The following is a 53,381-nucleotide window of genomic DNA, read 5'->3' on the forward strand; positions in this document are numbered from 1 at the left end:
TCAAAAACTGCTCGATTATTGCGGCGGCGCCGCGGTGTCGCTGGCCGACCGCCGCAACTACGCCGTGCTGATGCGCTTGGCCCTGCTGTCCGCGATGGAAGCGCGGCAGGACGGCGCCAACTTGGGATTCCGCTGTGCGCGCGATCCCGCCCCCCAAATTCAAGAAAGCAAGCCATGAACTATATTTTCTCCCTGCGCCGCGCCGTCCTGGCCGCCGCGCTGCTGCTCCCGCTGTGCGCCTGGACGGCTCTGGCCGCCGCGCTGCCCGGCAACTCCATCTACCGCCTCGACGCCACGCTGACCGACGCAACCGGCCAGCACTTCGCCTTGCACGACATGGCGGGCACGCCGGTGCTGGTCACCATGTTCTACGGCGACTGCCATGCGGCCTGCCCGGTGATCATCGAGACGCTCAAGCGCACGGTGGCCGCGCTGGGGCCGGATGGCAAGCGCTTGCGGGTGCTGATGATCAGTCTCGATCCGCACCATGACACACCGGCCTCGCTGTCCGGCCTGCTGAAGATGCACCAGCTCGATCCGGCGCAGTTCCGCTTGGTGACAGCCGACGGCGACAGCCAGACGCGCGCACTGGCGGCCACGTTGAACATCAAGTATCGGCGGCTGGAGAACGGCGAAATCAACCACACCACCCGCATCGCCCTGCTCGACGCCCAAGGCACGGTGCAGGTGGACAGCACCCGGCTCGATGCCGAGCCGGATCCGGTGTTCGTCAAGCGGGTGGCTGCGTTGATCCGGTAAGGAATTTTACTCGGCCAACCGTTCGGGGATCGCCTTGAGCCGGTAATGTTCGTGGAAGAACAGATCGGCCTTGTGCTGGTCCGAGCAGAAATTGGTCACTTCCTTGATTTTCCCATGCTCGAATCTAAAGACCAGGCACCAGGTCAAGTCGAGGCCACTGCCGGCGGTGCTCCATCCCCGGTGGTGATCGATGACGTAGTCGCCTTGCTCTGCGATCGCGAATGGTTCGGCCTGAAATTCAGCTTTCCCAAGCTGATCGAAGAAAGCCAGCACCTCTTTGATACCGTGCTTCTCGCCGGCGAGGGGGTGATGGCCTGGAATACGCCAGACGATGTCTTCCGCCATGACGTCGCTGACCGCAGCGACATTCTTGCTTGCATATGCTTCGAAAAACGCGCCTATCTTTTGAAGGTTCGACATGAAATACTTCCTTGTGAGTGATGTAATCTCTGCCTGGAACGGGCGCCACGCCTGACGCCCCCGATCCGGTCGGGCCGGAACCATTCGTCAAACAACTATTATCAAAATGGCGACATTGACTTTAACGCATTCACAAATTTTCCGCTATCCCAACTCAACGGCGCCGGAGCACGACATGGGTCGCCTTCTCCGTTCCCACGTACTCGACGCACTCATATCCCAGAGCCCGCAGGTCCGCGCCCTCGAACAAACGCTCACCACTGCCCAGCAGAATCGGCGAGATCGCGATATGCAGTTCGTCGATAAGCCCCTCTTGAAGATACTGTCGGATCACGTCGGCCCCGCCGCCAATGCGCACGTCCTTGCCGTTCGCGGCTTCGCGGGCCAGCTCCAGCGCTTCGTGTATGCCGCCCGTGACGAAGTGGAACGTCGTGCCGCCTTCCATCTGGATAGATGGACGAGCATGATGGGTCAAGACAAAAACCGGGACGTGGTACGGCGGGTTATCGCCCCACCAGCCATTCCAACTCAGATCGGGCCAGGGCCCGCGAACCGGTCCGAACATGTTCCGCCCCAAAATCCAAGCGCCGATGTTCTTGAATCCCCGTGCGGCAAAATCGTCGTCGACACCGGTCGTGCCATCGCCGGCACCATGGGCCTGCTGGAACGTGCGGGTTGGAATGAACCACTGGTGTAGCTCCTTCCCACCCACGCCGAGCGGTTCATTGAGATCCTGATTCGGCCCGGCCCCATAGCCGTCTATAGAAATCGTGAAACTTTCAACTCGAACTCGTGTCATTTTGATTCTCCATTAAATGGTCGTTCCGATGTTGCATGCCTGGCGCGTCGTCTGGCCGCCTGGCAAACCCACAATGTACATAGAAATCAGCCTTGCCCTTGGCGCAGAACAGCTGGATGTCATGAATCCCCGCAGCCCGACACCGCGCAACCAATGCGTTAATCAATTCCTCGCCCAGACCGCGGCGCTGATAGTCAGGATGGACAATCATCTCCGTAATGAAGGCATGGAGCTTGCCATCCGAAATGACGCGAGCGAACCCCATCAACTGGTCTGCATCATATGCGGCAAATGAAGCCCACGATGCCTGCAACGACGCTCCATAAAATTCGTCGCTCCGTTCGAGCGGTCCCCAACCAGTGGTGTCATAAAGCGCTTTAAACGCGGTAGCGTCTGGTGTCTCTGTAGAAAAAGTAAAGGCCATCTAGTTATTCTCATTAATTTTCTTGGTCATGTAAAACCTCCGCACTTGCCATGGCAGCGAGACCGGATTACATAGGTTACATCAAGTGAACGGATACCGATATTTCGAGTATCGGCACGCGATACAAAATCACTGGCACAGGCACAAAGGCAATCCAGATCAAGGAATTGCAAAGTCGCTCTGACTTTCATTGACGACACCATATCTAGTGCTTAACCTATTAAAACCAACTAGATATGGGATCAAGGAGCACGCATGCAAAGATTAATTCACACCCAGATCATCAAGCGCGACGGCAGCGAGCAAGCCTTCACGTCGGCCAAGATCGAAGCCGCCTTATTGAAGGCCGGCCGCGCCAGCGGCGAGTTCGACCTGCCCGAGGCGCGCCACCTGGCCGAGTGCGCGCTACTGCACCTGTCGTCGCTGCGCCAGGAGGACCGGCTGACGGTCGAACTGATACAGGACACCGCCGAACGCGTGCTGTACGACGCCGGCTACCGCCAGACCTTGCGCAGTTACGTGGTCTACCGCGAACAGCACGCCACGCTGCGCCAGGACCGCCACGCGCTGGTCGACGTTGCCGCCTCCATCAACGAATACCTGGAGCGCCAGGACTGGCGCGTCAACGCCAACGCCAACCAGGGCTATTCGCTGGGCGGGCTGATCCTCAACGTCTCGGGCAAGGTCATCGCCAACTACTGGCTCAGCCACGTCTACCCGCCCGCCATCGGCGCGGCCCACCGCGAGGCCGACCTGCACATCCACGACCTCGACATGCTGGCCGGCTACTGCGCCGGCTGGTCGCTGCGCACCCTGCTCAACGAAGGCTTGAACGGCGTGCCGGGCAAGGTGGAGTCCAGTCCGCCGCGCCACATGTCGAGCGCGATCGGGCAGATCGTCAACTTCCTCGGCACGCTGCAAAACGAATGGGCCGGCGCGCAAGCCTTCAGCTCCTTCGACACCTACATGGCGCCGTTCGTGCGCAAGGACCGCCTCGGCTACGACGAGGTCAAGCAATACATGCAGGAGCTGATCTACAACCTCAACGTGCCGTCGCGCTGGGGCACGCAGACGCCGTTCACCAACCTGACCTTCGACTGGGTCTGCCCGGAAGACCTGCGCGAACAAATCCCCCGCATCGCCGGCGAGGACATGCCGTTCGCCTACGGAGAATTGCAGGCCGAGATGGACCTGATCAACCGCGCCTACATCGAGATCATGATGACCGGCGACGCCAAGGGCCGCGCCTTCACCTTCCCCATCCCGACCTACAACATCACCGAGGATTTCGACTGGGACAGCCCGAACGCCGAACGCCTGTTCGAGATGACGGCGCGCTACGGCCTGCCCTACTTCCAGAACTTCATCAACTCCGAGCTCAAGCCGAACATGATACGGTCGATGTGCTGCCGCCTGCAGCTCGACCTGCGCGAGCTGCTCAAGCGCGGCAACGGCCTGTTCGGTTCGGCCGAGCAGACCGGTTCGCTGGGCGTGGTGACCATCAACTGCGCCCGCCTCGGCTATCTGCACCGCGGCGACGAGGCCGGCCTGCTGGCGGCGCTGGACCGGCTGCTGGAACTGGGCCGCGACAGCCTGGAGATCAAGCGCAAGGTGATCCAGCGCCACATGGACAACGGCCTGTTCCCGTACACCAAGCGCTACCTGGGCACGCTGCGCAACCACTTCTCCACCCTGGGCGTGAACGGCATCAACGAAATGGTGCGCAATTTCGATCCCAGCGGAGAGCACGACATCACCAGCGACTGGGGCCGCGCGCTGGCGCTGCGCCTGCTCGACCACGTGCGCGCGCGCATGGTCGAGTTCCAGGCCGAGACCGGCCACATGTACAACCTCGAAGCCACGCCGGCCGAGGGCACGACCTACCGCTTCGCCAAGGAAGACCGCAAGCGCTATCCGGCCATTCGCCAGGCGGGCACGGCGGAGATGCCCTACTACACCAACTCGTCGCAGCTGCCGGTCGGCTATACCGACGATCCGTTCGAGGCGCTGGAGCAGCAGGACGAATTGCAGCGCAAGTACACCGGCGGCACCGTGCTGCACCTGTACATGACGGAAGCGCTGACCAGCGCCGATGCCTGCCGCTCGCTGGTGAAGCGCGCGCTGAGCCGCTTCCGTCTGCCCTACATCACGGTCACGCCGACCTTCTCGATCTGCCCCAAGCACGGCTACCTGAACGGCAGCCACCCTTACTGCCCGAAATGCGACGCCGACCTGCTGGCGCGCAAACAGGCCGCCAGCGCCTGATTACCCGCGTCGTTCCCGCGAAAGCGGGAACCCATAGAACGCCGCGAAAACAGACTCAGTATGGATTCCCGCTTTCGCGGGAATGACGGAATTTAACTCAACCAAGGAACTGACATGAACACTCTGCCGCAAACCACCATCGCCGAACTGGACAACGCCGAACGCCAGCCTTGCGAAATCTGGACCCGCGTCATGGGCTATCACCGCCCGCTGGCCTCCTTCAACATCGGCAAGCAGGGGGAATTCCATGAACGCAAATTCTTCAGCGAAGCCGCCGTCAACGCCAGCCGCTGACATGGGCGCCGCCACGCTCAAGGTCGGCGGCTACACGCCGTTCAGCGCCACCGAATATCCCGGCCTGCTATCGGCCGTGGTGTTCGTGCAGGGCTGCCCGTGGCGCTGCGGCTATTGCCACAACCCGCATCTGCAGCCGCGCACCGGCGCCAGTCCACTGCCGTGGGACGCCATCCTGTCCGCGCTGGCGCGGCGCGTGGGCTTGCTGGACGCGGTGGTGTTCTGCGGCGGCGAGGCCACCATGGACCCGGCGCTGGGCGAGGCCATCGCCCAGGTGCGCGCGCTGGGATACCGGGTCGGGCTGGAAACGGCCGGCATCTACCCCGACCGGCTGGCCAGCGTGCTGCCCTTGCTGGACTGGGTGGGACTCGACGTCAAGGCGCCGTTCTCGCTATACCCCGTCGTGACCGGCGTACCAGGCAGCGGCGATCCGGTCCGGGCCAGCATTGCCGCCGTGCAGGCCAGCGGCGTCGCCTATGAATGCCGCACCACCGTGCATCCGGCGCAGCTGCCGCCCACGCAGCTGGTGGCGCTGGCGCGGGCCCTGTCGGCGCTCGGTGTCGAGCATTACGTGCTGCAGGAATTCCGCGCCACCGGCTGCCAGGACCAGGCGCTGTTGACCAGCGCGGTCGCCGGCTATCCGGGGGACGAGCTGCTGCAACGTATCGAGCCGCTGTTCCCCCGCTTCAGCGTGCGCCGCAACCACTAGATCACCAGGGCGCGGCGCGGCCGTCAGGCCGGTGCGCGCCGGCCCGGCAGGCTGTTGAGCAAGCTGGTCACGGCCTGCTTGCCCAACTCCGTCAGCGGCAACGCGATTCCATCCAGGGTGTTCTTGACCAGCAGGCCCAGTTCGGTATCGCCCTGCATCGACAGGCGGCGCGAGAAGAACAAGGTGTCCGGGTCCAGCTCGCGCCGCGCCAGGGCGATGAAGTCGCGCGTGCAGGCGCCGATCTCCAGGTCGGCCTCGCCCTGCGCGCGCACGGCCGCGAAGCCTTGCCCGCGCCAGGTGAAGTCGAACGCCACGCCGGCGTCGCTGACGCAGACGCGCAAGTGCTTGCCGCGCAGGCTGGCGCGCACATCCTCCGGCAGATGCGGACGCAGCACCAGGTTGAGCGCGGCCACGCACAGCAGCGCGCCGGGATAGGCCGGCAGCAAGCGGCCCAGCGCCGCCAATGGCGCCGGCAGCGGCAGCGCGCCGCCGGCTTGATTGATGGTGACCGGATTCATGCGGCGTGCTCCATCCAATAGTCCTGGCCGGGCTGGCCGTACCAGTAGCCGTTGCAGGCGGCGGCCGGCAGCAAGGACTCCATCGCCTTGGCCGTCGGCGTGGCCGCCGAGGCGCCGCCGCGCGCGGCATCGAACGCGGCGATGATCTGCGGCATGTGCTGCGACTGCGGGCTCAGCCTTGCGACATCGACGCCCAGCGCCTGCATCTGCGCCACTTCGGCCACCAGGTTGTACACCAAAGCGGACTGGCTCTGGATGCCGTTCAGCACCAGGAAGTCCTGCTGCTCGCGGGTGCGCATCATCAGGCCGTCCGGATGGTCGATGCAGCTGAAGCGGCAATCGTCCTTGGGCAGGTTGCGGTTGCGCGCGGTGAAGCAGCGCGCCGAAAACGCCAGCGGCATGCGGCCGAAGGCGAACACCTCGGTTTCCATGCCGTCCGGCCGTTGCCGCTGCATGTGGCCCAGGCCGGCGCGGCCCATCTCCAGCGGCATCACCCAGCGCCGCGCGCCCAGCTCGTGCAGCAGCGCCAGGGTCGGCGGGTTGTAGATGTTCAGGTGCGGGCCGGCAACGAAGCCGCCCTGGCCGGACAGCAGGTGCACGGCGGCCATGTCGTTGGCCTCGACCCGGTAGTGGCGGTTGGCCGCCAGCCGGCGCTGGGCGCCAAGGTCGGCGCTGGACTCGATCAGCGCCAGCGACGACAGCACCACCTGCTTGCCGCGCGCCGCCAGCATGTCGGCGACCGCCAGCCAGTCGGCGCTGCGCAGCTCGTGGCGGCGCGAGCACACCGTCTCGCCGAGGTAGACGATGTCGACCGGCGTGGCGGCGATCTCTTCATAAAATTCCATCACTTGGGCGCGTGGCCAGTAGTACAGCAGCGGCCCTAAGGCTAGTTTCAACATGGTGACTCCAGTTTTCATTTCCACGAACGGTGATAAGCGCCCAGCGTGTGCTGCTGCCCCTCCGCCAGGGTGTTCAGTTCCGACATCCAGCCCGGCTTGACCGAGTAGCGCGCGGCGTTGCCCAGGCACTGGTCGAGCGCCTCGCGCCACACGCGCGTGACCTGCGCAACATAGGCCGGGCTGCGCTGGCGGCCTTCGATCTTGACCGCGCGCACGCCCATCTCCAGCAGCTGCGGCAGCAGTTCCAGGGTGTTCAGGCTGGTCGGCTCCTCGACCGCGTAGTAGGTCTCGTCGTCGACCTCGAAGCGCCCCTTGCACAGCGTGGGATAGCTGGCGTTTTCCTGCGGCGTGTAGCGGTCGATCATCACGCCGTTCAGGCGCGACTCCAGGCCGCGCGCGCTCTGCTGCCAGCGCACCGCCTTGGCCGGCGAACAGACGCCGTGGGTGTTGGGCGATTCGCCCGTCACATAGGACGACAGCGCGCAGCGGCCCTCGACCATCACGCACAGGCTGCCGAAGCCGAACACTTCGATCTCGACATTGGTATTGCGCACCACATGCTCGACCTGGGCCAGCGACAGCACGCGCGGCAGCACCGCGCGGGCGATGCCGAAGTGCTGGTGGTAGAAGTTGATCGCCTCGGCGCTGGTGGCCGAGCCCTGCACCGACAGATGCAGGCGCAGCGCCGGATGGTGCTCGCAGGCGTAGCGCATCAGGCCGGGGTCGGCCAGGATCACGGCGTCGACGCCGGCCGCGGCGGCGCGGTCGATGGCGCTGCGCCACAGGGCGCTGGTGTCCGGCTGCGGGTAGGTGTTCAAGGCCAGCAGCACCTTGCAACCGCGCGCGTGGGCGTAGGCGATGCCGGCCGCGATGGCGGCGTCGTCAAAGTTGAGACCGGCGAAATTGCGCGCATTGGTGGCGTCGCGAAAACCCAGGTACACGCAATCGGCGCCGTGATCGACGGCGGTCTTCAGCGCCGGCAGGCTGCCGGCCGGACACACCAGCTCGATCGGACGCTGGCCGGGTGCTGGGGGAATATCGGATGGTTTCATATGAATCAAACATGGATAAAAGTTCAACGCCAAACGGCGAACGAACTGTATCGCGCCGTCAAGCCTGAAATCCTTGATTTGAATCAAAGAAATTGAGCTTGTGCCGGTGGGACAATTGCCCTGCACATTCTCAAGGACTAGCCCATGCAAACGATCGCCAATTACCTCGAGCAGGATCATCGCCGCTGCGACGAGCTGTACAACCTTGCCGAGGCCAGCGTCGCCGGCCGCGACTGGGCCGCCGCCGCCACCGGCTTCGCCGCCTTCCTGTGGCAGTTCGAGCGCCACCTGGACAAGGAGGAACGGGTATTGTTTGCGCGACTGGAGCGCGTCATGCACAACGCCTGCGGCCCGACCAGCGTGATGCGCATGGAGCACGGGCAGTTGCGCGACACCTTGCGCAGCATGGACGCCGCGCTGGCCGAGCGCGACAGCGACAGCTACTTCGATCACGCCGACACGCTGCGCGTACTGATGCGCCAGCACAACCTGAAGGAGGAAAGCGTGCTCTATCCGCTCGCCGACCGCGTGCTGCACGAGCAGGCCGAGGCCATCGTCGCCAGCATGGACTACCTGGAACGGTCCAAGGCGGACGCCGAGGCGACAGCATGAGCACGCTACAAGAACCGGCCGCCAACGTGCGCCTGCTGGACGTGGGCGGCCTCGAGCCGCCTGAGCCGATGGTGCGCATCCTCGACGCGCTCGACCAGTTGGGACCCGACGAACGCCTGCGCGTGCTGATCGACCGCGACCCGCTGCCGCTGTACCAGGTGCTGCGGCGCTACGGCTACGACCACCGCACCACGCCGCAGCCGGACTTGCGCTACGAAGTGCTGATCTGGCTGGTTCCCGACGCATCCACCGCATGAAATCCGCCGAAGCGCCACAACGCGCGCTGTCGTTCGACCTCAATCCCCGCCTGTCGCTGCCGCTGCGCTATTTTCTCAGCGCGCCGCTGTTCGCGGCGCTGGCGGCCGCGCTGCTGGCGTGGCAGGGCCCGTCCGCGTTGTTGACGCGCTGGTCGCCGCAGACGCTGGCCTTGACGCATTTGATGGTGCTCGGCTGCCTCAGCATGACGATGATGGGCGCATTGCTGCAGCTGCTGCCCGTGGTGGCCGGCGTCGCGCTGCCGCGGGTCGGCGTGGTCGGCGGCGTGGTGCACGCCGGCCTGTGCCTGGGCACGCTGCTGCTGGCGGCCGCCTTCTGGCTGGAGCAGGCCGTGCTGTTCCGCTGCGCGCTGGCGCTGTTGCTGGCCACCTTGCTGCTGTTCGTCGGCGCCTGCGCGCTCGCCCTGTGGCGGCGCGGGCCGGGCGCCGGCCCGGTGTTGCCCGGCATCCGGCTGGCGCTGGCCTCGCTGGCGATCACCACCCTGCTGGGCGGCCTGCTGGCCGGCGCCTTCGCGTTTCCCGCGCTGGCGGGCTTGCCGTTGCAACGGCTGACCGACCTGCACGCGATGTGGGGCCTGCTGGGCTGGGTGGGCTTGCTGGTGATCGCCATCGCCTACCAGGTGGTGCCGATGTTCATGGTGACGCCGCCCTACCCGCCGCTGCTGACCAGCGGTTTCACCACCACCCTGTTCCTGCTGCTGGCGTCGGCGTCGATCAGCAGCGGCCTGCGCGGACCGGCGCAGCTGTTCCATCAAGCCTGCCTGCTCCTGCTGGCGGCCGGCTACGCGCTGTTCGGCGCCAGCACGCTGAGCCTGCTGGCGCGCCGCAAGCGGCCCAGCGCCGACCCTACCACCTTGTACTGGCGCACGGCGATGGCCAGCCTGCTGGCTGCGTTGGCGCTCTGGCTGTGGCCGGGCGATGCGAACGACAACCTGCGACCGCTGTTGCTGGGCGTGCTGCTGATCGGCGGCTTCGCGCTGTCCGCCATCGCCGGCATGCTGTACAAGATCGTGCCCTTCCTGACCTGGTACCACTTGCAGGAAACCGCCGCACCCGGCAAGCCCAAGCTTCCCGGCATCAACAAGATCATTCCCGAGCCCGCCGCGCACCGGCAATTCCGGACCCATGTGCTGGCCGTGCTGTTGCTGGCCGCCGCCTGCTGGCGCCCGGACCTGCTGGCGCGGCCGGCCGCCGCGCTGATGGGCTTGTCGTGCCTATGGCTCTGGTACAACCTGGCCACCGCGCTGCGCCTGTATCGGCGCCTGCGTCCGGCTTCCCAGCCACCTTTAACTGTAACGGCAAGCACATGAGCAACACCACCGCAAGCTGCATCGAAACCTGTCTGCTGCAAGCCAGGCCGCGTCTGAACACCATGCTGATACTGATGTTCAGCGAAGCCCAGCTGTTCGGACAAAAAAGCCAGTGGCTGGGCAGCGCCATCGCCCTGATGCAACCGCTGGGTTTCCAGGAACGGGCGATACGCACCGCGCTGTGCCGGCTGGCCGACCACCAGGCGCTGCGCGTCGAACGCCATGGCCGCCGCAGTCTGTGCCAGCTGGCCCCGGCCACGGCGGCAGCCGTGTGGGCCGCGCGCCAGCGCCACAACATCCCGCCGGAGCGCAGCTTTGCCGACGACTGGACTATCCTGGTCAACAGCGGCGGCATCAATGCGGCGCGCTATGCCGCCACCCGCAAGCGCTTGCTGGCCCTGGACTACTGCCTGCTGGCGCCCAACCTGCTGGCGCGGCCGACCGCCTATCGCAGCGCGCTGGACGGCGCCATGCCGGCGGCCGAAGAACTGGGGCTGGCCTTGTTCGACGTGAGCGGCGCGCAACTGGCCGCGGCCACGCGCCAGCCGCTGTTCGGCCGCACCGATTGGGACCTCGACGGCACCGCCGCGCTGTACCGCCAATTCCTGCAACGCTTCGAGCCCTTGCGCGCACTGCTCGACCAGCCGGGCGCGATCAGCGACGAACAGGCCTTCATGGTGCGGCTGCTGGTCAGCCACGGCTACCAGCACTGCCGCCGCAGCGATCCGCTGCTGCCGCAGGAACTGCTGCCCGCCTCCTGGCCGGCGATGGCGGCCTACCAGACGTATGTGGCGCTGTATTGCCGCTGCGCGGGACAGGCGCGCCGCCACATCCTGGCGCTGAGCACCATCGCCAGCGAGACCGCGCCGGCCAGCGCCGCAAGATTGCGGCGGCCGATGCTGTCATCGGACAAGCTGATCACCGCATGAATAATTTTTTAGGAGAAAAAGCATGGAGCTTATGACGATGGACCACTACAGTGGCCCGACCTTGAGCGTGACGATCAGCCGCGAAGGCAGCCGCGTGCACCGCCTGGTCGACGACATCATCCAACCGCTGCGCGCCAACAAGTTGACGATACGGCGCGATCCGATGGTCGAGGCGCTGTTCGGCGCGGCCTGCCCGCGCAGCGCGCCGGCCGATACGCCGCGCCCGGCCAAGCGATGAGAGTCAACGTGGCGACATGATTTTTAATCATGTAGTAACGTTTTCGTTTTGCCCTGGGAGTAAAGCATGAATGGAGAGCAACGCAGCAACAATGTGATCAGTTCGGTCGTGGAGCACGGCATCTGGCTGGCCAACTCGAAGGGGTCGGCCATCGCCTGGACGTATATGCGCACCTATCATGTGCCGCTCGAGGCGATACGCCGCGTGCTGGCCTATCCTGAAACACGCCGGCAGCGGCCCGCCGTCTGCGTGCGCTAGCAGCGCACTGCTAGCGGTACCTGGCCAGAATCCTGTCCAGCACGCCCGCATTGAGCAAGCGCGTCTGCGCGTTGCTCAGGTCCCGCAGCGTCACGCTGCTGTATTTGGGGCGAGCGCAATACATGGCAAAACGGCTGATCACCACCGGGGTGAGGCGCAGTTTTTTCAGCGTCGGATCCGTTTTCCGTTGATACTCGAAGTCCAGGTTGCGCATGACCATGAAATCGGTACGGCCGGCCACTTGCTTGAGCACCGAGGACGTCTCGTTGTTCGCATCGTCCCGCTTGGCCCGGCCGTCGGCGAACAACGGTTCCAGGCTGCGGTAGCTGTAACCGAGCACGGTCCCGATGCGCTCGCCCGCCAGCTCCTCCAGGCTCTCCACGGGTTTGCCGTTCACCGGGCCGACCAAGCGTTCCTCGACATCGAAAAACGGCGCCGGCCAGTCGTACAGCGCGACCTGTTCGCTGGTAAGCCAGTCCGGGCTGACGAAGCAGCGCAAATCCACCATTTTCTGGACCACCGCCATATCCTGGCGCTTGCGCGGCAACAGCACGTAGGCCGGGGTCCGGCCGAGCTCCCTGGCCAACGCGTCCTGCCAATCCTTGGTGATGCCCCCGGCCAGCAGCAGGCGCGCATTCGGCCCCTGCACCACCAGGCCAAACGGCATGGTGCGGTTCTCCAGCATGAGAAACCGGACCGGCTGCGCGGCATGCGCGCGCGCCATTGCCAAGGCAAGCAAAAAGAAGAAGCCGATCAGAACTTTACATCCACGCATTGAGAACCTGCCCGCCGGTTGAGATATGTGCAGCACACACACATTATCAACGTCAGTCGCCATGCTCCAGTAGCGATATGCGGCAAATGTTTCGCAAATGCCACATTAATTTTGCTGCGATACAGCTCACGGCCTGATTCTCGCCTGCAGTTTAGTGAATTTCGCAATTGCGAACTCATGGTGTTCATTGCACAATGTTGAAATGCGACACATGACATTCCTCCACCACGCCGCCCTGCTGGCCGCCGCGCTGGCCGCCTCGGGCGTGGCCGGCGCCGCCGCAGTGGCGCCGCCGCTGTCGTTCACCCCCGACTACTTCGCCCAGTTCCAGGCCAGCACGGCGATGGACATGGTGGCCCGTCTGCCCGGCTTTGTCTTCGATGGCGGGAATGCGTCGCGTGGCGTGGCCGGCAACGTGCTCATCAACGGAAAGCGCCCCACTTCCAAAACCGATCCGCTCGGCGAAGTGTTGGGCCGCATCCCGGTGGCGGGTGTTGAGCGCATCGAGGTGATCAATGGCGGCGCGGGCGGCATCGACATGCAGGGCTACCCAAGCGTGGCCAACATCCTGCTCAAACAGATGGACCTGGTGTCGGCCACGATCAGCGCCTCCACGTATCTGACGCCGGACGGCATCCAGCAGCCCTCGCTCGATGGCAACTACAGCCTGAAGCATGGGGACAAGAACATCAACGTCACGCTGGCCAGTAGCCGGTCACCGGACATGTCGCAAGGACAGGGACGCCGGACCACGCAGTACGCCGCCCCCGCCCCGGCCGCCGAGGTGAGCATAGCGGGTGCCGGCATGGCCGAAAACAAGACGGTGAAACTGAGCTATGGCCAGGACCTGCTGGACGGCCAGCTGACCTGGAACAGCACGGTCAATCCCTGGACTTACCAGTCGCAAGCCCACTACGACGCCGGGACCCGCTCGCAGGGCAGCAACGACAACGCCGGACGCACGCTGGAACAGGGCCTGGCCTACACGCGCGACCTGGCGAACGGCGCCAGCATGGACCTCAAGGCGCTGCACCGGACATCCGAGCTGACCGCCGAATCGACGTTTGCGGCGGGCGGCCCGCCATCGTACTCGGTCGCCACGGCCACGGCCAGCGAGCACGTCCTGGCGGGACAGCTGAGTTGGCGGGCGCTGGACGGGGTCACGATACGCGGCGGTTTCGAGCGCACCGTCAACACCAACGACAACAGCAACACCTATCAAGCCAACGCCGGCGCCGCCGTGGCGCCGACCGGCAGCGCCTGGGTGCAGGAATCGCGCGTGGAAGGCCAGCTGTCGTCCGCATGGCAGGTCGACAGCTCGCTCAGCGCCGAGGCCGGCCTGAAAATCGAGCACTCCAGCTTGCGCGTGGGCGCCGACCAGCCGGAGGCCAAGGCCTACAACTATCCCAAGCCGCGGCTGCGGCTGTCGTTGTCGCCAAGCTCGTCGCTGCTGCTGCGCTTGCGCATGGAGCGCGAGGTCAGCCAGCTGAACTTTGGCGATTCCGCCGGGTATTTCGGCGTCGCCGACAAGACGCTCCGGGCCGACTTGCCCGACCTGGTGCCGGCCAAGACCTGGCTGTGCGAAGGCGCGGTCGAATACCGCTTTTGGGAACGGGGTTCGGCGGTGCTGAGCTACACGCAATCGCACATCAGCGACCTGGTCGACCGCATGCCGATCCGCACATCGAACGCCAGTTTCGACGCCGCCGGCAACATCGGCGACGCCAGCGCCGGCAACGTCACCGGCTTGCTCACCCTGCCCACCGACAGCTGGTCGCTGCCGCAGGGCCTGCTCAAGCTGTCGATGACCAGGCGCTCCTCGTCCGTCACCGATCCCACCACGCTGGAGACGCGGGCGCTGTCCGGCGAGCAGCCGCTGGCATGGAGGGTCGAGTTTTCGCAGGACTTGCCGCGCCAGAGAACCGCCTGGGGACTGTCCATCGACAATGGCTGGAGCAACGACAACTGGCAGGTTGCCGAGCACGACACCAGCAATGGCACGGGCTGGGCCCGTGCGTTCGTCAACTACCGTCCGGCGTCGAACCTGATGGTGACGCTGGAATTGAACAACCTCGCCGGGCGCGTCGTCACCAATGACCGCACCCACTATGCCGGCGACCGGCTGGCCGGCGCCGTCGACTTCGTCGAGCACAATGTGACCCGTACCCAGGCATTCGCCATGCTACGGGTGCGCAGGGAGTGGTAGCGGCGACATCCCAATTACGACATATGCGCGCGCGTGTTGCGGCGGAGGGCCCCGACCAATATGCCCAAGCCCAGCAAGAGCATCGACGCCATGCCCGGTTCCGGTATCGGGCTGGTCATCTCCCGCGCGATGAAGGACAGGTTATCCGCGTAGCCATCGTTGTCGTTCGAAGCGAGACGCTCCATCGACAGCCAGAACGACAGCTTGCTGGTGCCAGCAGGCATGATGCCCACGGACTCCCGGTAGTACAGGCCTGTCTGGTTGCCGCGATCTTGCGGGGTGACGGGACCGATCGCGGCGTTTCCTATCGCGTTGTTCGCCGCGTCGAGAAACTGCACGTAGAACAGTGCGTTATCGCCCTGGGCGGCCCAGCCGCCGAGCCATCCGCTCAGGGAATAGGAACTGTTCCGGGCCGTCGGCACGCCGAGGTCCAGGGTCTGGGTGCCCACCGCATACTGCCCGAGGCCGGCGAACATCTTGGTTCCGCGATCGGCCGGACCAGGCTGGGTGGGAAGCACCCAGTTGTTGCCATAGTCCACCGACTGGACCATGTTGTAACCCGGGTAGCCGGTCCAGCCGCTCACGCCCGCTTCGGCATCGCCGTTGACGATGAGGTTGTGACCGTAGATGACGTCAGCCTTGCCACTACACGCCACGGCGAACAAGGCCGCGGCAACGAAAAATCTGCACTTCATGAAAAGCTCCTTATAAAAATCAAATGACGCGGTACTGGTCAAGTTGCGCTGCCCCGCGCATCGCAGGGTCACTGATAGACGGCAAGCCGTTTTCCAGATGGCCGGCGAAGCGGCGCAACCAGCCCGGCAAGCCAGCCACACGCAGGCTGTAGTCGTACCAGTTGGAACTCGATGCCAGGGGAAGCCGGATGGTGCTCCGCGAGCGTGCGACGACGCGCACTTCCAACGGCTTGTTCGCGTAATACTTGTTGGCGGTGAGTACGAAGGTGCATGGCTGTGCGCCATTGTTGACCAGGTCAATGAGCAGCTCACCGGCGCTGCGTTCGGCGCGCAGGCTCATTTCCGGCCATGCAGCGTTGCCGTCGCCGCGCACGTCCCCAACGATGTGGCGATGAAAGCCGTTCGGTCCCAGTACCCAGAGATCGTAGGCAGATGCGGTGTTCCAGCGGCCTGTGAGCTGTTTGCCAGGTTCGACCGTATAGCGGCGCGGGACCTGCTCCAACGCCAGGCGGTCGTACACATGAAACACCGACCCGGCTTCGCCCAGGTTGTCGAATCTGAGCTCCACCTGGCCGCCTCCGACCGGCACCTGTGCCTGCACCTGGAGTTCGTAGGGCAGCGCGCGTGCCGGACGCACGCCGGCAGCCTGGACGGGTGCCGTCAGGGTGGACGGCGTTGCGGGTACCTTGGTGTTTGGCAGGCTCAGCGCCATCGAACGCCGCGCAGCCGTTTCCGGCAGCAGTTGCGTGAAGCCGTTGTCGTTCGGGTTGGCGAAGTCGAAACAGGACAACAGGTTGCCGCTCACCGCGCGGCGCCATGGGCTGATCAGCGGCTCGCGCACACCGAAACGCGCCTCGATGAAACGCACCACCGATGTGTGGTCGAAGACCTGCGAATTCACCCAGCCGCCCTTGGTCCACGGCGAGATGACATACATCGGAACGCGCGGACCGAGACCGTAGGGGCGATGGTGCGTCCGTGCATCGGCGCCGTTGAGCACGTGATGGTACTCGCCGGTGGTGTCGACGGTCGACGCACCGGCGAGCTGCGACTGCGCCGGATTGCTGCCGTAACTCGTGTACGCAGGGACCGCCGGCGGTGGCATGTGGTCGAAGAAGCCGTCATTCTCGTCGAAGTTGATGAGCAGGACCGTCTTGCTCCAGCTTTCAGGATTGGCGGTCAGGGCGTCCAGCACGCGCGCGATGTAGTCGGCGCCCGACGCGGGACTGGAGGGACCCGGGTGTTCGGAGCCTTCGGCGGTCGCGACGACCCAGCTGACCTGCGGCAGGCGGTTGGCAAGCACGTCGGCCTTGAGCAGGTCGATGTCACGTGTCGTGGTGCCGCGATCGCGCAGCGATTGCGAATAGCCCGGCCGGCGATACCACGCGTTGCGGAAAGAGCGGAATCCCGCCAGCGAGTTATCGGTGAAGTTGTCCGCCATGTTCTGGTAAACCTGCCAGCTGATACCGGCCGCTTCGAGTCGCTCCGGATAGGTGGTCCACAAGTAGTCGGTGGACATGTCCGGATTGAAGTCGTCGCGGCTGTTGTCAGTCGAAGGGCCGCCTGCAGCCGCCAGGGGATCGTTGTGACCGCTGAACAAAAACAGCCGGTTGGTGTTGGTACCGGTCTGGGTTGCGCAGTGATAGTGGTCGCAGATGGTAAAGGCACGCGCGAGCGCGAACTGAAAGGGAATGTCGGCGTCAGCGTAATAGCCCATCGCGTGGTTCTGCTTGACCGTGCACCAGTCATTCATACGTCCGTGGTCCCACGCCAGCTGGGCGTCGAGCCAGGCATGTGGCGTCCCGACCACGCGCATGACTGGAAAGTCCTGCACCGTGTTGAGCCGGAACGGCGCGATGGCGCTGCCCTGGGGCCAGTTGGGCCGGCCAGGCACCGGCGCCCCTCCGACAGAGCGCTGCACGAAGACCGATTTGCGATTGAAGAGATTTTGCCGGTCCATCACCGGAATCGGAAAGGGATCACCGAATCCCCTTACCCCTTCCAGGGTGCCAAAGTAATGATCGAAACTGCGGTTCTCCTGCGTCAGCACGACGATATGCTCAACATCCTGCAGGCTACGAGTGCGCTGGTTGGCGGGAAGGGCCAGCGCCTTTTGGATAGACGGTGGAAAGGTCGCAAGCACGGCACTTGCGCCGGCCGACTTGCCCATTTTACGGAGGAAGTCACGTCGGCTCATGCATGCACCTGCGTGCGTGCGAGCGCGAATTTAAAAATATGCATTTGATTGATCCAGGTCGATTGTCAGGGAAACATGAAAACTGTAGTCATGCAGGCAACAACTTACGTACCAATGATGAAATGTTGATGACATGGCATGCAATTGATGGCACTTATCTTGTTTCGGTAACAATCCTGGCCAGGCGCCTCCGGATGGGAACAGACGGATTTCAGCCTCCCGGAATTCGGATGGCCGCCAACATCTTTGGGGGTTGTGAGCTCGACGTCTGGTTCTCGGGCTCGGAAGGTTCAGACTAAGGAACCAGGGTATGAAGGGGCATATGACCGCGGGGCGGCATTTGTAAGGCAGTGGAAGGTGGGGCAACTTGAGTGGGGCAATTCCGCAAACAAACGAACACCGCACGTTTGTGTGACTGGCCCCACGTTTTCACACAGCCTCGGGAGTAAGCGGACTCATCCGATTACGATATGGCACCGCCCTACACCTGCACGATGGACGATGGACGAGATTGAATGGTGCCGGGTACCGGCAACGAACCGACTTTAACCAGCTACGAATCGGGCCAGGTTGCGTAAATTCTGGGTAATGATCTTGCTCTTGAAGATATGGTAAAGCCCGCTTTCACGTTGTAGGGCCTTCCCATCCATTACTCAGGTTTATATTCGGCTACACTAGCGCTCTTTTCCGGACTAACGTATACATACTTGATGTCGGCATTGGTCCACCCATTCGCACTAAAGAAGCGCGCACGAATGGCATACAACTTACCAGTGTCCACTTGAACTATGGCCGTCTCGTGGTATTCGACGCCAGGGCCCAACGCGTAATTGTGACCGGGGTAATGCTGAAGTACGTTGTAATGATTTACTACGTACTTTGTTCCACCACCGCCAGAATCCCAGTCAATTATTCGATCGGTTGACGAACGACCTTTTGACGCATCGTCATAGACGATTACCGTAATATCCAAGCCGCAGCTGGTGCACCAGTAATTTGGGTCATTCGGGTCAAGCCTCTCGGCGATGATAGGCACTTTCCCGATGTTTTTCAGCGCGACATCGATCGTAAGTAACGCCGCACCAGTAGTGATATGCGTAGTTTGAGAAGTCAGGGTGACATTCAGGTTTTCCGCCCCCTCACGAAACTCGATAAAGTGCGAATAAGTCCACCATCCACCAACGACGATCGAAGTCAGACTGACAACCGCCGCCATAACCTGCACAGGAGCTTGCGCGCTTCTGAAAAAAGTTTTCACTGCGAGTGTCCACCTTCTCGGTTTTGACCGCATGTTGAAGCCTTGGGCTTGATTGGGTGACTTCATAGTGAACACCTCGATGATTTTTTGGTGAAAGTACAGGACTATAACTAGCGCACTCCCTGCTGCGCATGTGATGGTCAAACCATTGTTGCCAGATCTTGCGCAATGAGCAGCATGCCTCCCCAACAGTAGGCGAGCGCGCCTCCCAAGAATGAACCGAGCGATGCAACGACCAAAGCGTTGACGCTACCCGAGACGCACCAGCAAACCCCTGCCACGACAACAACACCGAAAAACGCCGAAGCTGACCGCAACAGCTTAGCGAGTACCCATGGTAAGAAGTTGCGAAAGTCGCCATATGCAAGCACCCCCATCCGATTCTTCGACATCAGCGCAACGATGGCCAGAATGCTGACTACGCAAAGAGGTAGCACCAACAATGCGCCAAAACCTGTCACCAGCTTCAATGCCCAAGCGGACAGCGGCGATTGCCCCCATTCCCAGGCATAGATGCCGACGGCCGTGCCGGCAGCAAACCATCGCAAGCTCACGGAGGAATGAAAGTGGGGGCGAAGAACAGCGAGCGTGGATTCCTGAACCATGATGAAACTCCTTGTGAGTGAAATTGTTCTCAGTACAGGAAGCAATGTGGTCATTTTTCACGGGCATACATAAGATGCGTTTGAACACACATGAATCCAGGTGTCGCCAACGATTCCGCTAGCACATTCAAGCAAGTGCCCATGAATCAGCGCCGTACCGCAGTGGGCGCTGTTGTTCCACCGGTTGCCCCCTTGATTAGAGCAGCGACACCATCGGCCAACTCCTTGTTGTCAACCACGAAAAACAAACCTCCCCGGCCATTTTGGCTACTGGCACAATTAGGGCCCGATCGCGTCCCCTGCTGGTTCATGTCCGCAAAAATAGCGAAATGATGCTCACCGCCGGTCGACACGCCGATCTTGGCGTGGTTGTAATCGCTACCCGGGCCGCCCTTCAGTCCAAACACCGTGTCTTGCCACAGGCCGCTGGTCGCGATCTCGACTGCGCCGGGCTTGCCCAAAGTCTTACTCCAGCACGCCAACTTCGTGGTCGCCGTCGTCGAGTAGATATACGGCGCCGCCCACCAGGTTGCTGTCCGCAACGGTACACCGCCTAACAGCGCGGACACCATCTGCCACGGCGGAACCTGCAGGTTAGACGGTTTCGATATCAGCCCCACCCCGCTGCTGAGTTGAACGGTAGTGTAGACGGACGAGCTGGACTTCTTGCCCAGCTTCGCCGCCAAGTTCCGAATCTCAGGCGGTCCGCCCAACTTAGCCAATTGGGGGTTGCCAGGATCGGTCGCAACGCTGGCATTCTGCAGCGCGCTCAATACTTCCAATACATCCGACTTGGATAACTTAAGCGCAAAAAAATGCTGACTGACTTTGACGTCGTCGTCCTTCACGCAGCCCAATGTGTTGCCGTCGTTGGCGCGCGGGAAAGCACTGCTGCCGGCGGCGGGCCACGAGGGCGTGGAAACCTGCATGACAAAACCTGCGCCACTGTCGTCCCACGCCAGCATGCCTTTGGAATGGCCCCACGGGCTGCCGCAGGACTTGGTGCAGCCGGTGATCTTCGGGTCATCATAAAACTGGTCGTTCCAGATCAGATAGAAATAGGCGCCGTTGTATACTTGGTCAAAGGTGGCGCCGACCGGATCCGTAGTGCTGGTCCCGACGCAACCACCGCCCTTCTGCAACGCCGGCTCCGCGTCGCTGGCGTAAAGAAACTGCTGGCCGAATGCATAGTTCTGCACATCACCGCCAAACGGGCAGGCTCGCACCGCATCGCCGCCACCACACTGCGGAAACTTAGCCGCATTGAGCTTGAAGACGAACCACCAGTTGGCACTTTTTCCGCTTTCCAGCATCGGCACCGGCGCACTACTGCCGTTCGCGTGGACGATCGGCAGCCAGGTGCAGCAAACTACCGTGGCGACTGCCAACAATACATAGCGCAGCAGGTCCATTTTCTTACGCATCCATAAGCTGAACATCGTTTACCTCAATGAAGTATTCACCGACGAAGTACCCGACGCAGGTAGCGATCTGTATCGGACCACTGAAAGGATGGCGATTCGCCATGCTCGCCGCCGATGCCTGTCTGCCCCACAGTGCTACGCAAGACGCAGCTTGTGGGCCGGCAGGATTCGCTGGGTCACGGCAAAGCGATGCTCCTTGACCGCGTCATGAAACTTCCTGTAATCACTCGACTCGAATGCTTCGGTCCACATCGGTTTGTCATTACCGTCGTCGCGTGCATTGATGCCTGTAGCCTGCGATTTCCAGGAACCAGCCCCCTTGGCAATGTAGACAGGAATCGTCTCGGCCAAGCTCGGCACCGCGCCGTTGGACACCGCGGCTGACAGGTAGTCCAGCCGCCTTTCCGGATCCATGTCCCGATTCCTGTTGATCAGATCCACCAGGACAGCCTTCTGTGCGCCGTCCAGGCCCGGTTGCCGTTCAAACTCTTCCACGCCCTGCTGGTGGGCCTGAATGGCCCTGCAAGCCATGTCGGCCGCGTCAATAAAGTCCTGCGAGTTATCCCGCTGAATGACGTCACCGTAACCATTCTTGTAATGCCATTTCGCCCAAGGCATGTCCGGATAATGCAAGGCCGCGCCATGCCCCAGCGGCAGCAGTTCAGTCAACGCGAACGTCTTGCCGGCATCGACGATATGGTCCGCTTTAGCCTTAAGTCGCTGCAACCACGTGTCTGGTTGTATATCTTCCGAGGTCAGCGCATGCACCGCATTGCCGTTGCTACTGATGCCGGAAAAGCCCTTGTGAGCCCACGTATCGATATACACATGCAGCGTCACGCCCAGCCGATGCAGCGCATTGTCCTGGCCTGCGGCGCGGATTGCATAGCGCACGGCATCGCGCGCGATGGCGCTGTCCTGCCGGCAAACGGCACGCTCTTCGAACGTGTCTCCTTCGCCGCCGGGCAGGAAGTGGAACGGTGCCCATACGGTCCGGTTATCGTCGGAGTTGACGTTCTGGTAGTCGATCATTTCATGTGCACTGGCAAAGCGTTCGAAAGTCTCTCCGCCTGCGAAATGCAACAGGTCCCCAGTGGTGGCATCGTCGACGTACTGGCAAGCATGGGCGACGGTCTTCGCCTGCTCTGGCCCGAGTCCGGCCAGCCGCGCGACGATATAAATCATGCCGTAGTGGAAGTCAATATTCATTGAAGCCCTTCAATAGGTTGGCGGCGGCGTACCTGGACAGAAGTGGCCAAAAGGTCAGTTGTCGCGACGTCGGCGGACTGACCAGCATCTTTCCATATGCTGGATGCAAGATCTACATGATCGGTGAACTCGCCTGTCGTCATACTGGTGCCTTCCTAACGTGCAACTGGGAAGCAACAAGCTTGCTTACGAGAAGAAACGAATACAGCTTATGCCACGACGCTCGCGTCTGGTTCCAGTCAAAAGGAAGTGGCTGAATACGCGCGGAGGCCAGAAGCCGCGTAGGACTAATCCTACAAACACATTGTGCCTTTCTTCTCGAACGGAAATCTATCCAAAGATAACAATTTAAAAATATATTTTGACATTCCGTCACGCGCATACAGCAGCTTTTTCAATTAATAAATTTCCGCAGGCGCAGTACCCTCTTATTCAAAAATTGCTTCGGCCAGCCGCAGTAAAAAATCTCGAAGAAAGGACTAGTACAAGGAGAAGCCAGCATGTGTTGCGTAATCCGTTGATCGTCAGTGAATTCCGACCCGACTCGGCTACACAGGGAAAACTAAGCGTGCCACTTCCGAAATATTAATGACAGGCAACATCTCAAACTTGTAAAATATTGCCACAGAGAATTCAAATTAAGACACCCATGCTTCGCTCAGCACCAGATCCCGTTTCGCAACCATTATCAGGCGCCAATGCCACCAAAGTTATCCCGGTATCGCTGGCCGCCCGCAGCCTCCAAATCATGAGGACCAGCCTTGGATATCTAAAACACATCCTGCTCGGGGAGGCCCGTCTCTTCGCTCCGTTAACCATCTTGGCTGCGCTCCTCATGGCGATCTACCTTCCGGGGCAAATGGTGACGCTATCGCGGTCCATGTCCGCAGGTTGGCTGATACCAACGGAATCTAACGATGGAGCGGGATTTTATAGCGGGGATGGAACCGTGATGCTTTGGTGGCTGCTTTGCTGCGGCGTGATATTAACGCTGGCTTCTTTTTTGAAACCACAACAGGTGAACGCCCGCCGCCCTCACTACGGTCGGAGCGAAGCGTGGACGCAACGACTCGTCATCGTCGTGGCTGCCCACATCCTGATTCTGGCACCACTATTCCTTCATCCCAAAATATATGACTGGTTTCCTTACCCGATTTTGAGTCTGGTAGGCTCCGGCGTAGCAATGGTTTTGCTGAGCAAGCATGATAAGACCGGCGCGATCTTACTCTTTACGACCATCCTCGCGTCCCAAGTAGCCGTGTTGCATGGACAGGAAAATGCAGCATTTATCGCCGGAGGTGTAGTGGTGCTCCTCTTGCATTTGCGTGCAAGCCTGAAGAGCAAGCTTAGATTTCCCCTATGGCTTGCGAGTCTGATCGCAACCAATATCCTCCTAAGCAGCAACATGATTGCATTCATCTTTCTCGGCGGCGCACTGCCGTGGCGGATGCCAGGCGACCATCACTTCGATTACCACGCTGTCATGCTCGCATTATGGTGGCTCCTTCCCTCGCTTATCGCGACCATAGCCATCCGCCTGCCACGTACGCATAATTCCGAACGCCGCCGCCCCTACGCCGCCATGCTCTGGCTAATCCCGCTATTGGCTGCTGCCGCGCTTCCCAACGACATGTTAGCCTTGAATACCCTTTGTGCAACCGCCGGCCTGACGATCGCTATTGCGAGACTGCTTCAGAGTGAAGGAGCTATGATCGCTCGCAGAGTGTTTATCTTGTTCACTCTAGGCTACGCGGCATACAGTATCTGGCTTCTCGATCCCGCCTATGAGGTGGGTGGCGAACGAAGTAGCCAGCAAATCGGCGCCTGGAACCGTGAGCAGGGATTCAATGCCTTTATCGATGCATGGACTGCGGCGCGTGGGGAACGGCTCGCTGATCACGGTCCGATTATTTTATTGGCGGCGTCGGGAGGCGGCTTGCGGGCAGCCGCGCATGCTGCGTTGGCCTTCACCACCGCAGACGACCTGAGCAATGGACTATTCGGCCAACGTGTACTCGCAGTTAGCGGCGTCTCCGGTGGCGCGTTGGGTGCGGTGACTTGGTTGGGAGCCCGCAACGATGGCACTAAGGCGGAAAGTACGAATCCGTTGAAACCCCTCGGCGACGAGCCACGTCTCCCGCAATTGGCGCGCTTTTATTCAGGCGATTTCATCAGCCCCCTGGCCAACACCCTGCTAACCCACGACCTGCTACCGGCGGCGTTGCCCATCCTGACAGGACATTCACGCCGTGCCAACGCATTATCAACATCTTGGCAAGCTCAATGGGAAAAGACTTTCCCCGACAACGGCAGCAGGATTCCGGACCCACTGGTATTCGTCCATTCGGTGAGCGATTTCGCCGCCAAGCCTGGACAGATGCCGATGGTGATCCTTAATACTACAGCGGCCAGCGATGGCCAGCGCGCTGTCTATAGCAGCGTCGATGCCAAGTTCCCAGGAGCCGCGCATCTTGATCCGAACACAAACGTGGCAACCGCAGTGTCGGACAGTGCCCGCTTCGCCTTTGCCAGTCCGGTCGCCCAATCCTGTGCAGATCAACCACTTGCGGCGCCGAAGGTGAATGCATCACCGTTAAAATGTCGGCCCGGCTTTTTCCCAATCACCATCGCCGATGGCGGTTATGCCGACAACTCCGGTCTCGCTTCCATCCACGACATTCTAGACGAGTTGGTGGCGTCCAAACGTGGACTCGAAAATGTGTTCGTCATCATTGTAAAAAGCAACCCCAGCGAAGGGATGCCATTTAACGAGGGCACGCGCTTCGACAATGGCCGTCTGATCGCCGAACTCGCTGCGCCGGGCTATGTGATAGAGGGCGCCCGTTCAGGCCACTCCGCGACCTACGAGCGTCTGATACGGCGGCGCCTGCCTGCCGCGCAAGTAATCACCTGGGATCTAACGTATCAAGAGCTGGGACGGGGCTTCAGGCCAACGCCGCGCCCCATCGAGCGGGATAGCTGGTTCGCTACACTGCAGCAGCGCTCGCAAGCGGCAAGTGCTCTGCAGGCGCTCAATCTGCCTCCCTTGGGTTGGACCCTAGATCCAGCGTCCTTCGAAGGGATTCGTTACCAGTCGCGGCTCCACCCCAACTTTAGCCCGCTCGCCAATTGCGGAAACAACTTAGAGTCCACCGTGATGTGCCGATCGGTGATGGCCGCGAAGCGCCTTCTTCGGCCATAAGTCAGCGGTCCAGTGGCCTCTCGCCTCTCCGCCTGCCCTGCCGCCGCAGTGATTCAGCCGCATGGGATTGCCCAAATGTGACAGTCGCGCTGATTACCAGCGCCGTGGGCCAGGGAGCACGGAGCAGGCTACCGGCAACGAACCGTCTTAGCAAACAAAGGCATCCAAAGCGATTGCGTAATTTCTGGGTAAGTGGTTAGACCCACTTCAGCCACAGGCGCGCGCAGCGCGGCACTGGCCATGGGGCGACTACCAGCTGTTGAACTACCGGCTCCACCAGCTCAGCGCCCGGGCGGCTCCTCGATCGATTCCAGCACCAGGTCGATGGCGGCCGGCGCACCGCAGTGCCGGCGCTGGCCAGCACTTCCCCAGGCACGCACCAGTTGCTGGCCGGCTGCCGTCGGCGCCGCGCTCACGCCAACACCTAATTGCACCAGGCGGCGCGGAATTTTCCTAGTCGAGAAGCCACGGTTTAAGATAGCGCGAGGCTTCTGCAACCTGGGCGCTGACGTGCGCTGCGCTCGCGCCATTCAATTGCAAATAGGACTTGATTTGGTTAAGAGCTTCTTGATGGCCAACATTACGTTCTCGCAGAGACTTGAGCCATTCAAAAGCACGGTCTTCGTCCGCCGGATGCCCTGCAAAACTCAGAGCGCTGCTGCCAAAACACCCTGGCACTTCTTTGTCGTAACTCATAAGTTCCCCTCATACGCCGGCGGCCGGCCGGTTGCGAGCACCACTAGGGCACATCTCCAACGTTAGAACTTTCCTCTCTACAACGGTGCATTCAGAGCGTCGTCAAGTTGCTCCCAAGATGCTGCTGTTGATTTGCACCGAAAACTGATAATCATCTAGCCGTCCTCCCTTCGGCAGAGCCGAGGAATAAAGTCACGGTACGAATCCGAACTTTATCGAGGAGGACGTCATGTTATTTTGTGGCATTGATCTTCATTCCAATAACTGCCTTGTCGTCGTCTCCGACGACGCCGACAAGGTCGTGTATTCCAAGCGGCTACCAAACGATCTCGCAGCGATATGTGCCGCGCTGAGTTCTTATCAACAGGAGCTGTTTGGTGTGGTCGTCGAATCTACCTACAACTGGTACTGGCTGGTTGACGGGCTGATGGCCGCCGGCCATTCAATACACTTGGCCAACACGACGGCGATCAAACAATACGACGGTCTCAAGCACCGTGGCGACGAATCCGATGCACGTCATCTCGCGCATGTTCTTCGACTTGGTTTGCTGCCAGAGGGCCACATCATGCCCAAAGCGGATCGCGCGTTCCGCGACCTTGCGCGCCGGCGCATGCAGTTAGTTGGGCAACGGACGTCTCAGATCGTTTCTATCGAAACCAGCATGGCCCAGCACATGGGCGCCACAATTTCTGGCAACAGCGTCAAGGAGTTGACCGCAGATGATATCGATGCGATGCCGATTGGACCGACAGCGGCGCTAGGCATGAAAGCAAACCTCGCGGTTATGCAGGCGATCCAGGTGCAAATCGATGAGATCGAAGCGACGTTGTCAAAGCGCTGCCGTCGCGATAAAAATTACCGTCTCTTATGTTCCGTAGCCGGTATCGGGCCGATCCTGGCGACAGTCATTTTGTTGGAGACTGGCGATATTGACCGCTTTGCCGACGTTGGAAATTACGCGTCATATTGCCGCTGCGTCGGAAGTGCTCACATGTCCAATGGAAAGAAAAAGGGCGAAGGCAACACCAAAAACGGCAACCGCTTCTTGGCATGGGCATACGTCGAAGCCGCCAATTTTGCGATCCGTTATTGCGAAGCAGCCCGCAAATTTTATCAGCGGAAGAAAGCCAAACGGAACGGCATCGTGGCCATCAAAGCGGTGGCCCACAAGCTCGCTCGCGCTTGCTTCCATATGTTGAAGACTGGCGAGAAGTTTTCTGTGGAGCGATGCTTCACATAATCCTTGGCAACGGCCGGTGAGCCCGCAAGTGGGTTGGATACTGAGCCAGCAAAACTGATTGGACACCGCGTCGTTTGCCATCGCTGTTGCTGTTGCAGGAAATGAGTCGTCCGGATTGTGAGCCACAAGGGTTTGGAGTCGCCAATCGGCAGCCAGAGAATTGACCTTCACTTGGACGCAAGACGGAACCGAGATGCTTCTGGGGCAGCCTCGCTGCCAGGGCGGAATAGCGATTCGGACGTCCGCTTGATCCACATGGGTGACTGGTGCGATTCACGTAACCACACGACGAGGCGTAGGGCACGATTTGTTACTGCTGAAAGACAGCACTGCGATGGGGCAGCAGCGAATCGCGGAGCAGCGCGAGGATTTAATTCGTGTTCTTGACAGTGGACGGCTAATGGGTGACCCACTTTTGGACTGAACCCCTCGGGCTGGACCAATCGGGTCTCCAGATTTAAGCCGCTTGCCGAGCGAGTTGTGCTTCGAATTTATTGGGTGATTGATAGCCTAGCGCCGAATGCATGCGCCGTTCGTTATAAATCTGTTCGATGAAATACGGCAGCCTATTGGCAACATCACGGAACGTCTCAAAGCCAGCCAGATAAACTTCCTCGACTTTCAAGGTCTTCATAAAGCTCTCCGCCTGCGCATTATTGTAAAGGTTCGCCGGCGCACTCATCGAACCAATCAAACCAAACTGCGCCAACGCATCACGATACAGCCTGCTGGCGTATTGGCACCCTCTGTCCGTGTGATGGATGCAGGTGCCTGCCGCTGGCTGCCTTGCAACGTAGGCTGCATTCAATGCAGCCAATGCCAGCGGCGTATCGATCTGCCGCGACAAGGCATAGCCAATGACTTTACGGCTACAGGCATCGAGAATAACTGCCAGATAAACGAACCCGGCTGCAACGCGGATATACGTAATATCTGCAACCCAAACGCGGTCTGGTTCCGTCGGGATATTGTTACGATACAGGTTCGGATATACACATAAATCGGCCTCGAAACCTTTTGCCGGTTTGAAGCGGCGCCTTCGATGGGCATGCAAATCATGGGCTTTCATGATTCTGGCGACTCGCTTGTGGTTGATCACATGGCCTCGTGCATTGAGTTCCAACGTAACGCGACGATAGCCGTAACCGGGGAATTCGTCGTGGATGTCGTCGATCAGGCCGACCAAAGCCAGGTCATCTATCTGCCGTTCTGCAGCACTTGGTCGATAATAGTAGGTGCTCCGAGGAAGGTCGATCACTTGGCATCCCCGTCGGATGGAGCAGGCCTCGGGCCGCTGACGATCGATGATGTCTCGTTGTCGCTCACGAGTCGCAGCCGAGGTGTTTTTTTAAGGAGGTCGAGCTACATGGTGAGCTGGCCGACCTTGCGCTCCAGGGCGGCAATATGGGCCTCGTATTCAACCACGGTAGCTGCGGCGGCCTCTTCCAAATCCAGCTCACCGCGATCAAACTGCGTTAGCCACATCTGCATGAGATTGGCTGACAGGTTGTGCGTCTTCAACGCTTCCCGGCGTCCGACTTTGCCACTACGAACATCGGTGCAGACCTGAATTTTAAATTGCAGGCTATGCCGCCGGTATGGTCCTCTAACTGACATGGTGTCGCTCCTCTTGTGAAGGCTCGACAAGCGTATCACTTCATCTTGCTACCTTGGTCCAGCCCGAGGGGTTCAGTCCAGTTTAGCACACAATCCTACTTATCAGAATGAGTAGGGGATCGGAGTGATTGACGTGGCATTACTAGGAATAATCAGACGCTGGCACCTTCGTGACCAGGTCCCGCTCAGGGAAATCGCCAAGAGGCTCGGCATTTCCCGTAACACCGTCCGGCGCTATCTGCGCTCGGAAATCACTGAACCCGCCTATGCGGAGCGCCAATCCGCCAGCGCCATCGATCCATACGCCTTCCAGCTTTCAGGCTGGCTCAAGACCGAGGCGGCCAAATCCCGTAAGCAGAGACGCAGCCTTAAGCAGCTCCACGAGGAGCTTATCAATTTAGGATTCAAGGGGTCTTACGACAGGGTCGCGGCGTTCGCCAGACAGTGGAGGGAGGGTCAAACGGAGTGGGTCAATTCAGCGCGCAAACGAACATACAGCGCCCACCAGCGAATTCAGCCAAAGCCGGTTTCGTTCGTAATACGTCGGCGCTGCCTTTTTATTAGCCGGCGGAATTGACCTGTTACTCAGTTTAGGAGGCAGAAGAAATTCCAACAGTTTGCTCATGATTTTCCGATCTTTAATCCGGAATGTTTGGTTCGTCGCCCCACATGGCAGATCCTGCACGGTGCGCCTTTGCCGAACCGGCTCGATGAGCTACCGAGAACGGCGAGCCTACCGATGCACTTTGGGTGGAGCGATAGACCAAGCGATCGCCAACAATCGTGCCCACATACTGGCCGTCAGGACCAAATACCTTTTCGCCTTTAATGCGACCTACCGGCACTCCAGAGCGGCTGTAGACAAAAGGCTCGCTTACTTGCAGCGGCTTGCCATCCTTCGTGTAGAGATCCATAATTTTTCCGTTACGCGTTACGTTAATATTAAAACGATTTATACCGATTTCCGTTAATCGTTACGTAAATTTAAAAAACGGTTTATACCGTTTTCCTTAGCCGTCAGGCAGGCTGTTGGCTTGTTTCTTTAGGCCAGTACACGACGCAGAAATCCCCGTCGCTCATGCAGCTTTCGCAGTCGCATTCCCAATCAGTCTCCCACTGCCACGCTTGGCTATTTTTCGCGACGAACTCATGTGGACCGGCATGCCCGACCGCAAGCACGCACCCGTGCGGATCGTGCACATCCGGCGTGTGGTCACGGTTGAGACGCAAGGCACACGGTCCGGTCACAGGGCGGTAGTTCATGGCGATTTTCCCTAGTGTGGCAGGCCAAGGCGCTGGCGCGCTTGGATGTCAAAGTTTTCGACCTCCGATTCCAGCTCGCCCTGGACCTGCACGCGGGCGGCCCGATCACCGCTCATATCGAACGACAGATCGGCCCAAACGATAATCATGCCGAGGGCCATAGCGTGGTGCTGGGCGACGTGCGCAGCGTCCTTCGGCGGACTCGTGGTGTACAAACGGTGAACCGCTCCACGCACGGTTTCGGTGATCTGAGCAAATGTCTTGGCGTCTAGAGTGGTCATAATTCCCCTCGGTTTTCTTAACGCGCGAATGGAACAACGCGATCATGGACGCGGCGGCACGACTCGCATTTGACGTACTCCCGGCCATCCATCCGTGTCGGCTGATATACGAACTTTTGAGGATGCTTACCGTTGCTGTAGTCCTTAACAATTTCTTCGGCACCGCACGAAGTGCATTTGATGTGCGCGTCATCACCATCATGACGGACGAACACATGGCCGACATGGAAACCGGCAGCGGCCGCAGCGCGTGCCGCATCTTCAATTGCTTTCTGGTCCATACATTTCCTTATAAACCGTTTATACGGCAATTTCCTTTTTCCCTGCTTGCGCCGGCGGCCGACCGATTGCAGGCGCCGCCTGGCGCATTTTCAACGCTAGAATTTTTACTGATGTTTTGCTTCAACAGCTTGAAGTGTTCGTCCCGCAGCGCCCATTACTTCCTTGCTCAGTACGCCTGATTCGAGTTTGTATACATTGATGTCCCGGAAATCACGCCCGTATCTGATCAAACGCGCATTCTTGCCCAATGGAATACAGCCTGGCGTCATGTCGCAATTGGTCTTTGGCTTCGGCTTCGGTTGTGGTTGGTTAAGGTCAGGAACTTTTGGAGGTTTTGGAGCATCAGGGTCAGGCTTGGGTGGCCCCACTGGATCGTCTGGGGATTCATCCGTCAGCACTTGAGCCGGCGTTATTGGTTGAAGGTCTTTTGCAGGACGAAAATTCACCGCAGATCCAATGATCACGTTATTCGAAGTGAACACAGCGTTGCCGGAAGAATCAAAAATTATGGAAGACCTCGCTCTCGTTGGCGCTTTATATTCCGGCTGGTCAGCCGCCATCGCAGTGGAAGTGCCGAGAATTGCGTTGGACGTCAAAATAGCACCCAGGACCATTGTGGCCACAAGTTTTCTCATTTTCTACCCCTTCAACATTAATACCAGGCCCTGGCATCCGGCCAGCACGGGCGCTAATGCGCATTTTCCTTGAATTACTCGTCGTCTTGCGCCGGAACAGATTCCCCATGTCCGTGGCCCTCCGAAACGGCCCTCTCCCGATCAATTCGTTCAAGCTCTGCCAACACCAAAGCTCCGGACTTGACCAACATACGATACCTGCCCGTTTCTTTAAATTCCCACCCGTTTGGCCAGAGTCCCGACAGTGGTTCACCCGCCGCGTAGCACGCGGCAGCATTTAACAGCTCGTATCCTGAATGCTCTTCGTCATCATGCTCTGGCGTCCAGCCTTTCACGTCCACCTGGCGCAGGCGCTCGCTGAGCACGGCATTGGCAGAGCGGCGCATATAGCCGTCCATGGGTTCTGGCGCATTAAGTGCAATGAAATCGAGACGGCATGGTACGGCAGGCTCCCGGATACCCAAGATGACCGAAGCGGATACCAGTTGAGACACGAGAGCCAGGGCCGACAGCTTTGCATGGCCATCAGGCAGTTTATCCGCGAGGTCTTTAGCGTCGCGCATTGCGTGCTCGACGGTAATCCTAGCGCGTTCAATTTCTGGCATGTAGTCCATCAGTCCTCGTCCTCATGTTGGCCCGGCACTATGCCGGACCTTCTCAATGCACCAGCCGCCTCATGGGCGGCTATGGTAAGACCTGGTGCAGTTTCCTTGGTCAGCAGTGATCGGACGGCATGTTGGCCGGACAGTCTATGCGGTAGTGTTGCTCGACTTCGGCGAGCATGGCGTCAGCGCCCTTCTCCAGAGCTTCCAGGGTCGGCCGGTCCGCGTAGGAAATCTTCGCGATTGTTCCATTACGATTCATCGGGTAATCGATGTCCGAGAATGTCAGGTCGCGCGCGCGCTTAGTGCCAATCCAATACGATATTGCCACTGAACTTGGCTGCCCCTTCCAGTCGTACATCACGTTATACGAGGCGACTTTGAAACGGCCGTGCGCATGTTTTTCAACCAGGGCGAGTACCTCCGCGACCGTCCTGCTATCGGCGGTTTTATGCGCTTTGACGGCGCCGACCCACTGTCGTTCCTCCGCAGAAGAAAGCGGTACTATTTTCGCGGCCGAATTTGCCAATGCCGGGACTGACAGCGCAGCGGCCGCGGCTAGTAGGTAGGCAATCTGTTGCATGTTTTCCTTCGTTCACTTCTTGGTATATTGAGATGCCAGAATCTCGTACTCTTCCTTGCTGATCGCTTCCCCACGGGGCGCATAATGGAGCATGAAGTAGCGTTCGGCTTCGTCCGCATCGTATCGGTCGTCGTAGGTGAAACTTGGGTAATCGCTCGTTGGGTACTTCCATCGATGCCCAGTCAGCACATTGTCTGCACGAGCAATCGAAATCTCCATGCGGACATAGTGGTAAATTTTCTTTTTCTTGGTCTTCCCCTGCGGCTGCGGTATTACCTGCGGACGCAAAGGGAACCGATAAACTGTCTGTTGGCCAGCATCGTGCACGTACTGAAAAAATTCACTCATGGATTTTCCTAGGGCTGCGGGCCCCAGCCTTTCATCAAAGCAGCATCAAGGCCTTCAGCAAGGATTTTCACCGCCGAAACGGTAAAACCGTGCTGATGTTTGGGCTCGTAGAAGTAGCGGGCGTGCGCAAAGTAATCCTTGCATTCGACCAAGAGTGGCTTCAGTTCTTTGCCAGTCTCCTGTTCGAACAACTGCTGCAACCGAGTCGATACTGTCCGGTCCATCCTATCGAACAGTTGTTCAAGGTCGTGCCCCCAGACGTTAGACTCGATCTTCGCCTGACCCAGCGGACCATCAACACCGCGAGGCGACACGGTCACTTTGGCGTCGGCTGCCTTTAAAAACAGCTCGACCGCTAAAGCTAGGTTGGCGACGACGGCCATCACGTTGCTCTCCAAGATACTGTTGTCGTCAAAAGCTGGTTTTGCCAGGTCATAAAAGCTCTTGGCCGCCCTGTAGATTCGCCCAGACTGATGGGTGGTCATGATTTTCCCATCTACGATTTTGTAATCGCCACCATCGAGCGCGGCACCCATGCCTGTCGCCTATTCGGTAGCAGTCCTTCATTTGGAACCTCTCGTTCAAATTCAACGATCACGTCGCCGTCAGGTTCGTCCCAAACAACCCGTCCAGTTTCACCGGCACGGATTGCGCCACTGCCGCCAAGAGGGCTTGGGAAATCGGCGACGATATCGACGTGTCTGTTCAAAAGGTTCACGGGCATTTTCCTCGCCGGCCAGCTCCACGCTGGCCTTCTCACTGCCGCTGCCCGGCCTGGCGCGGGTTCTGCTGTCGGTGAACCACTAGGGCGCGTTCTCCTCTGACTACTTCGTCCATGCAAAGCGCGAACTTTCTTAGGAGAGCAGCGCACCACCGCTTCGAAACGATCGAGTACCGTCCTACATGATGATTGACTTAATGCTTGGGCACCTTGGCAACTGGATTAGCGTCAGCACTGGCGCGAACGCTCAGTGCCGCGACCGTCGCCTGCGAAGACTGCAGATTATTCGTTGGGATCGTGCTCGTTGCAACCCAAGTTTGCGAATCAGGCGACCACTTCTGCCAAACGAGGTTATCGACGCTGCGATATAGGGAAGTAATAGGTGTTCCTCCCAGTATCTGCACTTGCTTCTCACCTGACTTCGTCGGATCGCTGCTGACGCCCTGAATAGGCGCATCAGGAATCACGAAAAATGCATAAACGAATTGGCCCGGCGAATGCCAGTTTGGGTCTGCCGCAGTCGCATAGTCAAGACCAACCGACGCGAATTGCGATGTCGGCTGGGATGAACTGGAGACCGCGAGCAGTCTCATACCCAATGCAACGCTCGAAAACGTGTTGGAAATGTATGGACCATTAACTGGTAAGAAGTCGGTGAAGTTGGATTTTCTTAATGCGCGGAGAGCATACGACGGAACAAACCCTGCCATCAGCGCACTCGCTTCGTAATCTTCAAATTTTAGCGTTCGGAAACCCCAGATTGGAACAGTTACGTTGTAACTAGTCACGTTCAACCCCCCGGCGTAACTCTGAACTTTTTGTTGAGTTACCGAGCCGATCGTGCTTTCAAGATTAAGCTGTGAGACAGTGGAATTCATCGCGACCGGATCCATGAAGCCGAGCGACAGGGCCGTTGGAATATCTATTTGCTGCGAGTCGTACAGGGTTACCGTAATTTTGTCTTGGTCGCCACTCGCATACGGCTGGAACGTAACTGTATTAAACTGAGTTCCCTGCGACGATACTTGCGTCGTTTGCTGATGGTCAGCAGTGTAATCGGTGCTGATGGTTCCGCTGCCCATCGCGCCGCTTGCTGCGAATTGGGGGGTAAAGGAAAAGTAGACCTGACCATCGTCCCCCGAGCAGCGACCAGCCCGGTGAAAAGTGTACGAGGTGAGGGTCTTTGCCGCTAGCGTGACTGAGGCCGGCGGCGTTTGGTCCCAGGTAGTGCAGCCGTCACCCGTATGTTGGATTGTCATCGGATACAGTGTCGAATTATCGATGATCATTAGATAATCTGATTTTCCGGCAAACGCCGTGGCGCCGAACAGGAGACCGGCCGACAACAGCGTGATTTTTAAAATTCGATTCATCCAAGGTCCTTCTCTTCCTGTTGGCGGCGACCGGCCGTATCGGAGTGCCAATTGGCACCAGATCGTTTTCCTTGTCAGTCCAGTTGCGTTACCAGGGCACGCTCTGGCACGTCCATGGATTGTGTCCCACGGAGTGGTGTATGAAGATGGTGCTGAGTTCGGCACCTAGGCTTGAGCTTTGTTGAGGCGGCCATTGTGATTACTGGATAGGTTGGGGTTTACGAAGACTCTAACCAGACCGAGGTTACCACAATGACCAACGCCACTATCGCATAGTCCGATCTCGCCGAAAAGGGGGCGGATGCCAATTTCATCAAACAAACGCTTCGATTTGCCTTGCAACGGATCATGGAGATGGATGTCGAGGCGCTTTGCAAGGCCGCCTACGGCGAGCGCAGCGAGGAACGCATCAACAGCCGCAACGGCTACCGCGACCGTGCCTGGGAAACCCGCGCAGGCACGGTCAATCTCAAAATCCCCAAGCTGCGCAGCAGCAGCTATTTCGGGTAAGTTTTCGGTCGGCGCCAACAGGCCCGGCCGCCGTGCCGAAACGGCGCAGCGCGCCGACCGCCAAGTCGATCTCCAACCAGTCCTTTAGCGGCGATCAGGCCCAGGCCGCGGCTAGCGCCAGCAACAGCAACGCCAGGCCGGCCAGCGCCATCAGGCGCCGACCGCGGGCCGGCGCTTCAGGCGTGGCCATCGTGCTGGTCCGGCACCGCAACCAGCGCGGCGGCCAGCACGTCGAGATTGGGGTGCTCGAAGATCGAGCCGTGCAGGCCGGGCACGCGCTGCTCGAGCATGCGCCCGCCCATCAGGCGGCGCCAGGCGCCAAAAAACAGCCGGTCCCAATTGGCCAGGCCGGAAGAGCGGATCAGCGTGGCCGGCCCGTGGAAGCCGACCGGCCGGTAGCCGCGCAGCGCCATCACCTGCGCGACCAGCGCCGGATCGTTGACCAGCGCGCCCAGCCGCCGGCCGTTCAGGCTCAGTTCATGGATGTGCAGGAAGCGTACCAGCCAGCCGAGCAGGCGCCAGAACACGGTGCCGCCCAGCACCGCCTTCGGATAGATGGTGTCGATCAGCACCAGCGCGCGCACCGCGCAGGCGCTGCCGGCCAGCGCGCGTGCGGTCTCCAGCGCCGCCACCCCGCCCACCGAAAAGCCGGCCATGACGCCCGACTCGCGGCCCAGCGCGGCGACGCTAGCGGCATATACGTCGGCCAACTCGGTCAGGCTCTTGAACGGCTGGTCGGCCGGCGGCTGCAGCATGTACACGTCGTAGGCGCCTGCCAGCGCGCGCGCCAGGTCCTGGAAGCGGATCAGGTCGCCGTGGCCGGATGCGGCCAGGTAGAGCGGCCTACGGCCATGCTCCGGGCCCAGGCTCATCAAGACACCGGGCAGCGTGATCTTCTTGCCCAGCGCGACGGCCAGCCGCTCGATGGTCGGGTGCTCGGTCAGCACATACATGGGCACCTTGCAGCCGAGCTCAGTCTCGATGCCGGCCAGGATGCTCAGCGCGGCCAGCGAATCGCCGCCGATGTCGAAGAAATTGTCGCCCATCTCGATCGGGCGCGCATCGAGCACCCCCTCCCACAGCGGCAGCAGCGCGCGCTCGAGCGCGCTGCCGGGCGCGCGCGTTAGCAGCGGCGCCTGGGACGGCAGGGGCGCCGACAGCGCCTCGTAGTCGGTCTTGCCGGTGCTGCTTTGCGGCAGCGTCGGCAGCACGCTGATCGCGCTCGGGATCATGTAGTCCGGCAGGCGCTGGCGCAGTGCGGCCTGCAGGCTGTGCGCCGTCACGCCGGCCCCGGCGCCGACCCAGACATGGATCTGGTCCCGTCCCTTGAGCTCGACCAGCTTGGCCGCGGCCTGGGTCACGCCGGGCAGATGTAAACAGGTGGCCTCGATTTCCTCGAGCTCGATGCGGTAACCGCGCAGCTTGATCTGGCGGTCGATGCGGCCGATGAAATGCAGGTTGCCCTCGGTGCCCAGCCAGCCGCGGTCGCCGCTGCGGTACATCCGCCCTCGGGGCAGAAATGGATCGACCAAGAACTGCGCGCGGTCGAGCTCGGGCCGGTTCAGGTAGCCGCGCGCTAGCGTGTCGCCGCCGATGTAGATCTCGCCCGCGATCCCGGTCGGCACCGGCTGCAGCTGTGCGTCGAGCACATAGATGCGGGTGTCGTCGATCGGCCGCCCGATCGGTAGCGCGCCGTCGGCGCTGCCCGCTTCGCAGTGCCAGGCGGTGGCGAAGATCGCGGCCTCGGTCGGGCCGTAGACGTTGTACAGCCGGGCCCCGGTCTGGGCGATGAAGCGCGCCGCCAGCGCCGGCGCAAGCACCGCCCCGCCGCAGCAGGCCACGCGTAACTTGAGGCCGGCGCGGCCCCGGGCCGCGTCCAGGAAGCCGCTCAGGGTCGACGGCACGAAGGCCATGATGGTCACGCCGTGGCGCAGCGCGAACTCGGCCAGCGACTCGGGCAGCAGGCGCCCGGGCGGCGGCAGCGCAACGCGCCCGCCGTGGGTCAGCGGCAGCAGCAGCTCGATCAGCGCCGGGTCGAAGGTCAGCTGGGTGGCCTGGGCCGCACAGTCGTGCCACTCGACGCCGTAGCTGCGCGACAGCCAGGCCAGGCGTCGCGCCAGCGTCCCGTGCTCGACCATCACGCCCTTCGGCCGGCCGGTCGAGCCGGAGGTAAACAGCACGTATGCCAGATCCGAGGGCGCGGGCCGCGCGCCAGCTGGCGCGCCGGACGCGCCGCTGTCGTGCCAGGCCACCACCAGCGTGGCCGGATGTAGCGGCTCGAGACGTGCCGCGTTGTCCGGATCGACCAGCAGCACGCGAGCCCGGCTCTGTTCCAGAATGTCGGCCAGCCGCTCGAGCGGCGCGTCGAGGTCGAGCGGCAGGAAGGCCGCGCCGGCCTTGGCGATGGCCAGCAGCGCCACCACCATCGACGGCGAGCGCGGGATCGCCATCGCCAGCACCTGATCCGGGCCGGCGCCCAGTGCCAGCAGGCGTTGCGCCAGCTGGCCGGCGCGCCGGTCCAGTTCCGCATAGTCAATCGCGCCGCCATCCCACACCAGCGCGACGGCCTCGGGGCGCAGCGCCACCTGGTGCTCGAACAGCACGATGAACGGTATCGGCGCCGCGTGATGGGCGATGTCCTGGTGCAGGCCATGCAGCAGCGCCCACTGCTCCTCGGGCGGCACGATGGACAGTGCATCGACCCCGGCCTCGGGTGCGTCCATCATCGCCAGCGCCAGCTGCCACAGGCGGCGCCCGAGTAGCTCGGGCTCGCCCGGCGCGAAGCAGTCGGCACTGGCGTCGAGGATCAGTTCCGGATCCTGGCCGGTATCGAAGTCGCACACCGTCACGCCCAGCCGGTAGCGCGCGGTGCCGGAGAACAGCTGGCGCGAATCGAAGGAGCGGGCCGCGCCGAATTGCACCGCGTAGTCCTGGCGCTCGAACGAGAGCAGCACGTCGAGCAGCCCGTCGCGCCCGCTGCGGATCACCTCCAGCGCGCGTCCCAGTTCGGACAGCGGATAGCGTGGGTGGCGCAGCGCGCCGTACATCGCGACCCGGGTCGCGGCAAGCAGCTCGCCGACCCGCATGCCCGGCTCCAGCGCGACCTTAATCGGTAGCACGCCGACGAACATGCCCATGGTGGACCTGAAATGGCGCCCGCCTCGGTTGAGCGTGGGCACCCCGACCACCACCTCGGCGCAGTGATTGACGCGCGCGAAATACAGCGCCAGCGCCGCAAGAAAATAGTTGAACACCGTCGCGCCCTGGTCGATCGCGTGGCGCTCGAGGCGCAGGTAGTCGGCACGTGCCAGGCACTGCGTGGCCAGCCGCGAGGGCGCCAGCTGGCCGCTGCGGCCAGCGGCGTAGCGCGCTTCGATCAGCGGCGCCGGCAGCACCGGGATCTGCGCGCGCCAGTAGGCGGCGTCGCGCTCGAAGGCGGGCGACTCGCGGTAGGAATTCGATTCGACGATGAACTGGCGATAGCGCGGTGCGGCGGACGCGGGCGCGCCGTCGCCTTGCCCGAGCCCGTTATACAGCTCGCTCCAGCGCCGCATCGCCAGCGAGGTGCCCCAGCCATCCGTCACTAGGTGGTGGAACAGGATCGTCAGGTTGTGCAGTTCCGGGCCGCCGATCAGCAACGCGAAGCGCCAGGGCGGCGTGCCGTCCAGCGCGAACGGGTCGGCGATGCGGCGCTGCGACCAGGCGCGCATCGCCAGCTGCGGGTCTGCGGCGGCGCTCAGGTCGACCACTTCCAGACACGGCTCGGCCACGGCCAGCAGCCGCTGGCCGCCGCTGGCCAGCGGCGCCAGCCGCAGCGCATCGTTTTCCGCCACCATCGCGGCCAGCGCGCGCCTGACCCGCGCGCGGTCGAGCGGACCGTCGAGAAACAGGAAGCCGCCGATGTTCAGATGCGCGCTGTCGGGCCAGGCCAGCTGGTCGAGCCAGACCTCGCGCTGGCTCAGCGACAGGCTCAGCGTCTCCTGGGCCGCCTTGAGATCACTAGATGGGTCCATTTTTCCATTTTTCCCATGGCATAGCGGTAGCCGACCTTGGAGATCTCCTGCGAGCGGCGATTGCTCATCAGGGAGAACTCGGCCACCGGCGGTTCGAGAAGGCGCCGAGCGATTGCTTGGGTGGCGCTGCTGATTTTCCTCTTATGCGTAGCGCGGCACAGCGCCTGCCACTTCGGCCAATGCGTCGGCATACTGCGCGCCGGAATCTGGGTAGGTCAGCGCCACATGATCATCCCGGCCAAAATCGTTCAGGAACATACCGCGCTTCCACATCAGGTCTTCGAGATCCTTGCAAAACTCGACGCCAATACTGGTTTTGGTTACCACGTTCACCAGCACCAAAATGTAGTGTTGTTCAGGCGTATTCATAATCAGAATTTTCCTATGTGCTTACGGCTGTTGATCGACCAGCATGCGAGACAGCTTTTCCCGCGCGCGCCTATCTTTGTCAGGATTAGCTTGGAGGTCTTCCAAGAACCAGACTAACGCTGCCGCAAAGGCGCTCCCTAACCATTCCAGCGATAAAATAAGAATAGTCGGATCACTCGGACCAACCTGGCCAAGATTGGAGGCGTAGAAGATTCGACGTGCCTTACCGCTTCGGAAGTCATTCGATTCCGCCGCGCCAGTGTGCAAGACCCCGCAGCGGGCGCCCCAAAGATCGGCGGCGGTCGCGCCGGAAAGGAGTTCTGGATTTTTTTCGACCATGTACCGCTGTACCCACGCTTTGAAGCCTTCGTTACCGACCGTTTCCTTGTCACCTGCTACCCAAGCTAGTTGGTCTATAGCAGCGAAGAGTAAAACAAGTGTGGGCTGCCTGAATCCCTTCTCGCGAAGGCATGCAATCGCCTCTGACTGGCGGATGCCAAACTCCATCACAGGGTGTAGATTCGACATTTCAATTTTCCGCAAAGCTTACAAATGTTTGATGATAAAGGCGACGACGGCGCCCACTGAGCCGACTACCCATTTCCACTCGCGGACACAGAACCGCGCGGATGAACGAACAATTTGGGCAGACCAATGCGGGCGACGATAGTCTGTGTCCAAGTAATCGAAAAATGATTTTGGCCTATCGTCTCCCCACCAGTATCGTATCCACTTCATGATTTTCCTCGGCGTTTATCTGTTACTTTCTTCAGCAATCTCAGAACTTAAGCTTGCAATTCGCTCTCGCGTGATTGCTTCGTACCGGATAAATCTCATGAGCGGCTGGATACTCCCTCCTTCCCACTTTTTTGCCTCGCGCTCAACTTCAACATCTCGGAAGACTGACCAAGCCGACTGTGCCACGTCTAGTTGCTCCTGACTTTCTTGGGTGAGCGTTGGCAGGTATGAGGAGACAAGTTCCCCGAGATCGTCGTCAGCCTGAAATGCTTTCCTGGCAGACAATTCATTCATCTCCAGTTGAGTTTGTGCAGCACCCCACTCAGGATCATGCTCAGCCCGATCCGCATTGGTCACCAAGGTGTAAGCAGTCTCCGCATATCGCTTCGCCGTGACAATTGCTACCTCAGCAGATCGACCCAGCGCTTTGGCACCGAAACTCTGCAGTTCCTCTATGGTAGTGCCGTCCTTATCCAGCTTTGCCTTGAGGTCGGCAATTTGATGAAGCTGAGCGATACGCTCTGTAACAGGCTTGCCCTCTATTTTGCGTTGCCATAGGTAGTGCCCGCATTTGTAGAGCGCAGCTACCGTTGGCAATGCGAGAAATTTAAACCAATCGTTTTGATACAACCCGTTAATAGCACTCTGAAATTCATCGAAACTCAAGATTTTCCCTTCAAGCGTTCAACACGCGCGCTGCCTGGCGGCGGATGCGGCCAACAACAGGCTGTCGCAGTCGTCGTCGTATTCGATCATTGCTTACTCTTCGTCATCAGGATTGGTTCAAGGCCGGAACAAACAAACCGAACGTTTTCCTAGTCTCGGTCTTTGTATATCACTTGAATTCCGGATGCAGCATATTCGGCTATGCCGCGTGCGACCACGCGATAGAAGCTCGCATGATCTAAATTCTCTGCTAACTCATACCCACCGCGATGCCGACCTTCAGGGCCAAGGTCTTCATGTTCAATCCAGAGTGAAAGAGCGCCATTGGGATGCTGCTCAACAGATAACGTCACGCGCCGCATAGTAATATTTCCGATTTATTCATCATCATCCTCGGGCATGATAAATAGGGTGTTCGTGCCCGGCAGAACCAGATGGCGGCCATCTTCTGACGGCTCTAGCTTGCGACCATCCGACGACCAACTGCGTGTCCAAACACCGTCCTTCTCGACATCCACTCGTAAAACATTGCAGTACCATCCGTCAGCTGCGTTTGTCAGCTCGTAGCGCTTGATCTTCATGAGGCGATTTTCCCTTACAACCCGAAGGCGGTTTTTACGTCAGCCTCACTTGCGCCATCAGGCAAAGTATTGAGGATAATGATGACGGAGTTCATGGCTACTGCCCAGGTAGCGGCACTCGCTGCATAACACCCGTGATTCACTTCGACGTGTTCGTACAAGCCTGACCCGTTGCGAGGCTCCTTAAAAAACGCGATAAAGCGTTCTTTGGCAACTAGCCAGGGCATGTCTGCAACTGCCCCTTCGACTTTGCCCCACTCTTCTGGTTTTACAAATCTGATTTGCATAATTATCCTTTTTTTAAATCGACTTACTGCAACACCAATTACTGTTGCAGCGGTAGTTGCTTATTTCCCTTTTGGCGGGTTATTGCCACGACCGCCGCCGGAAGGTTGGCCAGGATTTTTACTCGGTGCATTGTGTGGGACTGGATTTGCCATAACGTTCTCCATAAATTGCGCGCTACCGGCCAAAGCGGAGCGCGAACGCCAGAGTTTTATCGAAACGGGGAATTAACTAACAATGAAATGTTTTCATACTGAAAATTCGTTTTAGGTTATTTGCAACGCATGAAATCTCACCAATTATCACAATGCATCAGCGAATGCCTGACGAAGCTGCGCCTGAGAAATCTCCAAATACGGATCAACGTGGTCCAACTCGGCGTGCCCGAGCATTAATTGCACGGTGCTGAGTTCAACCCCTTTGGCCAAGAGTCGGCTGGCCATGGTTCGCCGGCCACTGTGAGAGCTTCCGTCCTTGATTCCAGCATCCCTGTACAACTTCGTAACGTGCGCTTGTAACGCGTCACAGGCTGCGTAATCAACCTGCTCGCCAGCCTGATTGACTCGCCGCTTGATATTCATGGAGTAGCGATTTTCCTTTCAGGAAGGCACCGCATCATTAACCTAATCCATTTTCGTGACACGCAGCTTTTGCCATAAGGGATCGGAGGTTAACTTGGTTCCTTCGTGCCTTGCTTCCGTCTTAATAACACCCATGTAAAAATCTGCTGTTAAAACCTGGACATACGGGAAATTTTGCGCAGCGGGATGTGTGCTTCTGAGCCAAAAATCATTGTCGCCGTCGGAAGAATTTCTTTCAATGGAAAAAGCAGCCCACATTGCATCTTTGACTCCTGCTACCAGATACCAATCCGCTTCGTGAGCCCTCGTCTCACTTATAAGCGAGACAAATGCATTGTGATGAAGGTTGAATAGCCCTGTAGATCCATTATCGAATCGACGAAATTGGAAAAAATTAATTGGATCGGGTTCTGACCTAACCGCTAAGATTCGACTGTACAACGCTTGATCCGGCCCAATATATTTTCCATTTTGGACACATTGGATCGCGTAGGTTCCGGCAGGAACACCGTTTGAGGCTATGTCATCTTTTAAAGTCATTTGCAGTTTTCCTTTAGTGGCACTTACACGTGGTGCGTTCGGCGCCGCAGCGACCGCAGTAACGTTCCGCCGTTGTGTATGTGACGGCGACTCGTACATGTTGAACATAGCCTTTGGTCAGGTGGTTACCACAAGCGCGGCAGTAGTTGTGGCCGTTGTGTTTGTAGTCTGTGCATTTACCGCAATTGGAATTCATCCAGTTACCCTCACTGGCCCGGCACGATACCCGGCCTTCTCAGCACAAAGGCCGCGTCATGCGCGGCCGATAGCACTCCTGAATTTTCCATGACTCAAACTTCGGTTTCGATCTTGGCGAGCATGGCCAGGAGGTCTTCCTTCGCCAGCACCAGCTCGCAGAGCTTTTTCGGTTGCTCATCCGATCCGCGCGTCATCACATCGACTTGCATGAAGCCTTTGCCACCCACGTCGGAGGCACCATCTGGAAATTGCAGCCAGCGATCCGACACTTGACAGGCCACGATGCCGTTCTTGAGATTTTGACGATTCCGCCGTTCGGCGCGACCAGGGAACTGGGTGATGTTGGCCATGAATTCGTTTTCCTTGGTGAAATATTCACTTGCCCAACAGCTCACAATTTTGTTCTTTAAACTTGGCACGGCCCCACACACGGTAGTCCACCTGGTAAGTGGTCATCGCGCTACTCTTTTCTCCCAATTCCGCCGTTGTTTGTTCCCAAATCGATTCATAGACTTGTCCAGCCGCGAAATCAACAGGCACGTCGAGGTCGGCGAAGTTCCAGGCTCTGAGTACCACGGGGAGTACGAATTCGCTGCGATTAAACTCTTCCATCGAAACCTTCTTACCTCGCGCTGCTTGAATGAACACCCTCGCGTTCGATAGAGCGAATACCATCAAGCGCTTCTCCTCGTCTACATATCGGGCGTGTGCAGCAAGCGTAGCGCACCGATATCCAGAAACCGACGCCTGACCAATCTGAACATAGTCTGGCGTGGCGGCGAAAACGCCCCTGACGACAATTAGGAATGTGATCACCAGCATCATAGTTTTACGAGCCATTGATTTTTCCCTTGTTCCGGCGCCGGCCGGTGGCGGGCGCCACCAGGGCGCGTTTTCCTTGGGTCAGATGTTCCACTTGCCGCGCAACTGCTCGATGCGGTGGCCTTTGCGCGCGCGCTCGGCCACCGCGCCGGCGCCGGCGGGGATCGGCGCACCGGACAGTGCGGCGGCAGCCATCGTCGTGTCGTAGTTCTCGACAGCGCGCACCAGGTCAATCAGTTCGCGCAGGTCGGATTGCAGTTCGTTCAGCATGGACCCTGTCCTTGGTATTGCGATTCAACGATTAAGCCGTTGAGCCGCCTGTTTTTCTGATAAACCGTTTATACGGTATTTTCCTATTCGGCCAGCATTACCCGGATTGACTGATCGGCTGATTGCTCAATCAGCTGGCCAGCATCTTTCGCAGCCTTGACGGCAGCCGCAGCCGCTTCCGCAGTCAGCCCCCAGGACACAAGCTTTTCTTCGACGACCAGAGCGTACATAGACCCAACTCCGTGCGACTCGAACGCCGCGACCGCTAGTGCGACCAGCCGGTCCGCCTGGCTGGCAAACGGCGTAGTGCCGTCCAGAATACTGGCGACGCGCGTGGTCAGAGTTTCGTCTTCGATCGGTTTCCAGATACTCATATTCGATTTTTTCCTCGCCGGCCAGCACCACGCTGACCTTCTCACTGCCGCCGCCCGGCCTAGCCGGGCGCGGGCGCTGCTGTCGGTGCGCCACCAGGGTGCGTTTTCCTTCATCTAGAACGTCTAGACGTCAAACTCGTCGAGATAGCGGACTGATCCCGTATCCATAATAACTTTGCATCGCAGAGCACCACCTTTACGTCCACGGAATACCTTTTCCACGATCCCTGTGGGTCCGCTCGGTGTGCCAACTCGGCACATGCATTCCTCCATTTTGTTTCGAGCAGATTCGAGCTCCGCGACCCGGTTCGGTATTGACATGATTTTCCTGATTGATGCTGGGCCACCTTGCGGAAGCCATTTATAGGGTTCGGTTTCAAGTCTCCGCCCGAAACCGTCGCCTTGTCAATGAAGTGTTTCCAAATAGAAAGCAAAATTTTATATTATTTGTAACGTATTGAATCTCACCAAATATCACAACACGTCGGCGAATGCTTGACGAAGTTGTGCAGGAGATACCTCCAGATACGGGTCGACGTGGTCCAGCTTGGCATGCCCCAACATCAACTGCACGGTGCTCAGCTCGACGCCGTTGGCTAAGAGCCGTGACGCCATAGTGCGCCGACCACTGTGCGAAGTACCGCCCTTGATCCCGGCATCCCGGTACAACTTCGTTACGTGCGCTTGCAGGGCATCGCAGGCTGCGTAATCGACTTGCTGGCCAGCCTGATTGATTCGGCGCTTGGTGTTCATGGAGTAGCGATAGCCCTTGAAGGTGAGCACCAGCGCGCTATCTGGCCGCAGACCACGATACCGCTTCGGATCATCGCTCATACGCAAGCGCCGCTCGACACGCTGCGCGAGGTAGTCATCTATCGCGGCGACCAGATCGCGGTTTGTCGGATAGATGCAGCGCTGCCGTTGCCCCTTCGTGATGGTTGCCCGGAGCGACACCTCTGACCGGATCGCCCCGGATGGAAACAGCAAGTCGCCGATCTCGATCTGAGCGATTTCGGACACACGCATCCCTGTGTGGATGCCCAGCAGTAGGACAAGAACATCGCGCTCTGGATCGCGGCTGGTGGCTTTGGTGACACGGAGAAGGTGCCGGTATTGGCCCGGCTTCAAGACTGCGGCTTGCGGCATGGTGGTCCTCTGAATAGGGTTGAAAACGGCTTTATTCAGAGTGAGAACCCGTCAGGCTCTTTTTCGAGTGTAGCACCGCATGAACCCTCGCGTCCTCGGAAAAGCATAGTGGTGGCGATATCGTGTTATCTATATATATTATTTATATCGATTAGTCGAAACGGCCAGGCTACGAACCCTTTTCCCTTTTCCCTCTTCCACTCCCCCCATTTCTCCACGCGGTCATTCAATTGTTCCTTGGTGTGTAACCATACCTGACCATCGCCATCAGGTTCTTCGACGAGGCGTTCCACCGTATAGGCAACCTGGCGAACACGGTGAAACGCCAAGCTCCCGTGCACATAGTCGACTGGGAACGTGTCATCTTGCGCACTCCCATCCCTTTCGGGGAACACGACCAGGTTCGTGCTACCCGGGTCCTGCACGGATTTGAAAAGGATGCCGTCAAGCTTCTGCGGATGGACATGGGACAAATACTCGGCCATTGACTGGGTGATCAGATAGTCCTCTTCGTGATCAGGAACCACCGGGGCAGCGATCAATCGGTGCAGCCTGTGCAGAAACTGCCGCGTCTCGCTTGCTGCCTGCGGATCCGAATGCAGCAACTCGCTCCAGCCGGCATCGAAGGCGCGCTCCAGGCGCTCGAAGTCCAGTACCTGCAGTGGTCTAGCCAACGCCAGCTCGATGACAGCGATAGTGCCGCCGATGGCCGGCCGCAGCTCGGCGATCGCGGTTCTGAACTCCATGGCGGCATACAGCGCCACCACGCCGTCAGGGCTCATGCGCGTCGATCACGCCTTGGCGCGCGGCGGCAGCCCCACTTCCCTGAACGGCGCCCCGATCGTGGCCCCGGCCTGTTTAGCTTCGATCGCACGCGCACGGTAGACAGGCGCCCTCTTAGCACTATCCAAAAAAAGACTTGTAGACGCCCCAATCGAGGATAATCCTGCTGAGATAATTATAATCAATGAACAAATCTGAAAGGTAACCGTATGGCCAAGGTGTTCTTTTCGTATTGCCACGTAGATGAAGCGCCTCGTGATCGGTTGGAAGTGCATCTCTCCCTTCTCAAGCAGCAGGGCCTGATCACCACCTGGCATGACCGGCGCATCGCAGCAGGCGACAACGTCGATGCCACCATCGATGCCAATCTAAACAGTGCTGACATTATCCTGCTGTTGGTTAGTGCCGATTTCATCGCTTCGCGCTACTGCTACTCCATAGAGATGAAGCGCGCGCTGGAACGCGACGCGGAAGGCAGCGCACGCGTGATTCCCGTCATCCTGGACGAATGCGACTGGCACTCGGCACCTTTCGGCAAACTGCTGGCAGTCCCTAAGGACGGCAAGGCCGTGACTACCTGGCCCAACCAGGCACAAGCGTGGACCGACGCGACGCGACAGATCCGGGCCGTGATCGAGGCCATGCGAAAGGCCGATCCCGCACCGCCGGCGGCAGTCGTTGGATCGGCCTATGCATCGCCGGCAGTGCCGGCCACCGCGACGGCACCTGCCAGCAGTGGGTTCGAGAATGGACCGCGTTCCAGCAACCTGCGCCTAAAAAAGTCGTTCTCCGATTTCGACAAAGACAAGTTCCTGCATGACAGCTACGACTACATGGCGAAGTTCTTTGAGAATTCGCTGGGCGAGCTTGAGTCGCGCAACGCGGGCATTCAGACGCGCTTCCAGCGTCGCGATGCTCAAAGCTTCTCCGCAGTGGTATACCGCGAAGGTAAGTCGGTTACGGAATGCTCGGTGCGCGTCGGGGGCTTCGGTGCGCGCGGCAGTTCAATGCTGACGTTTTCCTACGATGCAAACTCTGGCGGCAACTCCTTCAACGAGATGTTGAATGTCGAAGCGGACGACCAGTCGCTGTTCTTCAAATCGACGGGTATGCAGTTTCGCGGTGGTGCCGGAAACGGTCAACTGTCGGAACAGGGCGCCTCGGAACTGTACTGGGGGTTGTTCTTGGGTCGTTTGCAGTAAGCCTACACGACAATCGATCATCGAAGTCATTCTCCTTCAGGCGGTCGTTAGCGGCCGTCTTCGTTCAATATGTGTTGATACTGGTAGCGGGATTCGACGACGGCAGTTTCAAAGTCCAACCTTGCATCATCGCCAGATGCGACAGGAATCAATTGCGCTCCTTGTGACTATGAGCCCACTCGATCACCTCTTTTGCGCTGTAAAGAGGCTGCGCCCTCCCCGATTTAGTCGGCAAACGGATCGCCTTCGGAAAACCCGGCAAGCAAGCCATTCGCTCACGCACAACCTGAGGCTCTCGCTTGAGGTATTGCGCGATCATAGAGATGTCCCACAGGTCAATGGACAATGGGATGGCCGGCCGCACATAGCCAGCCAAGGCCTCGGCTAGTCGCTCGACGAATTCCGTATCATTCATGACTTGCCTACCTGTTCTCATGGCTTCCTGCGGAGAGGTGCGTGGCCATTAGACACATGATGAGGTCAGCTATCTAGCTAGCGTATAACCCACATCAATCATTTACCAAATTGATGTTAAAAAGATTATAGAAATTGAAGTGTGGAATCCAACCGAGGGCACATGCATGCATAAGTAAGGTTTTTGCTCGATCAGCCTTCGATCTTAACCGTCGAACTTGCGCCCCACGTCGACAGTGCGCGACAGAAGCACATCTGCGCGACACTCGCGTACTAAAAAGCGGTTTCTGGCGCCAATCTTTATCCTCCGATTAAGTTCCCACGCGTACTCTAAACGCCGCATCCTGAATCAAATTACTTCAGCTTCTTGGACAACTCTTCTGCTGTCTCGTTGTAGTAGGTTTGAAGCTCGTTCAAGTCACGGTGTCCAACAACCCTCGCCAGTTCAAGCACGTTGAGTTTTTTTGCGAGTCGCGTGATCGCTTCGTGGCGGGTATCGTGGAATTTCAAGTCGTCGATCTGGCATCGCTCCTTCGCCTTACGGAACAAGGCGTCCAGACTTGCAGCGCTGATACCGAACAGCGTGTCACCTGGTGGCATCAGCGCGATCAGGTCCAGCGCACGGCTGGACAAAGGCACGTCACGCTTAGTGCCGTTCTTCGTTCGAGGAAGGTGGGCTACACTCCCCTTGACGTCACTGCGCTTCAAGCCACAGATCTCGCCAGCACGCATCGCCGTCTCGATCGCGAACAGGAACGCCACGGCGACCGCGCCGCTCTTTGTGCTCACAGGGCCTTCGACGAATCCCAGTGCCACGCATAGCCGGTCTATTTCGTCCTGACTGATACGCCGATCGCGCGGCGCCGAGCCTTTCGGTCGGCGAACGTCGGTGGTTGGACTTTTGTCGATCCACTTCCACTCGCGCCGCGCTGTCGTGAAAACATGCGACAGCAAATTGAGCTCACGGATCACGGAAGCGCCTAGGACCTTGTCTTCAAAATTTAAGGCGGCCGTGCCGCGGAGGCGCAGATCACGCCACTGGCCAAGTATGTCGGACGTGACATCGGACAAACGCAAACTACCCAGACGTCGGCCGGCGACTACGTGATCCGCGATGGCCGCAAGTCGATGCCGCTCCATCCGATGCCCGCGCTTGTGCACGGACACCTCGCGCAGGTAGCGGTTGAAGGCATCTTCCAATGTCTTGCCGGCGCCAGGGCCAGCGTTGACGCCAGCACGGATCTCACTTTCTCGTGCGGCAGCCCATGCCACCGCCTCGGCCTTGGTCGAGAACGATTTTGCCTGGCGCACGCCCTTCAACGCGATCTGCACGCGCCAAACGGTCCCGTCTTTTTTGAAGCTCGCCATTTCGTAAATGCTTCGTAAAATTTTCGTAAAGCGTATCCGAAAATAGCGGTTTTAAGCGCACGTTTGTGTGATTTCCCACAAACAAAAAACGCCATAAATCCTTGATTTTGAAGGATTTATGGCGTTTTATGATCTTTATCAGGAAAGCGAACTGGTGCTCCGAGCCGGAATCGAACCGGCACGCCTTGCGGCGGGAGATTTTAAGTCTCCAGTGTCTACCAATTTCACCATCGGAGCGACAGAGCCCGTGATTATGCCACGAACCGGGCATAACTGCCATACCGGCAACTGTCAGATCCGATAACATGGCATCATTGCTAATATCTACGTCCCAAGGATAGCCATGACCGTTTTACGCCGCCTGCTCGTCGCGTCGCTGTTGATGATGCTGCACTGCCTCGCGACCGCCGCCGACATCCTCCCCGCCCAGCAACCAGGCGCACCGACAGCCGCGCCAGCCCCGGCCAAACTGGTCTTCGCCAATCGCACCATCTTCGTGTTCCGCTCCGTGCTGACCGGCTATCCGCCGGAAGAACGAGCCGACGGCGCACGCAAGCGCCTGGACGCCGCGCTGGCCCGCAATGGCGCCCAGCAGCCCGGCACCCGCCCGATCGCCGAAGGCACACAGGTGATGCTGGACGGCGCCCTGCTGTTCCTGGTCACGCCGGCCGACATCAACCCGCTGGCTGGCGATACCACCGACAGCGTCGCCGGCGAAAGCGCGGCGATCCTCGGCAAGGCTCTGATGGAGCGCCGCGAACAAGCCAGTCCGCGCTACCTGTTCATCGCAGCGGCCCTGTGCGCGGCGGCGACGCTCGCATACGCGCTGATACTGCACGGCCTGCGGCTGATGCACCGCTGGGTGGGCAAGCGCTCGACCCAGGCCATCAGCCGCCGCCTCGGCCAGGTCAAGCTCAAAAACGTCCGCATCCTCGACGCCGAGCACTATGTGGCCTTCATGCGCCAGCTGGTCAACCTGCTGATCTGGGGCCTGCGCTTGATGGCGACCTATCTGTGGCTGGCCTTCGTGATGGGTAAAATCCCCTACTCGCGCAGCTGGGGCGAGCGTTTGCAGGACTATCTGATCGACGTCGCCACCAGCGTCGCCCAGGGCATCATCGAAGCGCTGCCTGGCCTGGTGCTGGTGGCCGTCATCGCCGCCATCGCGCGGCTGGTGATGCTGACCGCCGGCTCGGTGTTCCAGCGCGTGGAAAGCGGCGAGCTGCAAATGGCCTGGCTCGATCGCGACACCGCCACGCCTACGCGCCGCATCCTGAACGTGGTGATCTGGCTGTTCGCGCTGGCGATGGCCTACCCTTACCTGCCCGGCGCGCATACGGCGGCGTTCCAGGGCGTGTCGGTGCTGGTGGGTTTGATGGTGTCGATCGGCGCTTCCAGCATCGTCGGCCAAGGCGCCAGTGGCTTGATCCTGATGTACGCGCGCTCGCTGCGCAAAGGCGAATACGTGCGCATCGGCGAGTCGGAAGGCACGGTGGTCGAACTGGGCATGTTCGAAACGCGCCTGCGCACCGGCCTGGGTGAAGAGATCACCATGCCCAACGCCTGGGTGCTGTCCAACACCACCAAAAACTACTCGCGCGCGCACGCGGGCACCGGCTTTGTGCTCGACACCACCGTCACCATCGGCTACGACACGCCATGGCGCCAGGTACATGCGATGCTGGAACTGGCCGCCGCCAGGATAGAGGACATCGCCGCCACGCCCAAGCCCTACGTAATGCAGATCGGGCTGTCGGATTTTTATCCGGAGTACCGGCTGGTGGCCTACGCCACAGTGGAAACGCCGCGCCGCCGCGCCGACGTCCTGAACCAGCTGCACCAGCAGATCATCGACGTGTTCAATGAATACGGCGTGGCGATCACGTCGCCGCACTTCACCCAGGAGCCGGCCACGCCGCACGTGATCCCGAAAGAGAACTGGCATCCGGCGCCGGCCGTCGCGCCTATCGACCTGGCACGGGACCAGCAGCAGTAAGCCGGATCTAGAGCGGCGGCTGACGGTCGCGCGCCACCGGCGGCAGGCGGTGTTTGATGGTGCCGACTTTCTGGGCGCGGTAGATGCCGGTGTGGCCGGAGAACAGGTAGGCCACCACGCACGCCAGCGCCGCGTAAGGTCCGATCTGCGGACCGAATAATTCGATCGCCATGATGGTCGACGCCAGCGGCGTGTTGGCCGCGCCCGCGAACACCGCGACGAAACCTATCCCAGCCAGCATGGCGAACGGCAGATGCAGCAGCGGCGCCAGCGCGTTGCCCAGCGTCGCGCCGATGTAGAACAGCGGTGTAACCTCCCCGCCTTTGAAGCCGCTGCCCAGCGAGGCCACCGTGAAGGCGAACTTGCCGACGAAATCCCACGGCGCCAGCGGCTGCTGGAACGCCTCGACCATCACCGGTATGCCCAGGCCGATGTAGCGCGTGCCAACCACCCATACCGCCAGCGCCACCAAGGCGCCGCCGATCAAGGGACGCAGCGGCCCATACGCCACATGGCGCTTCATGAAGGCCGATGCGGCGTGCGTGGATTTGGCGAACAACATGCCGGTCAAGCCGAATACGATGCCGGCCACCAGCACGGCGGCCATGCTCCAGAAACCGATCGCCACCACACCGCTCATCGCGTAATGGGTGTGATGCACGCCCCAGGCCATGCCCACCTGGTCGGCGACGATGGCCGCCACCATGCAGGGGAAGATGGCGTCGTAGCGCAGGCGGCCAATGGCCAGCACTTCCAGGCCGAAGATGGCGCCGGCCAGCGGCGTGCCGAACACGGAAGCGAAACCGGCGCTGATGCCGGCCATGAGCAGGATGCGGCGCTCGGCGTGGCGCAGGCGGAACACGTGGGTGAGCTGGTCGGCCAGCGTGCCGCCCATCTGCACGGCCGTGCCTTCGCGGCCGACCGAGGCGCCGAACAAGTGCGAGATCACGGTGCCGATCAACACCAGCGGCGCCATGCGCAGCGGGACGACTTTCTTGGGATCGTGGATTTCGTCGATCAGCAGGTTGTTGCCAGCTTCGACGCTGCTGCCCAGTTTGAGGTACACCCAACCGACCGCGAAGCCGGCCAGCGGCAGCAGCCAGATGATCCAGGCGTGCGCTTCGCGCCACACGGTGGCGCGGTCCAGCGCGAACAGGAAGAAGGCCGAAGCCGTCCCGCTCAGCAGCGCGATCAGGCCCGCGATGGCGGTCCATTTGCCGATATACGGCAACAGGGCGATTTGTTCTGGGTAGCGGCGTAATTTCATCTGACTTGCATACTAGCAAATTCGTCAGATGGCGGCAATCAGACTCCGGGTAGGAACCAAATCCAAACTCGGCAGGTCCAACATCTATGGAAGAGCGCATCGCAAAACTTGAGGCCATATCCGACAGCACCGTTGCGGCGGTTGCTGCGCTGAGGACTGACATGAATGATCGATTCAAGCTTGTTGATGCGCAAGTGGCCGAGCTGCGCCGGCAAAAAGTGGAGACTGACGTTATCTTGGGCAGGCTAGACGCGCAAGCAGCCCAGATCGCCGACTTGCGGC

At 60.0% G+C, this 53,381-nt stretch carries 61 protein-coding genes, 1 tRNA gene and 2 pseudogenes (2 of these 64 only partly in view); 19 read left to right on the plus strand and 45 right to left on the minus strand.

Going from position 1 to position 53,381, the window contains the following annotated elements; genetic code table 11:
* Window positions 1-178, plus strand: partial view of a formylglycine-generating enzyme family protein gene (locus tag RUGAMON1_RS19980; protein WP_445232174.1) — the final stretch only. It extends 674 nt beyond the left edge of the window; only the last 178 of its 852 coding nucleotides appear in the window; its start codon lies beyond the left edge, outside the window; it ends in the stop codon at window positions 176-178.
* Window positions 175-759, plus strand: coding sequence for an SCO family protein (locus tag RUGAMON1_RS19985; protein WP_445232175.1), 585 nt, complete (start codon window positions 175-177; stop codon window positions 757-759). Before RUGAMON1_RS19980 ends, RUGAMON1_RS19985 begins: the two co-directional genes overlap by 4 nt.
* Window positions 760-765: 6 nt before the next feature.
* Here RUGAMON1_RS19985 and RUGAMON1_RS19990 read toward each other — a convergent pair whose 3' ends face one another.
* From RUGAMON1_RS19990 to RUGAMON1_RS20000, 3 genes are all read right to left on the minus strand, one after another.
* Window positions 766-1,179 carry a nuclear transport factor 2 family protein gene (locus tag RUGAMON1_RS19990; RefSeq protein WP_445232176.1) on the minus strand — a complete coding sequence of 138 codons (414 nt, stop codon included), beginning with the start codon at window positions 1,177-1,179 and terminating at the stop codon, window positions 766-768.
* Window positions 1,180-1,333: 154 nt separating this feature from the next.
* Complete coding sequence (locus RUGAMON1_RS19995) at window positions 1,334-1,978, minus strand: dihydrofolate reductase family protein (protein WP_445232177.1); 645 nt, start codon at window positions 1,976-1,978, stop codon at window positions 1,334-1,336.
* Window positions 1,959-2,402, minus strand: coding sequence for a GNAT family N-acetyltransferase (locus RUGAMON1_RS20000; protein ID WP_445232178.1), 444 nt, complete (start codon window positions 2,400-2,402; stop codon window positions 1,959-1,961). Before RUGAMON1_RS20000 ends, RUGAMON1_RS19995 begins: the two co-directional genes overlap by 20 nt.
* A gap of 255 nt (window positions 2,403-2,657) precedes the next feature.
* On the opposite strand from RUGAMON1_RS20000, the gene RUGAMON1_RS20005 reads away from it, so the two are divergent.
* The 3 genes from RUGAMON1_RS20005 (at window position 2,658) to RUGAMON1_RS20015 (ending at window position 5,670) form a co-directional block, all read left to right on the plus strand.
* Window positions 2,658-4,667 carry a ribonucleoside triphosphate reductase gene (locus tag RUGAMON1_RS20005; protein ID WP_445232179.1) on the plus strand — a complete coding sequence of 670 codons (2,010 nt, stop codon included), beginning with the start codon at window positions 2,658-2,660 and terminating at the stop codon, window positions 4,665-4,667.
* Between the two features lie 114 nt (window positions 4,668-4,781).
* Window positions 4,782-4,961 carry an anaerobic ribonucleoside-triphosphate reductase gene (gene nrdD, locus RUGAMON1_RS20010; protein ID WP_445232180.1) on the plus strand — a complete coding sequence of 60 codons (180 nt, stop codon included), beginning with the start codon at window positions 4,782-4,784 and terminating at the stop codon, window positions 4,959-4,961.
* A gap of 1 nt (window position 4,962) precedes the next feature.
* Window positions 4,963-5,670: an anaerobic ribonucleoside-triphosphate reductase activating protein gene (locus tag RUGAMON1_RS20015; RefSeq protein WP_445232296.1), complete on the plus strand. Its 708-nt coding sequence runs from the start codon at window positions 4,963-4,965 to the stop codon at window positions 5,668-5,670.
* A gap of 23 nt (window positions 5,671-5,693) precedes the next feature.
* On the opposite strand, the gene ubiT is transcribed toward RUGAMON1_RS20015, so the two are convergent.
* From ubiT to ubiU, 3 genes are read right to left on the minus strand one after another with little or no spacing between them, the layout of a single operon-like run.
* A complete protein-coding gene (gene ubiT, locus RUGAMON1_RS20020; RefSeq protein WP_445232181.1) occupies window positions 5,694-6,188 on the minus strand; it encodes a ubiquinone anaerobic biosynthesis accessory factor UbiT in 495 nt (164 codons plus the stop codon).
* Window positions 6,185-7,087, minus strand: coding sequence for a ubiquinone anaerobic biosynthesis protein UbiV (gene ubiV / locus RUGAMON1_RS20025; protein WP_445232182.1), 903 nt, complete (start codon window positions 7,085-7,087; stop codon window positions 6,185-6,187). The genes ubiT and ubiV overlap by 4 nt, the downstream gene beginning before the upstream one ends.
* A 14-nt stretch (window positions 7,088-7,101) precedes the next feature.
* A complete protein-coding gene (gene ubiU / locus RUGAMON1_RS20030) occupies window positions 7,102-8,139 on the minus strand; it encodes a ubiquinone anaerobic biosynthesis protein UbiU (protein WP_445232183.1) in 1,038 nt (345 codons plus the stop codon).
* Window positions 8,140-8,283: 144 nt separating this feature from the next.
* On the opposite strand from ubiU, the gene RUGAMON1_RS20035 reads away from it, so the two are divergent.
* The 6 genes from RUGAMON1_RS20035 (at window position 8,284) to RUGAMON1_RS20060 (ending at window position 11,761) form a co-directional block, all read left to right on the plus strand.
* Window positions 8,284-8,751: a hemerythrin domain-containing protein gene (locus RUGAMON1_RS20035; RefSeq protein WP_445232184.1), complete on the plus strand. Its 468-nt coding sequence runs from the start codon at window positions 8,284-8,286 to the stop codon at window positions 8,749-8,751.
* A complete protein-coding gene (locus RUGAMON1_RS20040; protein ID WP_445232185.1) occupies window positions 8,748-9,008 on the plus strand; it encodes a DUF2249 domain-containing protein in 261 nt (86 codons plus the stop codon). The genes RUGAMON1_RS20035 and RUGAMON1_RS20040 overlap by 4 nt, the downstream gene beginning before the upstream one ends.
* Window positions 9,005-10,336, plus strand: a complete 1,332-nt coding sequence (locus RUGAMON1_RS20045) for a permease (protein ID WP_445232186.1) — start codon at window positions 9,005-9,007, stop codon at window positions 10,334-10,336. The genes RUGAMON1_RS20040 and RUGAMON1_RS20045 overlap by 4 nt, the downstream gene beginning before the upstream one ends.
* On the plus strand, window positions 10,333-11,265 hold the full coding sequence (locus tag RUGAMON1_RS20050) for a PaaX family transcriptional regulator C-terminal domain-containing protein (RefSeq protein WP_445232187.1): 933 nt from the start codon (window positions 10,333-10,335) through the stop codon (window positions 11,263-11,265). The genes RUGAMON1_RS20045 and RUGAMON1_RS20050 overlap by 4 nt, the downstream gene beginning before the upstream one ends.
* Before the next feature lie 22 nt (window positions 11,266-11,287).
* The gene (locus tag RUGAMON1_RS20055; protein WP_445232188.1) at window positions 11,288-11,503 is read left to right on the plus strand and encodes a hypothetical protein; all 216 of its coding nucleotides are present in this window, start codon (window positions 11,288-11,290) and stop codon (window positions 11,501-11,503) included.
* A 66-nt stretch (window positions 11,504-11,569) separates the two neighbouring features.
* Window positions 11,570-11,761, plus strand: a complete 192-nt coding sequence (locus RUGAMON1_RS20060) for a hypothetical protein (RefSeq protein ID WP_445232189.1) — start codon at window positions 11,570-11,572, stop codon at window positions 11,759-11,761.
* A gap of 10 nt (window positions 11,762-11,771) precedes the next feature.
* On the opposite strand, the gene RUGAMON1_RS20065 is transcribed toward RUGAMON1_RS20060, so the two are convergent.
* Window positions 11,772-12,599, minus strand: coding sequence for a substrate-binding periplasmic protein (locus tag RUGAMON1_RS20065; RefSeq protein WP_445232190.1), 828 nt, complete (start codon window positions 12,597-12,599; stop codon window positions 11,772-11,774).
* A 148-nt stretch (window positions 12,600-12,747) separates the two neighbouring features.
* On the opposite strand from RUGAMON1_RS20065, the gene RUGAMON1_RS20070 reads away from it, so the two are divergent.
* Entirely contained in the window at window positions 12,748-14,742 is a 1,995-nt protein-coding gene (locus RUGAMON1_RS20070) for a TonB-dependent receptor (RefSeq protein ID WP_445232191.1), read from the plus strand.
* A 14-nt stretch (window positions 14,743-14,756) separates the two neighbouring features.
* Here RUGAMON1_RS20070 and RUGAMON1_RS20075 read toward each other — a convergent pair whose 3' ends face one another.
* The 6 genes from RUGAMON1_RS20075 to RUGAMON1_RS20100 form a co-directional block, all read right to left on the minus strand.
* Window positions 14,757-15,437 (minus strand): PEP-CTERM sorting domain-containing protein, encoded by a 681-nt coding sequence (locus RUGAMON1_RS20075; protein ID WP_445232192.1) that lies wholly within the window; start codon window positions 15,435-15,437, stop codon window positions 14,757-14,759.
* A 19-nt stretch (window positions 15,438-15,456) separates the two neighbouring features.
* Complete coding sequence (locus RUGAMON1_RS20080) at window positions 15,457-17,634, minus strand: phosphocholine-specific phospholipase C (RefSeq protein WP_445232193.1); 2,178 nt, start codon at window positions 17,632-17,634, stop codon at window positions 15,457-15,459.
* A 649-nt stretch (window positions 17,635-18,283) separates the two neighbouring features.
* A complete protein-coding gene (locus RUGAMON1_RS20085; protein ID WP_445232194.1) occupies window positions 18,284-18,892 on the minus strand; it encodes a hypothetical protein in 609 nt (202 codons plus the stop codon).
* A 140-nt stretch (window positions 18,893-19,032) separates the two neighbouring features.
* Window positions 19,033-19,497, minus strand: a complete 465-nt coding sequence (locus tag RUGAMON1_RS20090) for a hypothetical protein (protein ID WP_445232195.1) — start codon at window positions 19,495-19,497, stop codon at window positions 19,033-19,035.
* A 146-nt stretch (window positions 19,498-19,643) separates the two neighbouring features.
* Entirely contained in the window at window positions 19,644-20,909 is a 1,266-nt protein-coding gene (locus tag RUGAMON1_RS20095; protein ID WP_445232196.1) for a deoxyribonuclease II family protein, read from the minus strand.
* Window positions 20,910-21,056: 147 nt separating this feature from the next.
* Complete coding sequence (locus RUGAMON1_RS20100) at window positions 21,057-22,130, minus strand: DUF6765 family protein (protein WP_445232197.1); 1,074 nt, start codon at window positions 22,128-22,130, stop codon at window positions 21,057-21,059.
* A gap of 748 nt (window positions 22,131-22,878) precedes the next feature.
* Here RUGAMON1_RS20100 and RUGAMON1_RS20105 point away from each other — a divergent pair.
* Entirely contained in the window at window positions 22,879-25,332 is a 2,454-nt protein-coding gene (locus tag RUGAMON1_RS20105) for a hypothetical protein (RefSeq protein WP_445232198.1), read from the plus strand.
* 281 nt (window positions 25,333-25,613) lie between these two features.
* On the opposite strand, the gene RUGAMON1_RS20110 is transcribed toward RUGAMON1_RS20105, so the two are convergent.
* On the minus strand, window positions 25,614-25,766 hold the full coding sequence (locus tag RUGAMON1_RS20110) for a hypothetical protein (protein ID WP_445232199.1): 153 nt from the start codon (window positions 25,764-25,766) through the stop codon (window positions 25,614-25,616).
* Between the two features lie 19 nt (window positions 25,767-25,785).
* Complete coding sequence (locus RUGAMON1_RS20115) at window positions 25,786-26,028, minus strand: hypothetical protein (protein ID WP_445232200.1); 243 nt, start codon at window positions 26,026-26,028, stop codon at window positions 25,786-25,788.
* Window positions 26,029-26,257: 229 nt separating this feature from the next.
* Between RUGAMON1_RS20115 and RUGAMON1_RS20120 the strand changes: the two genes are divergently transcribed.
* The gene (locus RUGAMON1_RS20120) at window positions 26,258-27,271 is read left to right on the plus strand and encodes an IS110 family RNA-guided transposase (RefSeq protein WP_445232201.1); all 1,014 of its coding nucleotides are present in this window, start codon (window positions 26,258-26,260) and stop codon (window positions 27,269-27,271) included.
* Window positions 27,272-27,728: 457 nt separating this feature from the next.
* On the opposite strand, the gene RUGAMON1_RS20125 is transcribed toward RUGAMON1_RS20120, so the two are convergent.
* Entirely contained in the window at window positions 27,729-28,580 is an 852-nt protein-coding gene (locus RUGAMON1_RS20125; protein WP_445232297.1) for an IS3 family transposase, read from the minus strand.
* Between the two features lie 53 nt (window positions 28,581-28,633).
* Complete coding sequence (locus tag RUGAMON1_RS20130; protein WP_445232202.1) at window positions 28,634-28,888, minus strand: transposase; 255 nt, start codon at window positions 28,886-28,888, stop codon at window positions 28,634-28,636.
* 124 nt (window positions 28,889-29,012) lie between these two features.
* Between RUGAMON1_RS20130 and RUGAMON1_RS20135 the strand changes: the two are divergent.
* Window positions 29,013-29,342: pseudogene (locus RUGAMON1_RS20135) on the plus strand (helix-turn-helix domain-containing protein); the annotation flags it as partial.
* Between the two features lie 184 nt (window positions 29,343-29,526).
* Here RUGAMON1_RS20135 and RUGAMON1_RS20140 read toward each other — a convergent pair.
* The 10 genes from RUGAMON1_RS20140 to RUGAMON1_RS20185 all read right to left on the minus strand — a co-directional run bounded on the left by RUGAMON1_RS20140 (window position 29,527) and on the right by RUGAMON1_RS20185 (window position 34,976).
* The gene (locus tag RUGAMON1_RS20140) at window positions 29,527-29,802 is read right to left on the minus strand and encodes a hypothetical protein (RefSeq protein WP_445232203.1); all 276 of its coding nucleotides are present in this window, start codon (window positions 29,800-29,802) and stop codon (window positions 29,527-29,529) included.
* A gap of 360 nt (window positions 29,803-30,162) precedes the next feature.
* Entirely contained in the window at window positions 30,163-30,432 is a 270-nt protein-coding gene (locus RUGAMON1_RS20145) for a hypothetical protein (RefSeq protein WP_445232204.1), read from the minus strand.
* A 17-nt stretch (window positions 30,433-30,449) separates the two neighbouring features.
* Window positions 30,450-30,713 (minus strand): hypothetical protein, encoded by a 264-nt coding sequence (locus tag RUGAMON1_RS20150; protein WP_445232205.1) that lies wholly within the window; start codon window positions 30,711-30,713, stop codon window positions 30,450-30,452.
* A gap of 105 nt (window positions 30,714-30,818) precedes the next feature.
* Entirely contained in the window at window positions 30,819-31,349 is a 531-nt protein-coding gene (locus RUGAMON1_RS20155; RefSeq protein WP_445232206.1) for a hypothetical protein, read from the minus strand.
* A gap of 74 nt (window positions 31,350-31,423) precedes the next feature.
* Complete coding sequence (locus tag RUGAMON1_RS20160; protein ID WP_445232207.1) at window positions 31,424-31,963, minus strand: hypothetical protein; 540 nt, start codon at window positions 31,961-31,963, stop codon at window positions 31,424-31,426.
* A gap of 100 nt (window positions 31,964-32,063) precedes the next feature.
* The gene (locus RUGAMON1_RS20165; protein WP_445232208.1) at window positions 32,064-32,534 is read right to left on the minus strand and encodes a hypothetical protein; all 471 of its coding nucleotides are present in this window, start codon (window positions 32,532-32,534) and stop codon (window positions 32,064-32,066) included.
* Between the two features lie 12 nt (window positions 32,535-32,546).
* Window positions 32,547-32,882, minus strand: a complete 336-nt coding sequence (locus tag RUGAMON1_RS20170) for a hypothetical protein (RefSeq protein ID WP_445232209.1) — start codon at window positions 32,880-32,882, stop codon at window positions 32,547-32,549.
* Between the two features lie 8 nt (window positions 32,883-32,890).
* Window positions 32,891-33,418 (minus strand): hypothetical protein, encoded by a 528-nt coding sequence (locus RUGAMON1_RS20175; protein WP_445232210.1) that lies wholly within the window; start codon window positions 33,416-33,418, stop codon window positions 32,891-32,893.
* Window positions 33,379-33,600, minus strand: coding sequence for a hypothetical protein (locus RUGAMON1_RS20180; protein WP_445232211.1), 222 nt, complete (start codon window positions 33,598-33,600; stop codon window positions 33,379-33,381). The genes RUGAMON1_RS20175 and RUGAMON1_RS20180 overlap by 40 nt, the downstream gene beginning before the upstream one ends.
* A gap of 197 nt (window positions 33,601-33,797) precedes the next feature.
* Window positions 33,798-34,976 carry a hypothetical protein gene (locus tag RUGAMON1_RS20185; protein ID WP_445232212.1) on the minus strand — a complete coding sequence of 393 codons (1,179 nt, stop codon included), beginning with the start codon at window positions 34,974-34,976 and terminating at the stop codon, window positions 33,798-33,800.
* A gap of 252 nt (window positions 34,977-35,228) precedes the next feature.
* Between RUGAMON1_RS20185 and RUGAMON1_RS20190 the strand changes: the two are divergent.
* Window positions 35,229-35,480 (plus strand): annotated as a pseudogene (locus tag RUGAMON1_RS20190) (transposase); the annotation flags it as partial.
* A 182-nt stretch (window positions 35,481-35,662) separates the two neighbouring features.
* Here the strand turns inward: RUGAMON1_RS20190 and RUGAMON1_RS20195 are convergent.
* From RUGAMON1_RS20195 to RUGAMON1_RS20260, 14 genes are all read right to left on the minus strand, one after another.
* Window positions 35,663-39,499, minus strand: a complete 3,837-nt coding sequence (locus tag RUGAMON1_RS20195; RefSeq protein ID WP_445232213.1) for a non-ribosomal peptide synthetase — start codon at window positions 39,497-39,499, stop codon at window positions 35,663-35,665.
* A gap of 141 nt (window positions 39,500-39,640) precedes the next feature.
* Window positions 39,641-39,868, minus strand: a complete 228-nt coding sequence (locus tag RUGAMON1_RS20200; protein WP_445232214.1) for a hypothetical protein — start codon at window positions 39,866-39,868, stop codon at window positions 39,641-39,643.
* A 21-nt stretch (window positions 39,869-39,889) separates the two neighbouring features.
* The gene (locus RUGAMON1_RS20205; protein WP_445232215.1) at window positions 39,890-40,396 is read right to left on the minus strand and encodes a hypothetical protein; all 507 of its coding nucleotides are present in this window, start codon (window positions 40,394-40,396) and stop codon (window positions 39,890-39,892) included.
* 225 nt (window positions 40,397-40,621) lie between these two features.
* Window positions 40,622-41,272 (minus strand): lysozyme inhibitor LprI family protein, encoded by a 651-nt coding sequence (locus RUGAMON1_RS20210; RefSeq protein WP_445232216.1) that lies wholly within the window; start codon window positions 41,270-41,272, stop codon window positions 40,622-40,624.
* A 377-nt stretch (window positions 41,273-41,649) separates the two neighbouring features.
* Complete coding sequence (locus RUGAMON1_RS20215; protein ID WP_445232217.1) at window positions 41,650-41,853, minus strand: hypothetical protein; 204 nt, start codon at window positions 41,851-41,853, stop codon at window positions 41,650-41,652.
* Window positions 41,854-41,867: 14 nt separating this feature from the next.
* On the minus strand, window positions 41,868-42,140 hold the full coding sequence (locus tag RUGAMON1_RS20220; protein WP_445232218.1) for a hypothetical protein: 273 nt from the start codon (window positions 42,138-42,140) through the stop codon (window positions 41,868-41,870).
* Between the two features lie 300 nt (window positions 42,141-42,440).
* The gene (locus tag RUGAMON1_RS20225; RefSeq protein WP_445232219.1) at window positions 42,441-42,719 is read right to left on the minus strand and encodes a tyrosine-type recombinase/integrase; all 279 of its coding nucleotides are present in this window, start codon (window positions 42,717-42,719) and stop codon (window positions 42,441-42,443) included.
* Between the two features lie 42 nt (window positions 42,720-42,761).
* Window positions 42,762-43,259, minus strand: coding sequence for a hypothetical protein (locus RUGAMON1_RS20230; RefSeq protein WP_445232220.1), 498 nt, complete (start codon window positions 43,257-43,259; stop codon window positions 42,762-42,764).
* Between the two features lie 290 nt (window positions 43,260-43,549).
* Entirely contained in the window at window positions 43,550-43,807 is a 258-nt protein-coding gene (locus RUGAMON1_RS20235) for a hypothetical protein (protein WP_445232221.1), read from the minus strand.
* Between the two features lie 25 nt (window positions 43,808-43,832).
* Window positions 43,833-44,297 carry a hypothetical protein gene (locus RUGAMON1_RS20240; protein ID WP_445232222.1) on the minus strand — a complete coding sequence of 155 codons (465 nt, stop codon included), beginning with the start codon at window positions 44,295-44,297 and terminating at the stop codon, window positions 43,833-43,835.
* A gap of 63 nt (window positions 44,298-44,360) precedes the next feature.
* Window positions 44,361-44,549: a hypothetical protein gene (locus RUGAMON1_RS20245; RefSeq protein WP_445232223.1), complete on the minus strand. Its 189-nt coding sequence runs from the start codon at window positions 44,547-44,549 to the stop codon at window positions 44,361-44,363.
* An 83-nt stretch (window positions 44,550-44,632) separates the two neighbouring features.
* A complete protein-coding gene (locus tag RUGAMON1_RS20250) occupies window positions 44,633-44,923 on the minus strand; it encodes a hypothetical protein (RefSeq protein WP_445232224.1) in 291 nt (96 codons plus the stop codon).
* Window positions 44,924-45,397: 474 nt separating this feature from the next.
* Complete coding sequence (locus RUGAMON1_RS20255) at window positions 45,398-46,069, minus strand: tyrosine-type recombinase/integrase (RefSeq protein ID WP_445232225.1); 672 nt, start codon at window positions 46,067-46,069, stop codon at window positions 45,398-45,400.
* A gap of 125 nt (window positions 46,070-46,194) precedes the next feature.
* Entirely contained in the window at window positions 46,195-46,851 is a 657-nt protein-coding gene (locus RUGAMON1_RS20260) for an RES family NAD+ phosphorylase (protein ID WP_445232226.1), read from the minus strand.
* 210 nt (window positions 46,852-47,061) lie between these two features.
* Between RUGAMON1_RS20260 and RUGAMON1_RS20265 the strand changes: the two genes are divergently transcribed.
* The gene (locus RUGAMON1_RS20265) at window positions 47,062-48,054 is read left to right on the plus strand and encodes a toll/interleukin-1 receptor domain-containing protein (RefSeq protein WP_445232227.1); all 993 of its coding nucleotides are present in this window, start codon (window positions 47,062-47,064) and stop codon (window positions 48,052-48,054) included.
* A 148-nt stretch (window positions 48,055-48,202) separates the two neighbouring features.
* Here the strand turns inward: RUGAMON1_RS20265 and RUGAMON1_RS20270 are convergent, their stop codons facing one another.
* The 3 genes from RUGAMON1_RS20270 to RUGAMON1_RS20280 all read right to left on the minus strand — a co-directional run bounded on the left by RUGAMON1_RS20270 (window position 48,203) and on the right by RUGAMON1_RS20280 (window position 50,073).
* Window positions 48,203-48,469, minus strand: coding sequence for a hypothetical protein (locus tag RUGAMON1_RS20270; protein WP_445232228.1), 267 nt, complete (start codon window positions 48,467-48,469; stop codon window positions 48,203-48,205).
* A gap of 353 nt (window positions 48,470-48,822) precedes the next feature.
* Complete coding sequence (locus RUGAMON1_RS20275; RefSeq protein WP_445232229.1) at window positions 48,823-49,836, minus strand: site-specific integrase; 1,014 nt, start codon at window positions 49,834-49,836, stop codon at window positions 48,823-48,825.
* A gap of 152 nt (window positions 49,837-49,988) precedes the next feature.
* Window positions 49,989-50,073 (minus strand) — tRNA-Leu (locus tag RUGAMON1_RS20280).
* Window positions 50,074-50,179: 106 nt separating this feature from the next.
* Between RUGAMON1_RS20280 and RUGAMON1_RS20285 the strand changes: the two genes are divergently transcribed.
* Window positions 50,180-51,832 (plus strand): mechanosensitive ion channel family protein, encoded by a 1,653-nt coding sequence (locus RUGAMON1_RS20285; protein ID WP_445232230.1) that lies wholly within the window; start codon window positions 50,180-50,182, stop codon window positions 51,830-51,832.
* 7 nt (window positions 51,833-51,839) lie between these two features.
* On the opposite strand, the gene RUGAMON1_RS20290 is transcribed toward RUGAMON1_RS20285, so the two are convergent.
* Window positions 51,840-53,099 carry a voltage-gated chloride channel family protein gene (locus RUGAMON1_RS20290; protein WP_445232231.1) on the minus strand — a complete coding sequence of 420 codons (1,260 nt, stop codon included), beginning with the start codon at window positions 53,097-53,099 and terminating at the stop codon, window positions 51,840-51,842.
* 86 nt (window positions 53,100-53,185) lie between these two features.
* Here RUGAMON1_RS20290 and RUGAMON1_RS20295 point away from each other — a divergent pair, with 86 nt between their 5' ends.
* Window positions 53,186-53,381, plus strand: the start of a protein-coding gene (locus tag RUGAMON1_RS20295; protein WP_445232232.1) for a hypothetical protein. 248 nt of this gene lie beyond the right edge of the window; the window shows 196 of its 444 coding nt (coding positions 1-196); the start codon lies at window positions 53,186-53,188; the stop codon falls past the right edge of the window.

Source organism: Duganella rhizosphaerae (assembly GCF_040364205.1).
Taxonomy (GTDB): Bacteria; Pseudomonadota; Gammaproteobacteria; order Burkholderiales; family Burkholderiaceae_D; genus Rugamonas; species Rugamonas rhizosphaerae.

Bases quoted from the DNA above. Each gene is read 5' to 3' on its own strand.
- RUGAMON1_RS20065 (WP_445232190.1), bottom strand. From the start codon at position 12,599: ATGGCGACTGACGTTGATAATGTGTGTGTGCTGCACATATCTCAACCG.
- RUGAMON1_RS20200 (WP_445232214.1), bottom strand. From the start codon at position 39,868: ATGAATACGCCTGAACAACACTACATTTTGGTGCTGGTGAACGTGGTA.
- RUGAMON1_RS20005 (WP_445232179.1), top strand. From the start codon at position 2,658: ATGCAAAGATTAATTCACACCCAGATCATCAAGCGCGACGGCAGCGAG.
- RUGAMON1_RS20245 (WP_445232223.1), bottom strand. From the start codon at position 44,549: ATGCTGAACGAACTGCAATCCGACCTGCGCGAACTGATTGACCTGGTG.
- RUGAMON1_RS20075 (WP_445232192.1), bottom strand. From the start codon at position 15,437: ATGAAGTGCAGATTTTTCGTTGCCGCGGCCTTGTTCGCCGTGGCGTGT.
- RUGAMON1_RS20255 (WP_445232225.1), bottom strand. From the start codon at position 46,069: ATGCCGCAAGCCGCAGTCTTGAAGCCGGGCCAATACCGGCACCTTCTC.
- RUGAMON1_RS20155 (WP_445232206.1), bottom strand. From the start codon at position 31,349: ATGAGAAAACTTGTGGCCACAATGGTCCTGGGTGCTATTTTGACGTCC.
- RUGAMON1_RS20150 (WP_445232205.1), bottom strand. From the start codon at position 30,713: ATGGACCAGAAAGCAATTGAAGATGCGGCACGCGCTGCGGCCGCTGCC.
- RUGAMON1_RS20000 (WP_445232178.1), bottom strand. From the start codon at position 2,402: ATGGCCTTTACTTTTTCTACAGAGACACCAGACGCTACCGCGTTTAAA.
- RUGAMON1_RS20035 (WP_445232184.1), top strand. From the start codon at position 8,284: ATGCAAACGATCGCCAATTACCTCGAGCAGGATCATCGCCGCTGCGAC.
- RUGAMON1_RS20145 (WP_445232204.1), bottom strand. From the start codon at position 30,432: ATGACCACTCTAGACGCCAAGACATTTGCTCAGATCACCGAAACCGTG.
- RUGAMON1_RS20130 (WP_445232202.1), bottom strand. From the start codon at position 28,888: ATGTCAGTTAGAGGACCATACCGGCGGCATAGCCTGCAATTTAAAATT.
- RUGAMON1_RS20140 (WP_445232203.1), bottom strand. From the start codon at position 29,802: ATGGATCTCTACACGAAGGATGGCAAGCCGCTGCAAGTAAGCGAGCCT.
- ubiV (WP_445232182.1), bottom strand. From the start codon at position 7,087: ATGTTGAAACTAGCCTTAGGGCCGCTGCTGTACTACTGGCCACGCGCC.
- RUGAMON1_RS20165 (WP_445232208.1), bottom strand. From the start codon at position 32,534: ATGCAACAGATTGCCTACCTACTAGCCGCGGCCGCTGCGCTGTCAGTC.
- RUGAMON1_RS20095 (WP_445232196.1), bottom strand. From the start codon at position 20,909: ATGGACCTGCTGCGCTATGTATTGTTGGCAGTCGCCACGGTAGTTTGC.
- RUGAMON1_RS20050 (WP_445232187.1), top strand. From the start codon at position 10,333: ATGAGCAACACCACCGCAAGCTGCATCGAAACCTGTCTGCTGCAAGCC.
- RUGAMON1_RS20160 (WP_445232207.1), bottom strand. From the start codon at position 31,963: ATGGACTACATGCCAGAAATTGAACGCGCTAGGATTACCGTCGAGCAC.
- RUGAMON1_RS20195 (WP_445232213.1), bottom strand. From the start codon at position 39,499: ATGGACCCATCTAGTGATCTCAAGGCGGCCCAGGAGACGCTGAGCCTG.
- RUGAMON1_RS20170 (WP_445232209.1), bottom strand. From the start codon at position 32,882: ATGAGTGAATTTTTTCAGTACGTGCACGATGCTGGCCAACAGACAGTT.
- RUGAMON1_RS20040 (WP_445232185.1), top strand. From the start codon at position 8,748: ATGAGCACGCTACAAGAACCGGCCGCCAACGTGCGCCTGCTGGACGTG.
- RUGAMON1_RS19990 (WP_445232176.1), bottom strand. From the start codon at position 1,179: ATGTCGAACCTTCAAAAGATAGGCGCGTTTTTCGAAGCATATGCAAGC.
- RUGAMON1_RS20055 (WP_445232188.1), top strand. From the start codon at position 11,288: ATGGAGCTTATGACGATGGACCACTACAGTGGCCCGACCTTGAGCGTG.
- RUGAMON1_RS20015 (WP_445232296.1), top strand. From the start codon at position 4,963: ATGGGCGCCGCCACGCTCAAGGTCGGCGGCTACACGCCGTTCAGCGCC.
- RUGAMON1_RS20045 (WP_445232186.1), top strand. From the start codon at position 9,005: ATGAAATCCGCCGAAGCGCCACAACGCGCGCTGTCGTTCGACCTCAAT.
- RUGAMON1_RS20265 (WP_445232227.1), top strand. From the start codon at position 47,062: ATGGCCAAGGTGTTCTTTTCGTATTGCCACGTAGATGAAGCGCCTCGT.
- RUGAMON1_RS20060 (WP_445232189.1), top strand. From the start codon at position 11,570: ATGAATGGAGAGCAACGCAGCAACAATGTGATCAGTTCGGTCGTGGAG.
- nrdD (WP_445232180.1), top strand. From the start codon at position 4,782: ATGAACACTCTGCCGCAAACCACCATCGCCGAACTGGACAACGCCGAA.
- RUGAMON1_RS19985 (WP_445232175.1), top strand. From the start codon at position 175: ATGAACTATATTTTCTCCCTGCGCCGCGCCGTCCTGGCCGCCGCGCTG.
- RUGAMON1_RS20120 (WP_445232201.1), top strand. From the start codon at position 26,258: ATGTTATTTTGTGGCATTGATCTTCATTCCAATAACTGCCTTGTCGTC.
- RUGAMON1_RS20215 (WP_445232217.1), bottom strand. From the start codon at position 41,853: ATGAAGATCAAGCGCTACGAGCTGACAAACGCAGCTGACGGATGGTAC.
- RUGAMON1_RS20205 (WP_445232215.1), bottom strand. From the start codon at position 40,396: ATGTCGAATCTACACCCTGTGATGGAGTTTGGCATCCGCCAGTCAGAG.
- RUGAMON1_RS20260 (WP_445232226.1), bottom strand. From the start codon at position 46,851: ATGAGCCCTGACGGCGTGGTGGCGCTGTATGCCGCCATGGAGTTCAGA.
- RUGAMON1_RS20070 (WP_445232191.1), top strand. From the start codon at position 12,748: ATGACATTCCTCCACCACGCCGCCCTGCTGGCCGCCGCGCTGGCCGCC.
- RUGAMON1_RS19995 (WP_445232177.1), bottom strand. From the start codon at position 1,978: ATGACACGAGTTCGAGTTGAAAGTTTCACGATTTCTATAGACGGCTAT.
- ubiU (WP_445232183.1), bottom strand. From the start codon at position 8,139: ATGAAACCATCCGATATTCCCCCAGCACCCGGCCAGCGTCCGATCGAG.
- RUGAMON1_RS20275 (WP_445232229.1), bottom strand. From the start codon at position 49,836: ATGGCGAGCTTCAAAAAAGACGGGACCGTTTGGCGCGTGCAGATCGCG.
- RUGAMON1_RS20175 (WP_445232210.1), bottom strand. From the start codon at position 33,418: ATGGGTGCCGCGCTCGATGGTGGCGATTACAAAATCGTAGATGGGAAA.
- RUGAMON1_RS20220 (WP_445232218.1), bottom strand. From the start codon at position 42,140: ATGCAAATCAGATTTGTAAAACCAGAAGAGTGGGGCAAAGTCGAAGGG.
- RUGAMON1_RS20250 (WP_445232224.1), bottom strand. From the start codon at position 44,923: ATGAGTATCTGGAAACCGATCGAAGACGAAACTCTGACCACGCGCGTC.
- RUGAMON1_RS20235 (WP_445232221.1), bottom strand. From the start codon at position 43,807: ATGGCCAACATCACCCAGTTCCCTGGTCGCGCCGAACGGCGGAATCGT.
- RUGAMON1_RS20240 (WP_445232222.1), bottom strand. From the start codon at position 44,297: ATGGCTCGTAAAACTATGATGCTGGTGATCACATTCCTAATTGTCGTC.
- RUGAMON1_RS20225 (WP_445232219.1), bottom strand. From the start codon at position 42,719: ATGAATATCAAGCGGCGAGTCAATCAGGCTGGCGAGCAGGTTGATTAC.
- RUGAMON1_RS20185 (WP_445232212.1), bottom strand. From the start codon at position 34,976: ATGAATCGAATTTTAAAAATCACGCTGTTGTCGGCCGGTCTCCTGTTC.
- RUGAMON1_RS20115 (WP_445232200.1), bottom strand. From the start codon at position 26,028: ATGAGTTACGACAAAGAAGTGCCAGGGTGTTTTGGCAGCAGCGCTCTG.
- RUGAMON1_RS20230 (WP_445232220.1), bottom strand. From the start codon at position 43,259: ATGACTTTAAAAGATGACATAGCCTCAAACGGTGTTCCTGCCGGAACC.
- RUGAMON1_RS20270 (WP_445232228.1), bottom strand. From the start codon at position 48,469: ATGAATGATACGGAATTCGTCGAGCGACTAGCCGAGGCCTTGGCTGGC.
- ubiT (WP_445232181.1), bottom strand. From the start codon at position 6,188: ATGAATCCGGTCACCATCAATCAAGCCGGCGGCGCGCTGCCGCTGCCG.
- RUGAMON1_RS20100 (WP_445232197.1), bottom strand. From the start codon at position 22,130: ATGAATATTGACTTCCACTACGGCATGATTTATATCGTCGCGCGGCTG.
- RUGAMON1_RS20290 (WP_445232231.1), bottom strand. From the start codon at position 53,099: ATGAAATTACGCCGCTACCCAGAACAAATCGCCCTGTTGCCGTATATC.
- RUGAMON1_RS20285 (WP_445232230.1), top strand. From the start codon at position 50,180: ATGACCGTTTTACGCCGCCTGCTCGTCGCGTCGCTGTTGATGATGCTG.
- RUGAMON1_RS20080 (WP_445232193.1), bottom strand. From the start codon at position 17,634: ATGAGCCGACGTGACTTCCTCCGTAAAATGGGCAAGTCGGCCGGCGCA.
- RUGAMON1_RS20090 (WP_445232195.1), bottom strand. From the start codon at position 19,497: ATGGTTCAGGAATCCACGCTCGCTGTTCTTCGCCCCCACTTTCATTCC.
- RUGAMON1_RS20105 (WP_445232198.1), top strand. From the start codon at position 22,879: ATGAGGACCAGCCTTGGATATCTAAAACACATCCTGCTCGGGGAGGCC.